This window comes from Frankia sp. R82 (genome assembly GCF_023716925.1).
Lineage (GTDB): Bacteria > Actinomycetota > Actinomycetes > Frankiales > Frankiaceae > Frankia.
Genome location: NZ_JAMQQG010000211.1, coordinates 1 through 57671, shown reverse-complemented (window position 1 = coordinate 57671; position 57671 = coordinate 1). Strand labels below are relative to the sequence as shown.

General features: G+C 70.8%; 49 protein-coding genes (1 of these 49 running past the window's edge). 15 read left to right on the top strand and 34 right to left on the bottom strand.

Features of this window, described 5'->3' with window-relative positions; all coding sequences use genetic code 11:
- Nucleotides 1-254, top strand: the final stretch of a protein-coding gene (locus ND747_RS17260) for an acetoacetate--CoA ligase (RefSeq protein WP_251734628.1). 1822 nt of this gene lie to the left of the window's left edge; only the last 254 of its 2076 coding nucleotides appear in the window; the start codon falls outside the window, past its left edge; it ends in the stop codon at nucleotides 252-254.
- Nucleotides 255-408: 154 nt separating this feature from the next.
- Here the strand turns inward: ND747_RS17260 and ND747_RS17255 are convergent, their stop codons facing one another.
- Nucleotides 409-1683: an RNA polymerase sigma factor gene (locus tag ND747_RS17255; RefSeq protein WP_251734627.1), complete on the bottom strand. Its 1275-nt coding sequence runs from the start codon at nucleotides 1681-1683 to the stop codon at nucleotides 409-411.
- Between the two features lie 772 nt (nucleotides 1684-2455).
- Between ND747_RS17255 and ND747_RS17250 the strand changes: the two genes are divergently transcribed.
- The gene (locus ND747_RS17250) at nucleotides 2456-3793 is read left to right on the top strand and encodes an amylo-alpha-1,6-glucosidase (protein WP_374216257.1); all 1338 of its coding nucleotides are present in this window, start codon (nucleotides 2456-2458) and stop codon (nucleotides 3791-3793) included.
- A 283-nt stretch (nucleotides 3794-4076) separates the two neighbouring features.
- Here the strand turns inward: ND747_RS17250 and ND747_RS17245 are convergent, their stop codons facing one another.
- Nucleotides 4077-4247 (bottom strand): hypothetical protein, encoded by a 171-nt coding sequence (locus tag ND747_RS17245; protein ID WP_251734625.1) that lies wholly within the window; start codon nucleotides 4245-4247, stop codon nucleotides 4077-4079.
- 272 nt (nucleotides 4248-4519) lie between these two features.
- Here ND747_RS17245 and ND747_RS17240 point away from each other — a divergent pair, with 272 nt between their 5' ends.
- Genes ND747_RS17240 through ND747_RS17230 form a run of 3 tightly spaced genes read left to right on the top strand, consistent with a single transcriptional unit; the run spans nucleotide 4520 to nucleotide 5593 of the window.
- On the top strand, nucleotides 4520-4882 hold the full coding sequence (locus ND747_RS17240) for a DUF2089 domain-containing protein (protein ID WP_374216256.1): 363 nt from the start codon (nucleotides 4520-4522) through the stop codon (nucleotides 4880-4882).
- Nucleotides 4882-5139 (top strand): hypothetical protein, encoded by a 258-nt coding sequence (locus ND747_RS17235; RefSeq protein ID WP_251734623.1) that lies wholly within the window; start codon nucleotides 4882-4884, stop codon nucleotides 5137-5139. The genes ND747_RS17240 and ND747_RS17235 overlap by 1 nt, the downstream gene beginning before the upstream one ends.
- 31 nt (nucleotides 5140-5170) lie before the next feature.
- Nucleotides 5171-5593: a hypothetical protein gene (locus ND747_RS17230; RefSeq protein WP_251734622.1), complete on the top strand. Its 423-nt coding sequence runs from the start codon at nucleotides 5171-5173 to the stop codon at nucleotides 5591-5593.
- A gap of 270 nt (nucleotides 5594-5863) precedes the next feature.
- Here the strand turns inward: ND747_RS17230 and ND747_RS17225 are convergent, their stop codons facing one another.
- The 3 genes from ND747_RS17225 to ND747_RS17215 all read right to left on the bottom strand — a co-directional run bounded on the left by ND747_RS17225 (nucleotide 5864) and on the right by ND747_RS17215 (nucleotide 10325).
- Complete coding sequence (locus tag ND747_RS17225; protein ID WP_251734621.1) at nucleotides 5864-8872, bottom strand: vitamin B12-dependent ribonucleotide reductase; 3009 nt, start codon at nucleotides 8870-8872, stop codon at nucleotides 5864-5866.
- A 312-nt stretch (nucleotides 8873-9184) separates the two neighbouring features.
- Nucleotides 9185-9784, bottom strand: a complete 600-nt coding sequence (gene nrdR, locus ND747_RS17220; protein WP_251734620.1) for a transcriptional regulator NrdR — start codon at nucleotides 9782-9784, stop codon at nucleotides 9185-9187.
- 292 nt (nucleotides 9785-10076) lie between these two features.
- Nucleotides 10077-10325, bottom strand: coding sequence for a LysM peptidoglycan-binding domain-containing protein (locus ND747_RS17215; RefSeq protein WP_251734619.1), 249 nt, complete (start codon nucleotides 10323-10325; stop codon nucleotides 10077-10079).
- A gap of 541 nt (nucleotides 10326-10866) precedes the next feature.
- On the opposite strand from ND747_RS17215, the gene lexA reads away from it, so the two are divergent.
- Nucleotides 10867-11643 carry a transcriptional repressor LexA gene (gene lexA / locus ND747_RS17210; protein ID WP_251734618.1) on the top strand — a complete coding sequence of 259 codons (777 nt, stop codon included), beginning with the start codon at nucleotides 10867-10869 and terminating at the stop codon, nucleotides 11641-11643.
- Nucleotides 11644-11834: 191 nt separating this feature from the next.
- Here lexA and hflX read toward each other — a convergent pair whose 3' ends face one another.
- Nucleotides 11835-13295, bottom strand: coding sequence for a GTPase HflX (hflX, locus tag ND747_RS17205; RefSeq protein ID WP_251734617.1), 1461 nt, complete (start codon nucleotides 13293-13295; stop codon nucleotides 11835-11837).
- A gap of 146 nt (nucleotides 13296-13441) precedes the next feature.
- Here hflX and ND747_RS17200 point away from each other — a divergent pair, with 146 nt between their 5' ends.
- A complete protein-coding gene (locus ND747_RS17200) occupies nucleotides 13442-14308 on the top strand; it encodes a helix-turn-helix transcriptional regulator (RefSeq protein WP_251734616.1) in 867 nt (288 codons plus the stop codon).
- Nucleotides 14309-14328: 20 nt separating this feature from the next.
- On the opposite strand, the gene ND747_RS17195 is transcribed toward ND747_RS17200, so the two are convergent.
- The 7 genes from ND747_RS17195 to miaB form a co-directional block, all read right to left on the bottom strand.
- Nucleotides 14329-14745, bottom strand: a complete 417-nt coding sequence (locus tag ND747_RS17195) for a VOC family protein (RefSeq protein ID WP_251734615.1) — start codon at nucleotides 14743-14745, stop codon at nucleotides 14329-14331.
- Entirely contained in the window at nucleotides 14742-15752 is a 1011-nt protein-coding gene (gene dapF, locus ND747_RS17190) for a diaminopimelate epimerase (protein WP_251734614.1), read from the bottom strand. Before dapF ends, ND747_RS17195 begins: the two co-directional genes overlap by 4 nt.
- Before the next feature lie 4 nt (nucleotides 15753-15756).
- On the bottom strand, nucleotides 15757-16653 hold the full coding sequence (locus tag ND747_RS17185) for an EAL domain-containing protein (protein WP_251734613.1): 897 nt from the start codon (nucleotides 16651-16653) through the stop codon (nucleotides 15757-15759).
- 102 nt (nucleotides 16654-16755) lie between these two features.
- A complete protein-coding gene (miaA, locus tag ND747_RS17180) occupies nucleotides 16756-17637 on the bottom strand; it encodes a tRNA (adenosine(37)-N6)-dimethylallyltransferase MiaA (protein ID WP_251734638.1) in 882 nt (293 codons plus the stop codon).
- 175 nt (nucleotides 17638-17812) lie between these two features.
- Nucleotides 17813-18667, bottom strand: coding sequence for an alpha/beta fold hydrolase (locus tag ND747_RS17175; RefSeq protein ID WP_251734612.1), 855 nt, complete (start codon nucleotides 18665-18667; stop codon nucleotides 17813-17815).
- Entirely contained in the window at nucleotides 18648-19514 is an 867-nt protein-coding gene (locus ND747_RS17170) for a class III extradiol dioxygenase subunit B-like domain-containing protein (RefSeq protein WP_251734611.1), read from the bottom strand. The genes ND747_RS17175 and ND747_RS17170 overlap by 20 nt, the downstream gene beginning before the upstream one ends.
- Nucleotides 19511-21121 carry a tRNA (N6-isopentenyl adenosine(37)-C2)-methylthiotransferase MiaB gene (gene miaB, locus ND747_RS17165; RefSeq protein ID WP_251734610.1) on the bottom strand — a complete coding sequence of 537 codons (1611 nt, stop codon included), beginning with the start codon at nucleotides 21119-21121 and terminating at the stop codon, nucleotides 19511-19513. Before miaB ends, ND747_RS17170 begins: the two co-directional genes overlap by 4 nt.
- A gap of 344 nt (nucleotides 21122-21465) precedes the next feature.
- Here miaB and ND747_RS17160 point away from each other — a divergent pair, with 344 nt between their 5' ends.
- From ND747_RS17160 to ND747_RS17145, 4 genes are all read left to right on the top strand, one after another.
- Complete coding sequence (locus ND747_RS17160; RefSeq protein WP_308204643.1) at nucleotides 21466-22200, top strand: amino acid ABC transporter ATP-binding protein; 735 nt, start codon at nucleotides 21466-21468, stop codon at nucleotides 22198-22200.
- 128 nt (nucleotides 22201-22328) lie between these two features.
- On the top strand, nucleotides 22329-23282 hold the full coding sequence (locus ND747_RS17155) for a glutamate ABC transporter substrate-binding protein (RefSeq protein ID WP_251734609.1): 954 nt from the start codon (nucleotides 22329-22331) through the stop codon (nucleotides 23280-23282).
- Nucleotides 23283-23480: 198 nt separating this feature from the next.
- Nucleotides 23481-24128: an amino acid ABC transporter permease gene (locus ND747_RS17150; protein ID WP_374216255.1), complete on the top strand. Its 648-nt coding sequence runs from the start codon at nucleotides 23481-23483 to the stop codon at nucleotides 24126-24128.
- Nucleotides 24125-25009: an amino acid ABC transporter permease gene (locus tag ND747_RS17145; RefSeq protein WP_251734608.1), complete on the top strand. Its 885-nt coding sequence runs from the start codon at nucleotides 24125-24127 to the stop codon at nucleotides 25007-25009. Before ND747_RS17150 ends, ND747_RS17145 begins: the two co-directional genes overlap by 4 nt.
- A gap of 40 nt (nucleotides 25010-25049) precedes the next feature.
- Here ND747_RS17145 and rny read toward each other — a convergent pair whose 3' ends face one another.
- The 4 genes from rny to ND747_RS17125 form a co-directional block, all read right to left on the bottom strand.
- The gene (rny, locus tag ND747_RS17140) at nucleotides 25050-27011 is read right to left on the bottom strand and encodes a ribonuclease Y (protein ID WP_251734607.1); all 1962 of its coding nucleotides are present in this window, start codon (nucleotides 27009-27011) and stop codon (nucleotides 25050-25052) included.
- Nucleotides 27012-27444: 433 nt separating this feature from the next.
- Nucleotides 27445-27993: a recombination regulator RecX gene (gene recX / locus ND747_RS17135; protein ID WP_251734606.1), complete on the bottom strand. Its 549-nt coding sequence runs from the start codon at nucleotides 27991-27993 to the stop codon at nucleotides 27445-27447.
- A 69-nt stretch (nucleotides 27994-28062) separates the two neighbouring features.
- Nucleotides 28063-29103 carry a recombinase RecA gene (gene recA / locus ND747_RS17130; RefSeq protein ID WP_251734605.1) on the bottom strand — a complete coding sequence of 347 codons (1041 nt, stop codon included), beginning with the start codon at nucleotides 29101-29103 and terminating at the stop codon, nucleotides 28063-28065.
- A 168-nt stretch (nucleotides 29104-29271) separates the two neighbouring features.
- Nucleotides 29272-29466 carry a DUF3046 domain-containing protein gene (locus ND747_RS17125; RefSeq protein ID WP_251734635.1) on the bottom strand — a complete coding sequence of 65 codons (195 nt, stop codon included), beginning with the start codon at nucleotides 29464-29466 and terminating at the stop codon, nucleotides 29272-29274.
- A gap of 141 nt (nucleotides 29467-29607) precedes the next feature.
- Here ND747_RS17125 and ND747_RS17120 point away from each other — a divergent pair, with 141 nt between their 5' ends.
- From ND747_RS17120 to ND747_RS17110, 3 genes are read left to right on the top strand one after another with little or no spacing between them, the layout of a single operon-like run.
- Nucleotides 29608-34308: an ATP-dependent helicase gene (locus tag ND747_RS17120; RefSeq protein ID WP_374216254.1), complete on the top strand. Its 4701-nt coding sequence runs from the start codon at nucleotides 29608-29610 to the stop codon at nucleotides 34306-34308.
- On the top strand, nucleotides 34305-35705 hold the full coding sequence (locus ND747_RS17115; RefSeq protein ID WP_251734604.1) for an MFS transporter: 1401 nt from the start codon (nucleotides 34305-34307) through the stop codon (nucleotides 35703-35705). The genes ND747_RS17120 and ND747_RS17115 overlap by 4 nt, the downstream gene beginning before the upstream one ends.
- Nucleotides 35692-36669, top strand: coding sequence for a DNA-formamidopyrimidine glycosylase family protein (locus tag ND747_RS17110; RefSeq protein ID WP_251734603.1), 978 nt, complete (start codon nucleotides 35692-35694; stop codon nucleotides 36667-36669). The genes ND747_RS17115 and ND747_RS17110 overlap by 14 nt, the downstream gene beginning before the upstream one ends.
- Here the strand turns inward: ND747_RS17110 and ND747_RS17105 are convergent.
- The 9 genes from ND747_RS17105 to rimO all read right to left on the bottom strand — a co-directional run bounded on the left by ND747_RS17105 (nucleotide 36626) and on the right by rimO (nucleotide 44054).
- Complete coding sequence (locus tag ND747_RS17105; RefSeq protein ID WP_251734602.1) at nucleotides 36626-37177, bottom strand: sigma-70 family RNA polymerase sigma factor; 552 nt, start codon at nucleotides 37175-37177, stop codon at nucleotides 36626-36628. The genes ND747_RS17110 and ND747_RS17105 overlap by 44 nt on opposite strands.
- 482 nt (nucleotides 37178-37659) lie before the next feature.
- Complete coding sequence (locus tag ND747_RS17100) at nucleotides 37660-38427, bottom strand: hypothetical protein (RefSeq protein ID WP_251734601.1); 768 nt, start codon at nucleotides 38425-38427, stop codon at nucleotides 37660-37662.
- Entirely contained in the window at nucleotides 38414-39232 is an 819-nt protein-coding gene (locus tag ND747_RS17095; protein ID WP_251734600.1) for a PspA/IM30 family protein, read from the bottom strand. The genes ND747_RS17100 and ND747_RS17095 overlap by 14 nt, the downstream gene beginning before the upstream one ends.
- 68 nt (nucleotides 39233-39300) lie before the next feature.
- Complete coding sequence (locus ND747_RS17090) at nucleotides 39301-39495, bottom strand: hypothetical protein (RefSeq protein ID WP_251734599.1); 195 nt, start codon at nucleotides 39493-39495, stop codon at nucleotides 39301-39303.
- Nucleotides 39496-39644: 149 nt separating this feature from the next.
- Complete coding sequence (locus tag ND747_RS17085) at nucleotides 39645-40112, bottom strand: Dps family protein (protein WP_251734598.1); 468 nt, start codon at nucleotides 40110-40112, stop codon at nucleotides 39645-39647.
- Nucleotides 40113-40192: 80 nt separating this feature from the next.
- Complete coding sequence (locus tag ND747_RS17080; RefSeq protein ID WP_251734597.1) at nucleotides 40193-40504, bottom strand: helix-turn-helix domain-containing protein; 312 nt, start codon at nucleotides 40502-40504, stop codon at nucleotides 40193-40195.
- Between the two features lie 148 nt (nucleotides 40505-40652).
- Entirely contained in the window at nucleotides 40653-41924 is a 1272-nt protein-coding gene (locus ND747_RS17075) for a competence/damage-inducible protein A (protein WP_251734596.1), read from the bottom strand.
- Nucleotides 41914-42567, bottom strand: coding sequence for a CDP-alcohol phosphatidyltransferase family protein (locus ND747_RS17070; RefSeq protein ID WP_251734595.1), 654 nt, complete (start codon nucleotides 42565-42567; stop codon nucleotides 41914-41916). The genes ND747_RS17075 and ND747_RS17070 overlap by 11 nt, the downstream gene beginning before the upstream one ends.
- Nucleotides 42564-44054 carry a 30S ribosomal protein S12 methylthiotransferase RimO gene (gene rimO, locus ND747_RS17065; protein ID WP_251734594.1) on the bottom strand — a complete coding sequence of 497 codons (1491 nt, stop codon included), beginning with the start codon at nucleotides 44052-44054 and terminating at the stop codon, nucleotides 42564-42566. The genes ND747_RS17070 and rimO overlap by 4 nt, the downstream gene beginning before the upstream one ends.
- 633 nt (nucleotides 44055-44687) lie before the next feature.
- Here rimO and ND747_RS17060 point away from each other — a divergent pair.
- Nucleotides 44688-46037 (top strand): HNH endonuclease signature motif containing protein, encoded by a 1350-nt coding sequence (locus ND747_RS17060; protein WP_251734593.1) that lies wholly within the window; start codon nucleotides 44688-44690, stop codon nucleotides 46035-46037.
- Nucleotides 46038-46057: 20 nt separating this feature from the next.
- Here ND747_RS17060 and ND747_RS17055 read toward each other — a convergent pair whose 3' ends face one another.
- From ND747_RS17055 to hisS, 8 genes are all read right to left on the bottom strand, one after another.
- Entirely contained in the window at nucleotides 46058-46918 is an 861-nt protein-coding gene (locus ND747_RS17055) for a helix-turn-helix domain-containing protein (protein ID WP_251734592.1), read from the bottom strand.
- 114 nt (nucleotides 46919-47032) lie between these two features.
- Nucleotides 47033-49678 carry a DNA translocase FtsK gene (locus ND747_RS17050; RefSeq protein ID WP_374216253.1) on the bottom strand — a complete coding sequence of 882 codons (2646 nt, stop codon included), beginning with the start codon at nucleotides 49676-49678 and terminating at the stop codon, nucleotides 47033-47035.
- A gap of 61 nt (nucleotides 49679-49739) precedes the next feature.
- Nucleotides 49740-51425, bottom strand: a complete 1686-nt coding sequence (locus ND747_RS17045) for a ribonuclease J (RefSeq protein ID WP_251734590.1) — start codon at nucleotides 51423-51425, stop codon at nucleotides 49740-49742.
- Entirely contained in the window at nucleotides 51422-52381 is a 960-nt protein-coding gene (dapA, locus tag ND747_RS17040; RefSeq protein WP_251734633.1) for a 4-hydroxy-tetrahydrodipicolinate synthase, read from the bottom strand. The genes ND747_RS17045 and dapA overlap by 4 nt, the downstream gene beginning before the upstream one ends.
- Before the next feature lie 360 nt (nucleotides 52382-52741).
- Nucleotides 52742-52936 (bottom strand): hypothetical protein, encoded by a 195-nt coding sequence (locus tag ND747_RS17035; protein ID WP_251734589.1) that lies wholly within the window; start codon nucleotides 52934-52936, stop codon nucleotides 52742-52744.
- 74 nt (nucleotides 52937-53010) lie between these two features.
- A complete protein-coding gene (locus ND747_RS17030; protein ID WP_251734632.1) occupies nucleotides 53011-54615 on the bottom strand; it encodes a hypothetical protein in 1605 nt (534 codons plus the stop codon).
- Between the two features lie 327 nt (nucleotides 54616-54942).
- The gene (thyX, locus tag ND747_RS17025) at nucleotides 54943-55677 is read right to left on the bottom strand and encodes an FAD-dependent thymidylate synthase (protein ID WP_251734631.1); all 735 of its coding nucleotides are present in this window, start codon (nucleotides 55675-55677) and stop codon (nucleotides 54943-54945) included.
- A gap of 550 nt (nucleotides 55678-56227) precedes the next feature.
- Nucleotides 56228-57553, bottom strand: coding sequence for a histidine--tRNA ligase (gene hisS, locus ND747_RS17020; protein WP_251734588.1), 1326 nt, complete (start codon nucleotides 57551-57553; stop codon nucleotides 56228-56230).
- Nucleotides 57554-57671: the final 118 nt, after the last annotated feature.

Here is a 57671-nt window from a genome sequence, read left to right as displayed (position 1 = left end):
GGCACGTGCCCGACGAGATCATCGAGATCGCCGCCGTGCCCCGCACGCACACCGACAAGAAGCTCGAGGTCCCGCTCAAGCGCCTGCTCGGCGGCGCGGAGCTGGCCGAGGTGGTGAGCCTGGACGCGGTGGCCAACCCGGAGGCGCTGCGGGCGTTCGCCGCGGCCGCCGCCCGCCGTCGCGACCACGGCGCGGCCCCGGCGACGTCAGCGGTGTCAGCGGCGCAGACAGCAAAGCCGGATCTTCGCTGCTGATCAGCGAAGATCCGGCTTCCATCGGTCACCCGGTGCCACGGTCACCCTCCACCGTGATACCCGGACGGGTGCCACCCGAGACCTCGAACACGTACCCGCCGAGCGGGTATCGCCGCGACCGCCGACGGGGGGTGGTGCCGGCGGCCGGCGGTGGTCAGTCGAGGAACTCGCGCAGCCGGCCGGCGACCGCGGGCTTGCGCAGCTCACGCAGCGTGTCCCGCTCGATCTGGCGAATGCGCTCGCGGGTGAGGCCCAGGCGGTTGCCCACCTCGGCGAGGGTGTGCTGCTTGCCGTCGGCGAGGCCGAACCGCAGCCGCATCACCTCCCGCTCCCGCGGGTTGAGCCCACCGAGAACGTTGTCGATCTCGTCCTGCATGGCGCCGTAGGAGGCGGCGTCGGCCGGCGAGGTCGCGTCCGAATCCTCGATGAAGTCACCGAGCACGGAATCGCCGTCGTCGCCGACGGACGTCTCCAGGCTGACCGTGTCCTGCGCGTAGCGGCGCAGTTCGACAACCTGCTCGATCGGCATGTCGAGCTCGAGCGCGAGCTCCTCGTCGGTCGGTTCCCGACCGAGCGTGGAGACGAGCTGGCGCTGCAGCCGCGTGATCTTGTTGATCTGCTCGACCACGTGCACCGGGATGCGGATCGTCCGGGCCTGGTCGGCCAGGGCACGGCCGATGGCCTGGCGAATCCACCAGGTCGCGTAGGTGGAGAACTTGTAACCCTTGGCGTAGTCGAACTTCTCCACCGCGCGAATGAGGCCGAGGTTGCCCTCCTGGACCAGGTCCAGCAGGGTCATCCCGCGACCGCTGTACTTCTTCGCGACGGAGACGACCAGGCGCAGGTTCGCCGAGACCAGCTGCTGCTTGGCAGCGTGACCGTCCCTGACCAGCAGAGCCAGCTCCCGGCGGAGATCGGCGGGCAGGTCGGGAACGGCCTCCAGCTTGTGCTCGGCGAACAGGCCGGCCTCGACCCGCTTGGAGAGCTCGACTTCCTGAGCTGCGTTGAGCAGCGGCACTTTGCCGATCTCACGCAGGTACATACGCACGAGGTCGGCGGTGCCGGCGTGCTCGGCGGTGGCGCGGCTGGCGGCGACGGAGTCGTCGGCCGCCTCGCCGTCCTCCTCCTCGAGGAGCTCGACACCGGCGGCGTTCAGCCGCGCGATGAGCGCGGGGAGCAGCTCAAGGCCGATGTCGGCGGCCTCGAGAGCGTCCCGCAGCTCGGAACGGCTGATCTCGCCGGCCTCGCGACCGCGGGCGATGACATCGGCGACCGCGCTCACATCAAGCTCGTCGACGTCATCGGACACGGCCGCCAGGGAACGGCTGGTGGCGGTACGGGCAGGGGTGGCGGACCGGCGAGTACGCCGCGGGCTACGCGGGCGGTTCTCGTCGGTACGCTCGGCAAGGTCCAGGGCAGGCAGCGTCATCAGTGGCAAATCCGATGGTCGGTGCGGGTGGGACGTCTGTTTCCGTGCACATGGGAGGCAACGAACGATGCTGCGGAACCATTCCCTGTGCAGGGCGCACCCGGACATCAGCGATCGCCGGGCCTAGCGGCAGTGTAGACCCTGACCTTCGAGACGCTGTACTCGCTGTCGCGAAGACTACCTGTCAGATCCCCTCGTGTGGCGTGTTCAGCGAACTATCTTGACCGTCTTGCGTGCCCGGATCCCCGCCGCACCCCCATATCTTCAACTCCGAGTAGCACAATACTCACTTTCGGCAATAATTTTGCGGCGGCTGCCACGCGCGCCACATTTCTGCTTCGCTACCGCCATCGAGCCGCTCCTCGGCGTGGCTCACACCAGGAGGTGCCGGCAGCCCCCCACTCGGCGGCCCCCACTCGGGTGCGCCCGGGTGGGCCCGGGCCCGAGCGCCGTCCCGCACCGCCCCACATTCGCCCGTCCCGACGACTCGCGGCGACAGCACCGTCCGGAACCTGTCCCGCCTATGTCCCCCGACGTCGTCGCGATGCCATCCCGAAGCCATCCCGAAGCCATCCCGAAGCCATCCCGGTGCCATCCCGAAGCCATCACACGTCCGCCGGATAGCCGCCGCGCAGCCATCCGGTACCGCCCTGATGCCGGCGTGTCGACTCCCCGATCCAACTCGGCCACGGTCCGCGTTCGTCCAGGTAATGCCGGCCACACCCGGAGCAGCCTCCCGATGGGCACAGGGTGTGACGGCTACTCTCACACGATGGTCGCTCCCAGCCTCCCGACCGAGCTGGCGGCGCTGCGCGAGACCGCGGTCTCGGTGCTGCGCGGCAACGACCTCGGTGACGTCACCCGGCCGTCTCCGACGTTGTATCCACACCAGTGGCTGTGGGACTCCTGTTTCATCGCGATCGGGCTGCGCCACCTCGACCCCGAGCGCGCCGCGACCGAGATCCTGTCGCTGCTGCGCGGCCAGTGGCCCAGCGGCATGATCCCGCACGTGATCTTCGCCGAGACCACGGACTTCTACCATGCCGGCCCGCAGCGCTGGCGTTGCGACCGGGTGGCCACGACCGCCGGCGGCATGCAGAGCACCGGCGTGACCCAGCCGCCGATGATCGCCGAGGCGGCCGTGCGGGTCGGCGAGACGATGTCCGGCTCACAGCGCGCGGCCTTCTACCGCGCGCTCTACCCGGGGCTGCTGCGTTTCCACCAGTGGCTCTATGACGAGCGCGACCCCGATGACGACGGACTGGTGGCCCTGGTCCACTCCTGGGAGTCGGGGATGGACAACACCCCGACCTGGATGGAGATCACCCGACCGGCCGCGCCGCTGGGGGTCCGGGTGCTGCGCCGGATCAACGGTGATGACGCGCTCGACGCGCTGCGCCGTGACTCCAAGGAGGTGCCGCCGGACGAGCGGCTCACCTCTGGCGACCTGTTCACGCTGTACCGGATCGTGCGCGAGCTGCGCCGGTCGCACTACAACTTCCGCGAGATCCGGCGCACGATCGTCCCGCTGGTACAGGACGTGGCCTTCAACGCGATTCTGGTCCGGGCGAACGAACACCTGGCGACGATCGCCGCGGAGATCGGCGAGGTCATCCCGCCCCGGCTGCGCCGCTCGATCCGCCGCTCCCGCGAGGCGATGAGCCAGCTCGCCGTCGACGGCCTGTACTACAGCCGTGACTTCCGCACCCACACGCTGCTACGGCAGGAGACCATCGCTGGCCTGTTGCCGTTGTACGCCGGGGTCGTACCCGACGACCGGGTGGACGCCATGGTCAAAATGATCAGCTCACCGCGGTACTGGTCGCGGTTCGGCGTGGCCAGCGTCCCCCTGGACGACCCGGCTTTCCTGCCCCGCTGCTACTGGCAGGGCCCGGTCTGGGTGAACATGAACTGGCTGATCGCCGACGGCCTGGAACGCTACGGCCGCCTCGATGCAGCCGACGACCTGCGCCGCAACACCGTCGACGTGATCGCCGCCTCCGGCGCCATGTACGAGTACTACTCCCCCCTGGACGGCTCCGGCGCCGGTAGCAACCGCTTCTCCTGGACCGCCGCCCTGCTCGTCGATCTGCTCGCCACCCAGCGCTGACCCGCCCATCCGCCGGGCCATCCCAGCCCCGACGGTTCCGCGCAACCACCGGCCACGATCTCAGCCCGGCAGGGCCCCGGTTCCGCTTTCGGGAAGCGGTGGGACGGCCAGCCGAGCGATGGTCACGGTGTGACCTGATGCGCTGGTCCGCGTCTCCAGCGGACCATCCGGGTCCAAACCGGGCTGAGAACGCCGATCGAACAGGACGACGTACCCGGCCGACAGACCGAGGTGGTTCAGGTAACCGTCCAGCTGGATCATCTCTTTCCCGACCTGATCGGCATCACCCGGACGCCTCGGCGATCCGCAGACCACCCTCGGACGACTCGGCAACCAGACCAAGATCACACACGTAGCGCCGGTCGTCGGAGTACGTCAGGCCGGCAGGCTCCTCGGTGGCGGCAAGGACGGGTTCGAGAACCCGCCGAACCTCCGGCTCCCGCAGCCTGCGCACGAGCGAGTCACGATGGCTGGGTCTGGCCTGGACGACCCGCTCACGCGCGACGCCGACATGCTCGACCGTGACCGGTTCGGTGGCCGGGATCCTCCAACCTGCTCTCCGGGCTCGCAGCCGACGGCCGGCAGATCGCCCGGTCGATATCCGGCTCGCAGCGGACCGAAGGACCCGAGTCCGAACTTGACCATCAAGATCTTAAAAAAATTAAGATCAGCTTCTTGAAAATTGAGTTATAAGTCGGTTGAATCTTAGACATGGCCAAGCGGGCAATGGACTGGCAGGAGCTCACCGACCTCACCAGAGGTCACCCGTTCGTCGTCGAACGGGTGCGCCTGACGGCCAGTGACGTTGCGATCGAGGGCGAGTTCGAGCTTCCCCAGCTGGCCCAGCTGGGCGTCGAGGACCAGGTCTTCGTCATGGCGTTCGTGCGGTGCCACGGCTCCATCAAGGAAATGGAGCGGATCTTCGGGGTGAGCTACCCGACGATCAAGTCGCGGCTGAACCGGATCATGCGGATGCTCGACTTCGTCGAGACCGATCCGGCGCCGTCGCGGGCCGACGTCATCGACCGGCTGCGCCGCGGCGAGATCACTGCCCAGCAGGCGGTGTCCGAACTTGAGGCCCATCCGTGATGCCGCAGCTGGTAACCGTGCGGATCGGGCGCCCGAACGGTCGCCCGATCCGGATCTGGGTCCCGGTGCTTCCGCTGGTCCTCGCGCTCTCGCCCCTCCTGGTCCTGGCGGTACCGGCAGCGGTCGTGGCCTGTCTGCGATACCGCGTCAGTGCGGTGCAGGCGCTCAGCACCGGCTGGCGCGTCGTCGGCGCGCTGCCCGGCGCCCGGTTCGACCTCGAACAGGGTCGCACGGCTGTGCATGTCGCCATCCGATAAGGCTCGTCGCCATCCGACAAAGGAGACTCCGATGAACGACCAGCGCAAGGACATCCTCGACCTGCTGGCCGAGGGCAAAATCACCGCGACCGAGGCGGAGCAGCTCATCGCCGCGCTCGAGCCGGCCCTGGCGCCGGCCGCGGTGGGCCTCGACGCCCGGCCGAAGGGCCGTCCGAAGTACCTGCGGGTACTGGTGGACACCGTGGAGAACGGCGAGCCGGGACGAGTCAACGTACGGGTGCCGCTGCAGCTGCTGCGGGCCGGCGTACGACTCGCCGCCCTGATCCCACCGCAGGCCCTGGGCCGGGCCAACACCGAGCTGGGCAAGTCGGGCATACCCGTTGATCTCACTCAGCTCAGGCCCGAGCAGCTCGAGGCACTTGTGGAGCACCTCGACGAGATGACCGTGGACATCGACCAGCCCGACGCCAAAGTGCGCGTCTTCTGCGAGTAGGCCATCCGGCCAGCAAGGACCACGGAACGCACCACCCACGGCAGACAGCTGCCGCCTGGCATCCAGCGCCAGGTACACCGTCGTCCGCGTCATCGACATGCTCTGTCCGGCAACCACCATCAAGCCTGTGAGCACACGGCTTCGGTGCACCTGCTCGCAGCCCGGTCCCATCGCGGTCATACCCACCACGCCGTCGTCGCGAACGCCGATGGCAGCAGCGACGCGGCTACCCGGGGTGGCCCCGGGTAGCCGCGGGCAGGTGAGCTGCGGTCAGCTGCAGCCGCTGGTGGAGCCGCACTGCTCGCAGACGTAGCAGCTACCGGCCGGACGCATCGTCACACCGCAGGTGAAACACAGCGGGGCGTCGACGACCGTCTGGGCGATCAGCGACTCCCCGGGTGGGGCCAGGCGCAGTTCCCGGGCGACGTACTCGGGGCCGTGCCCGTTCGCGTGCGCCACCCCGTTGCTGTGCGCGGTTGACGCGGCGGGGGCTGCCTGCCCGAGGGCGGACGAAGCCGCGCTCGAGATCTCCCCGATCCGAGCGGTCGGAGCATCCACAGCGCTCACCGCTACCAGCGCACCCGAGGTGGCCTCACTGTCGGTGGCCTCACTGTCGGTGGCCTCACTGTCGGTAGCCGCACTGTCGGTAGCCGTAGTGCTACCGCCGTACTGGCCGGCGACGGCGCGGGTGCGCTCGGCGGCGGAGGAGATGCCGAGCTCGGCGCGATGGTCGGCGTCGAGATAGTCCAGGGCAAGGCGACGGAACAAATAGTCCATGATCGACTGGGCGATCCGGACGTCCGGGTCGTCGGTCATGCCGGCGGGCTCGAAGCGCATGTTGATGAACTTGCTGACATACGCCTCGAGCGGCACGCCGTACTGCAGGCCGATGGAGATGGCGATGGCGAAGGCGTCCATCACACCGGCGAGTGTGGAGCCCTGCTTCGACATCTTGATGAAGACCTCGCCGAGGCCGTCGTCCGGGTAGGACCCGGCGGTCAGGTAGCCCTCGGCGCCTCCGACGGCGAACGACACCGTCTGCGACGGGCGGGTCTTCGGCAGCCGGCGGCGCACCGGCCGGTACTCGATCTCCGGCGGGGCGGCGACGGGCACCGGCTGCGCCGAGGCGGCTGCGGCGGCGGCCGACGCGTCCGCGTCCCGCCGGGCGCCCCTGACGTCGGTCAGCGGCTGGCCGACCTTGCAGTTGTCGCGGTAGATGGCCAGGGCCTTGAGGCCGAGCCGCCAGCCGGCGAGGTAGATCTCCTCGACCTCCTCGACGGTGGCCGTCGAGGGCATGTTCACCGTCTTGGAGATCGCGCCGGACAGGAACGGCTGCACCGCGGCCATCATCCGGACATGTCCCATCGGGGAGATCGCCCGCTCGCCGATGGCGCAGTCGAACACCTCGTAGTGCTCCTGGCGCAGACCCGGGGCGTCGACGACGTGCCCGTGCTCGGCGATGAACTCGACGATCGCCTCGATGGTCTCCTCGGCGTATCCCAGCGCGCGCAGCGCGGCCGGCACCGTCTGGTTCACGATCCGCATGCTGGCGCCGCCGACCAGCTTCTTCATCTTGACCAGGGCGAGATCCGGCTCGATACCGGTGGTGTCGCAGTCCATCGCAAGACCGATGGTGCCGGTCGGGGCGAGCAGGCTGACCTGGGCGTTACGCCAGCCGTGCTTGTCACCGACGGACTGGGCCTTCGCCCATTCCCTCGAGGCAGCGGCCAGGACGCGGGTGTCCTCACCGTGCGCCGCGCGGACGGCGTCGCTCGCCGCGGCGTGCTTGCGCACGACCCGGCGGTGCGCGTCGGCGTTGCGGGCGAAGCCGTCGTAGGCGCCGACGATGCCGGCAAGCTCGGCGGAACGGCGGTAGGCGGTGGCGCTCATCAGCGAGGTGATCCCCGCGGCCAGCGCCCGGCCGCCGTCGGAGTCGTACGCCCGGGCGCTGGCCATGAGCAGTGCGCCGAGGTTGGCGTAGCCGATGCCGAGCTGCCGATAGGCACGGGTGACCGTGGTGATCTCCGGTGTCGGGAAATCCGCGAAGCAGATCGAGATGTCCATCGCCGTGATGATCAGCTCGACGGCGGCGACGAACGCGTCGGCGTCGAAGGTCCGGTCCGGACGCAGGAACTTCAGCAGGTTCAGCGACGCCAGGTTGCAGCTGGAGTTGTCCAGGTGGACGTATTCGCTGCACGGGTTGGACGCGCTGATCCGGCCCGACTCCGGGCAGGTGTGCCAGTCGTTGATGGTGCCGTCGTACTGGATGCCCGGGTCGGCACAGGCCCAGGCCGCCTCGGCGATCGTGCGGAACAGCTTCTTCGCGTCGATCGTCTCGATCGTGCGACCGTCCAGACGGGCCCGCAGGGCGAAGTCCTGATCGTCGACGACGGCCTGCATGAACTCGTCGGTGACCCGCACCGAGTTGTTGGCGTTCTGGTACTGCACCGAGGCGATGTCACGCCCACCGAGGTCCATGTCGAACCCGGCGTCGCGCAGCGCCCGGATCTTGTTCTCTTCCCGGGCCTTCGTCTCGACGAACTCGACGATGTCCGGGTGGTCGACGTCCAGCACGACCATCTTGGCGGCCCGCCGGGTCGCCCCACCGGACTTGATCGTCCCCGCCGACGCGTCGGCGCCGCGCATGAAGCTCACCGGGCCGGAGGCGGTACCCCCGGAGGACAGCAGCTCCTTCGACGAGCGGATCCGTGACAGGTTCAGCCCCGCCCCCGATCCCCCCTTGAAGATCAGACCTTCTTCCCGATACCAGTTGAGAATAGATTCCATGGTGTCATCAACCGAAAGAATGAAACAAGCCGAGACCTGCTGCGGGGCTGTGGTGCCGACGTTGAACCAGACCGGCGAGTTGAAACTGAAGACCTGGTGGAGCAACATCCAGGTCAGTTCGTGCTCGAAGATCTCGGCGTCGGCGTCGCTGGCGAAGTAGCCGTGCTCGCGGCCGGCGGCGGTGTAGGCGAGCACCACCCGGTCGATGAGCTGACGCAGCGAGGACTCCCGGATCGCCGTGCCCAGCGCGCCACGGAAGTACTTGCTGGTCACGATGTTGGAGGCGTTGACCGACCAGAAGTCGGGGAACTCCACCCCGCGTTGCTCGAAGTTGACCGAGCCATCCCGCCAGTTGGTCATGACGACGTCCCGGGACTCCCAGGTGACCTCATCGTAGGGGTGGACTCCGGCGGTGGTCCGCGAGCGGCGAATCTTCAGCCCGGACGGCCTGGCTGTTACCTTACCCGCCCTGGTGCCGCGGCTTTCGGTCATGACGCTCCTCGTCCTGTCCTCGTACTCATCGGCGCGCGCCGGCTCGCCATGCCGCGGCGGCCGCGCTGGGTATGACATGCCCGCAGGCCACGGTTGCGCGCTGGATGCTCGGCCGGCGGCTCACGCAGGAGCACCAGACGGGCACGGCGAAACAGGGCATACGGGAGAAATCCACGTCGGCGGGGTCAGGTCGTCCCGGGCTTGCCGGGACGGACCGGCGTGGCGATGTGATGCTGCGATCAAGGCCAGTTGAAGAACAGGGTCAGTGGAAGAACAGGGCCCACTGGGAGCACGGCCAACCGGAGAACACGGTCAGCTGCGGTCTGCCCCGGCCTCGACGGGCGGGCCTGGCGCCCGGGTCAGGCCGTAGGGCCGGACCACGCCACCCGGACCTGCTCTGGGTGGGCTCTCGTCTGCCGGTGGCCCTGCCCGCTCGGCCGGGTGGGCGGGTTCCCGGCGCGCACCGGCGGTCTCCGCCCGCAGTGCCGAAATCGCGTTCTCGAAGTCGGTGAGCGACTCGAAGGCCAGATACACCGAGGCGAAACGCAGGTAGGCCACCTCGTCGAGCTCCCGGAGTGGGCCGAGGATCGCCCGGCCGATCGCCTCCGCGGGGACCTCTGCGGAGCCCGCGGAACGCACCGCGTCCTCCACCCGCTGCGCCAACAGGGCAAGATCATCATCACGTACCGGCCGACCCTGGCAGGCCTTGCGCACGCCGGTGATCACCTTCGCCCGGCTGAAGGGCTCGGCCACGCCGCTGCGTTTGACCACCCGCAGCGAGGCCTCCTCCATCGTCGTGAACCGACGACCACAGGACAGGCAGGAGCGACGCCGACGGATCGCCGAGCCCTCCTCGGCCTCCCGGCTGTCGACGACACGACTATCCGGATGTCGGCAGAACGGGCACCGCACGCGGGACGCCTCCTCAGCCGAACAAGCACCAGATGTTGTGTCCAACTCTAGCGCACCACACCATGACTGGGACGAGGACCCCCTACCGTGCCACTCCGGGACACCGATCCGCGGATGGCTGGCAACCGTCCGCAAGCGCCGCCCGGCCGGCCGGAACAGTGGGATACCGGCAGGTCACGCCAACAGCCACTCCCCCACCGGGCCGGAGACCGAGGGTGCCCGGATGGTCGGGGGTACCCGGCATCCCCACCGGCGCCGACGCCCGCGCCGATGGGGATGCCGGCCGCCGACATCAGTCCAGTAACAGGAACATGCCCGGCGCAAGATCGACCGAGGTGAGATGGTTGATCCGCATCAGCCGGTCGACCACGATCCGGGTGTCGGCGTCGGGATCGAGCGCGACGGCAATCTCCCAGAGCGTCTCCCCCGCCATCACCAGATGCCCGCGCGGCGGCTCGCCCGCCCACGCCAGCGAGGCGCGCGGCACCATCACCATCAGCGCGGCAGCGACGCACAGCGCGATGACCGCGACCACAACCACCCGCCCACGTCGGGTCAGCCGCAACGGCGGCCGGGCGCCGCCCCTCGCCCGCGCACCCGCCGGCACGCAACGCCCCCACCCACCACAGCACCCGCACCCCGGCCCGGCCGCACGGAGCGCCGACGGGCGGTCGACCAGCGAGGGCGCAACCGGCGGACGGGCACCGCCACGCCGCTCGGCCCGCACCGCCGCCAGATCGACGACCCGCGTTGCGTGGTCCACACTCACGACAACCTCCCGGGGCGAGCGGACAGGAGCCGGTTACGAACTCCCGTTCGATCGAACTACTGGTCGATTGTGGCACGGGCCCACGAGGAGGGGAAGAGACACGCTCGAACAGACGTTTGAGATTCCGCGACCATCCGGTTACCGTCAAGGCGATCAGGTGTGGACCGGACGATCCACCCGGTCGCGAGCACTGCGGGGCGTGTGGTGTCGGACACTTTCGGTGACCCGACAGTCGTGCGGCCATCCGGTTCGCGACCCAGGGGCGATGTCCGGATACCCACTACGTGGTACGCGACAAGGAGAGCGGTAAGCGATGACCACCCAAAGCAGGGGAACGCGCCGGGGCGGTGCACGCGGCAACGTGCGAGCCTTTCCGGACAACCCCGCGGACGCGCCCGGACTGACCCCCCGGCAGCGCAAGGTGCTCGAGGTCATCCGGGCGGCCGTGGAGCGGCGCGGATACCCGCCCAGTGTGCGGGAGATCGGCGAGGCCGTCGGGCTGACCAGTACCAGCAGCGTGGCCCACCAGCTCAAGATGCTGGAGGAGAAGGGCTACATCCGGCGTGACCCGAACCGCCCACGGGCGATGGAGGTGCTCGGCGCCGACCGTCCCCGCCGTGGCGGGAACGCGAGCGGGAACGGCGCCGGTGCGGCAACGGTGGTGCCGGTGTTCCCCGGCGTGGCGCCGGCCGCGCCGGCGAGCAGCGGCGACCCACAGGCGACATACGTGCCCGTGATCGGGCGGATCGCCGCTGGCGGGCCGATCCTGGCCGAGCAGGCCATCGAGGATGTCTTCCCGCTTCCACGGGAGATCGTCGGCGAGGGCACGCTGTTCCTGCTGCGGGTCGTCGGCGAGTCGATGGTGGGCGCGGCGATCTGCGACGGCGACTGGGTGGTCGTCCGCCAGCAGCCGGTCGCGGACAACGGCGAGATCGTCGCTGCCATGATCGACGGCGAGGCGACCGTCAAGCGCCTGCGGGTGCGTGACGGCAAGGTGTGGCTACACCCCGAGAACCCAAGCTTCAGCGACATCCCGGGGGAAGGGGCGTCCATCCTCGGCCGGATCGTGGCCGTGCTGCGCCGGGTCTGACGTCCGACCAGCGAGGGCCGGCCGCACCAGGCGGCCGGCCACTTCGGATGGAGTCAGAACCGGATGGAGTCAGAACCGGCTGACGTCAGAACCGGCCGGGGTCGGATCCGGATGAGGTCAGCCGAGCGCCGACCGGCACGCCCCGGTCAGGGGTCGGCCACCCAGCCGGCGCATTCGGGCTCGCGGGCCGCTCAGGCGCGGAACATGTCAAGATCCGCGGCGAGCGCCGGTGAGACGCGGGCCGTCAGTCGGGTGCCATCGCCGGTGTGTTCCTGGCCCAGGATCTCGCCGAGGGCGTGGACCCGGGAGACCAGGTCACCCCGCGTGTACGGGAGCAGGACCGTGAGCTCCACGTCCGGATGCGGCACCTGCTCGCACAGGGCGTCGACGAGGGCGTTGAGCCCGTCACCGGTGCGCGCGGAGACGAACACCGCGTCCGGGGCGAGCTGGCGCAGCTCCGCCAGCACCGTCGGCTCGGCCGCGTCGACCTTGTTGACGACGATCAGCTCGGGCACACCGCCCGCATCGATGTCGTTGAGGACCTCCCGCACCGCCGAGATCTGGCCGGCCGGGTCAGCGGCGGAGCCGTCGACCACATGCAGGATGAGATCGGCGTCGGCGACCTCTTCCAGGGTGGAGCGGAACGCCTCGACGATCTGGTGTGGCAGGTGGCGGACGAACCCGACCGTGTCGGTCAGGGTGAAGGCACGCCCGTCGGGCAGGGTCGCGCGGCGCACGGTGGGATCGAGCGTGGCGAACAGCGCGTCCTCCACCAGGACTCCGGCGCCGGTGAGCCGGTTGAGCAGCGACGACTTGCCGGCGTTGGTGTAGCCGGCGATCGCCACCGACGGCACCTCACCGCGGCGCCGCGACGATCGCTTGGTCTCGCGCACCGTGGACATCGCGGCAAGGTCACGGCGCAGCCGGGCCATCCGGGCCCGCAGCCGGCGACGATCTGTCTCGATCTTGGTTTCGCCGGGGCCGCGGGTACCGATCGGTGCACGACCACCACCGCTGGCGGCGGCCCGCGACATCGATTCACCCCAGCCGCGCAGCCTCGGCAGCATGTACTGCAGCTGCGCGAGCTCGACCTGCGCCTTGCCCTCGCGGGACGTGGCGTGCTGGGCGAAGATGTCGAGGATCAACGCGGTCCGGTCGATCACCTTGACCTTGACGATCTCCTCGAGCTGACGGAGCTGGCCCGGGGTGAGCTCACCGTCGCAGATCACCGTGTCGGCGCCGGTCGCGGCGACGACCTCGGCCAGCTCCCGCGCCTTGCCGGAACCGACGTAGGTCGCGGCGTCCGGCCGGTCGCGGCGCTGCACGAGGGCGTCGAGAACCGCCGAACCCGCGGTCGTGGCCAGGGCTGCGAGCTCCGCCATGGACGCCTCGGCCGCTCGCAGCGAACCCGACGTCCACACCCCGATGAGCACGACCTGCTCCAGGCGGAGCTGCCGGTACTCGACCTCGGTGACGTCCTCGAGCTCGGTGGTGAGACCCGGCACTCGGCGCAGGGACGCGCGGTCCGCCAGGTCGAGACCATCACCCGAATCGGCGAAGAATCCAGAAAGTGCCGCTGTGTCGTCGTCGGCGAGTTCGATGAGAGATCTGTTCATGGTGGACGCATCCAGGGCGTCGGTGGGAAGTGTCATACCATCCGTTCTCAACGCGCACCCGCTGCCGCGGCATTCCGCGTCGCTTCGTCAGGCCAGGTCACGCGCGTGTGCGGCAACCTCCGGTGTCTGTCAGGGTCCCACGCCGGCCCGGCGATCGCGAACGGTTTTGGCCGGCTCTCGAGATGTGTCCAGGGCTGGCGCCGTCCCGTTCCACGTCCACCGGGCGGGTCGGGACGGGGCGTAGCCTCGCCTTCGTGTACCGCGAGCACCGCTACGCAGGGCTGCCGGCCACGGTCTGGACCGCCCAGGCGGACCGGCCCGATCGGGTGAACCACCCCGGCCCTCCTGACCAACCGGGCCAGGCCAACCGGATCGCGGCCGCGGACAGCGCACACCGGGTGCTGCCCGACGCCAGCATCGACATCATCTGGAGTTCGGACGGCCGGCTGATCGTCGCCGGCCCGGACACCACCGCCACCATCGCACGCTGGGCACCCGGGGTGCAGCACGTCGGAGTGCGCTTCGACCCTGGTCACGGACCTGCCTACCTGGGAACGGATGCCGAGTTGCTGCGCGATGGCCGGGTCGACCTGGCCGAGCTGTGGGGCGACGGCCCGGCGCGGCGATTCGCCGACCGGCTCGCGGCAGCGCCGCCGGAGGCGGCGGCGCGGGCGGGGGTCATGACGGCGGCACTGGCCGGACGGGAACCCGATCCGAGACTGTCCGACCCCCTGGCACCGGCGATCGTGGCCGGTACCCGGGAGCATCGTCCGGTGGGGGACCTTGCCCGGTCGATCGGGCTGAGCGAGCGCCAGCTGCTGCGCCGCAGCCGGCGGGTCTTCGGTTACGGCCCGAAGACACTGGCCCGCGTCCTGCGCCTGCAGGACGCGCTACGCACCGCCCGGCTGGGTCATGGGCTGGCCCAGGTGGCGGCCATGGCCGGGTATGCCGACCAGGCCCATCTCGCCCGCGAGGTGCGGGCACTCGCTGGCGTCACCGCCACCGAGCTGCTCACACCGACCACGGACGAGCCACGGAAGACTCACTGACGGTCCACGGTGGGTTGGGGTCAGGAGTTCGCCGGGATGGCTGCCGACAGCGGGGCGTAGAGGTCGACGGTGTTGCCGTCGGGATCGACGACGCTGGCGTAACGCTGGCCCCAGAAGGCATCCCACGGCGCCAGATGGCTGCCGTACCCGGCCGCGACCAGATCGTCGTGGACGACGTCGACCTCGGCCGGGCTGTCGCAGGCGAACGCGAGGCCGATCCGGCCGCGACCGCTGGTCGCCGGGGCCCAGCCCGGGTCGAAGGAGCGAACGGTGTCCTCGGTGTCGAACAACAACCGCAGCCCGCCGGGCAGGACGACCTCGACGTGCGGTTCGGTGTCGGCGGCGGCCGGGATGTCGAGCCCGAGCCGGCGGTAGAAGGCCAGGCTTCGGGCCAGGTCCGAGACGATCAGGCCGGTGCCGTTGAAAGAGACGGTCATGGTTGCAGGCTAGGCTCGCCCAGATCCGCGGGTCTTGTCGAAATCGGACCTCCACCGGCGAACGCCCCGGGGCGCACGACCCCGTCGAAAACCAGCTCGGCCGGACCCCGCAGCAGCACCGAGTCGGCCTGCCACCGGACCGTCAGCGCCCCGCCGGGGACGTCCACCGCCACCTCGACCTCACTGCCAGCCGCGCCGCCGGCCCTGGTGCCGGCCACGTCGTCGGTCCCGGTGACGGCCGCGGTGGGTCGTCGACCGTGGCGGTCGGCCCAGGCCACCGCCACGGCGCAGGCGCCCGTGCCGCACGAGGCGGTCTCCCCGACGCCGCGTTCGTACACCCGCATGGCCACGCCCCCGCCGGGACGGTCCACGACGATCTCGACGTTGACCCCCTCGGGAAAATCGTCGGCGCGGAACCGCGGTGCCTGGGTCAGATCGAGGCCGCGCAGGGCGACGACGTCCAGGTCGTCGGCGAAGCAGACCGCATGCGGGTTACCCATGGACACGGCGACGGCGCCGAACGCCCGGCCGGCGACCGAAACCAGCGGTGCCACGGTGCCCGCGGCGGCGAAGTGCGGGGGACCCATCTCGACGGTGACGTCACCGTCCGGTGGCACCTCGACCCGTCGCAGGCCCGCCCGGGTCGCCAGGACGAAGACGCCGGGGCGGGCATAACCGGCTTCGACGAGGTAGCGGGCGAACACCCTGGCCCCGTTGCCGCACATCTGGGCAAGCGAGCCGTCGGCGTTGCGGTAGTCCATGAACCAGCGGGCCGAACCGACGAACGCGGACGCGTCCGCAGTCGCGGCGGCGAGGACCACTCGCAGGACGCCGTCCGCGCCGATCCCGGTGCGCCGGTCGCACAGGGCGCGAACCAGCTCCGGAGTCAGGTCGAGGTCGCCGTCCGGGTCGGGCAGGATGACGAAGTCGTTGCCCGTGCCATGGCCCTTGACGAAACGCAGCTGCCGGTCATCGTGCACCGGCACATCGTACGGGCGCCCGCGCATCCGCTCAGCTCGGCGGCCCGGCGGCCGGCACCCAGGCCCGCAGGCGGTCGTCGGTGCGCTGCGGCGGACGGTGCCAGCGGTCGGGACGGCCCCGGCCGAGCGCGATCATCCGGGCGTCCTCGACCGGGACGGGTGGGCAGAACACCGGGCCGATGGCGCGGTCGCAGCCCAGGTCGTGCACCCGGGCGGCCAGCCGGGCGGTGTCGATGCCGTCGGCGACGACGGTCAGCGCCCGGCTGTGCGCGAGCCGGACGATCGCCGCCACGACCGCCTCCCCCTCCAGGTCACGCATGGTGGCCTGGAGATACACACCGTCAAGCTTGACGAGGTCCAGCGGCAGCAGGTCGAGCACGGCCAGCGAACCGAACCAGGTCCCGAACGACTCGACCGCGATCGCGACGCCCAGCGCGTGCAGCCGGGCCAGCAGCCCCGGCACGACCGGTGCGGCCAGGCCCAGCGCCCGTTCGCTGAACTCCAGACCGATCGCGCCCGCGGGTAGCAGTCGCCCGGACATCAGCCGGTCCACCTCGGTGACGAACGCGGGGCTGGCCAGTTGCCGTCCGTCGATGTTCACCCACAGCCGGGGCGGCCGGATCGGCGTGCCCACCGCCATCCGATGCCAGGTCCGTGCCTCGGTCACGGCCATTCGCAGCACCCACTGGTCGACCTGGTGGACAAGCCCGGCCGCCGCGGCGATCGGCATGAACTCCGCGGGGCCCAGTACTCCACGTTCGGGATGCTGCCAGCGTGGGTGCGCCTCCATGCCGGGAACCGAACCGTTGCGCAGATCCACCTCGGGCTGGAAATGCAGCCGCAGCGAGCCGTCGTCGAAGGCGGCGTAAAGAGCAGGGACGAGGGTCAGGTCGGGTGGCGAACCACCGGCGGTGGCGGGCACGGTCACAGCGATCTCTCCAGACGCCGCGCGGGACAGGCCGCCACGGGCCGGATTCCGGCGACGCCGCGACCCTGCGACGACCATGCTTCCGGCGATCGGACAAACCCGTCACCCGTCAGATCGAACCACCAGCCGTAGCGCCTGCGCGACGTCCGGTTGGTCGAGCCACGATATCCGGCCATCCCGCCGAAACCAGGATCTTTGCCGCCTGGCGAAACGGCGGGTCGCGGAAATTGTGGCGAGCTTGGCCTGCTCTGCGGACTCCATTGCGCCGTCCATCCAGGCGAGCAGCTGAGCGTATCCAAGCGCACGGGACGCCGTACGACCTTCCCTGAGCCCGCACTGCGCCAACCGACGCACTTCATCCGGAAAACCCGCGTTCCACATTCTGTCCACCCGTTGGGTGATGCGCTCGTCGAGATCGCCCCGATCGACCCCGATCTGCACCACGTCGTAGACCGCGCGGTGCTCCGGAAGCGTCGCCGCGTAATCCCCGGTCAGTTCGACGACCTCGAGGGCCCGCACGATCCGGCGGCCGTTACCGGGCAGGATCGCGCCGGCCGCCTGCGGCGCCCGCCGGGCGAGCTCCGCGTGCAGCTCACCCGGCCCGCGGCGGGCCAGTTCGGCTTCCCACCGGGCCCGTACCGCCGGGTCCGTGCCGGGAAAACTCAGATCGTCCAGGGCGGCGCGCACGTACAGACCCGAGCCGCCGACGAGAACCGGGACCCGGCCCGCCGCCAGCAGCGCGTCGATCACCCGCCGGGCGTCGGTCTGGAAACTCGCGACGTCGGCGGGGTGGGTCACCTCCCACACATCGAGCAGGTGATGTGGCACCCCGCGGCGTTCGTCCGGGGCGACCTTGGCGGTGCCGATGTCCATCCCACGGTAGAGCTGCATCGAGTCGGCGTTGACGACCTCACCGCCGAGCGCGAGTGCGAGCTCGATACCCAGATCGCTCTTACCCGCCGCTGTCGGCCCCACCACCGCCACCACCGGCCCACTCGGCCCACTCGGCCCGTGCTCGGCACTGCCCGACCCGTTCGTCACGATCAGAATCGTGCCACGGCCCCCGGCGGGGGCAGGCCACGGCCACGGGCTCGGCCACGGTCCCCGCAGGTCGCAACCGGTGCGCCCGGGGCTGATCCGGCCTCGTCGAGACGGCCTCCTAGGCGGCTCCCGACACCTGGGAGCGGCGGTCGGACCGCCAGAACCGGACGAGCACGTCCACCAGGGCCTGCGGGCTGTCCGCGGCCGGGTCATGGCGGGCGGCGGGGATCACCTCGTAGCGGGCGGCGAGGCGGCGGGCCATGTCGGCCTGGACGGTCGCCGGCCAGCCGTCATCGCCGTCACCATGCGCGACCAGGACGGGCAGCCGCGCCAGGTGCGCCACCGCGGCCAGCTCGTCGACCTGGTCGGGCGCGGACAGCAGCTGCTCGCTGACCGCGGCCAGGCTCGCGCGGTGGTGGGCGAAGAAGCGGCGGCGCAGGAACTCGTCAGCCTGGTCGGGGCGCGGGCGCGCAACGGCCTGCAGCGCCGCCCACACGGCCGGCTGGCCGCCGTGCTGCAGCACGCGCGTGATCGTGCGCAGCGCCGCCCGGCGGCGTCCGACAATGCCGGCGGGCCCCGAGGACAGCAGGGTCAGGGAGCGCACCGCACCGGGCTCAGCCAGCACCGTGGCCCGCGCGACCAGACCACCGAAGCTGTGCCCGACCAGGTGCGTCGGTGCGCCACCGAGCTCCGCCAGCACCCGGTGGACGTCCGCGGCGAGGACGGTCAGCGAGTAGCCGTCGACGTCGTCTGGTCCGGGCGACTCGTACTGGCCGCGCTGGTCGAGCGCGGTCGCGTTGAATCCGGCGGCGGCCAGCGCTGGCAGGATCGGCAGCCAGTCCTCCTTGCTCGCGGCGAATCCGGCGAGCAGCAGCACCGCCGGACCCGTCCGTACCCCGACCCGCAACGCGGCCAGCCCCGCTACCTCGGTGCGTCGAACCCCCGACGGCAGGTCACTCGCGCATTCCCTCACGCTCGGCGTTCCCCCGGATCCATACGGCTACCAGATAGCCGACACCGTAGGGTGCCTCGTCGTAGACGAGCTCGCCGGTCCAGGCTGCGCGGGGCGTGTCGTCCCGAGTCGCGGTGATCGCGGCAGTCGCACCGGCCGTGGCGACCAGCGCGCCGGCCAGCACCTGCCAGGACGCTCGTCCGGCGGCCAGCAGGTCGCGGGCGAGCACGGGGTCGAGGTCCAGCAGCCCGGCCGGGTCGACGTCGGCCAGGGCGGTCGCGACGGTGGCGTCGAACGGCTCCGCCCGCTCGTCCAGACCACCGGGGGCCTTCAGGGTCCGCCGGGCCGAGCCGTCCCCCATCACCAGCAACCCGAGCCGCTCGTCGGACGCACTGCCCGCCGCCAGGCGCGCTCCGAGCTCGGCGGCCTGGTCCGGCGAGTACCCCGCCGGCACGCCCAGCGCCGTGCGAACCCCCGGCCAGCCGGTGGCGGCGAGCAGCCACGCCCCGGTCGTGAGCGACAGCGGCAGCGACGGCTCGCCACCGTCGCCGGACCATCCTGCCGGGTCGGCGACGGACTCACCGCCGGCTGGCAGGACAGCAGTGGGCGACGAGCCGGGGTGGGCGGCGAGGCCGACGGTGAGCGGGACGCCGTAACCGGCGTAGGTGCCCGTGGCCGTGGGGCCAAAGTCGATCGCAGCGGCCACATCGCCGACGTCACCGACGACGACGATCCGATCCGGACCGGCCGCGGCCAGCCGGCGCACCGCGTCGAGCGCGACCGGGCGCACCGCTACCGGTTCGGCCCCGCCGACCTCCGGGACGAGCAACGGTGGATGCGGGCAGACCACCGCCGCGACGAACGTCACCGCGGGCCGGGCACAGCAGCGGGAGTGTCGCCGCAGCAGCCGGCGACCGACGACTCCACCAGCGGGAGCAGCGGCCGGGAGTCCAGGTCCACGGTGTCCACGGGCGCCGGTGCGGGCGGGGGCGCCGCGGGACGCCGGGCCGGCATGCCGAGGACGACGGCCGGACGGTCCGCCGCTTGCGCCGTTCCCGTTGCCGATGCCGACCGTGCCTCCGACGGCGCCCGGTTGGTCTGCTCCCACACGTCCCCGGCCCGGGTCCGGCGCCACGCGAGCACCGGTCCGTCCGCGGTCAGATGATGCGGCGCGCCCCTGGTCACGACGGTGTCCACCACGTCGCCCGGCCGGATCTCGCCCGGCCGGATGGCCCCGGCCCGACCGTCCCCCGGCCCGGTGGCGAGCTCGGCGGCACGGAAATGGACCAGCCGACCGTCGCGGGCCCGCCCGGAGAGCCGTCCGGTGGCGTCGTCCTTGCGGCCCTCGCCCTCGGCGACCACCAGCTCCACCCGGCGGCCGACCAGTTCCCGGTTCTGGGCCCAGGCGATCTCGTCCTGCAGGGCAACCAGCCTGGCGTAGCGCTCGGCGACCGTGGGCCGGTCGACCTGATCGTCCATGGTCGCCGCCGGGGTGCCGGGACGCGGCGAGTACTGGAAGGTGAACGCACCGGAGAACCGCGCCGCACGGACGACGTCCAGGGTCTCGCGGAAGTCGGCCTCGGTCTCGCCGGGGAAGCCCACGATGATGTCGGTGGTGATCGCGGCGTCGGGCATCGCGGCCCGCACCCGGTCGATGATGCCGAGGTAGCGGTCGCGCCGGTAGGAGCGGCGCATCCGGCGCAGGACCGCGTCCGAGCCGGACTGCAGCGGCATGTGCAGCTGGTGGCAGACGTTCGGGGTGGTGGCCATCGCCTCGATGACGTCGTCGGTGAAGTCCCGCGGATGCGGCGAGGTGAAGCGCACCCGCTCGAGCCCGTCGACCGTGCCGCAGGCCCGCAGCAGTTTGGCGAACGCGCCCGGATCGCCGAGGGACCGGCCGTAGGAGTTGACGTTCTGACCGAGCAGGGTGATCTCCAGGACGCCCTCGGCGACCAGTGCCTCGACCTCGGCGAGCACGTCACCGGGCCGGCGGTCGCGCTCGGCGCCGCGCAGGCTCGGCACGATGCAGAAGGTGCAGGTGTTGTCGCAGCCGACGCTGATGCTGACCCATGCGCTGTGGTGGCTCGACCGTCGGGTCGGCAGGGTGCTGGGGAAGACCTCCAGCGCCTCGGCGATCTCCAGCTGGGCCGCGGCGTTGTGCCGGGCGCGTTCGAGCAGGACGGGCAGCCGGTGCAGGTTGTGCGTACCGAAGACCACATCGACCCAGGGGGCCCGGCGCAGGATCGTCGAGCGGTCCTTCTGCGCCAGGCAGCCGCCGACCGCGATCTGCATGCCGGGATGGTTCTTCTTTACCGGAACGAGCTGGCCGAGGTTGCCGTAGAGCCGATTGTCGGCGTTCTCCCGGACCGCACACGTGTTGAACACGACGACGTCCGCCTCGACATCGGCGCCCGCACGGACGTAGCCGGCGGATTCGAGCAGGCCGGCGAGCCGTTCGGAGTCATGAACGTTCATCTGGCATCCGAACGTGCGTACCTCGTAACTGCGGCCGGTCACGCCTACCAGCCTACGGGGCCCTCGACGGACACATCAGGACGACGAGCCCTGACGACGGCGCGTCATCGCGACGCCCGCGGGAACGATCGGCATACCGCGGGCATCGCGCGCTCTTGCACTTGTATGCGACAGGTCGGCTACGGCACGCACTTCCGCTCGACGGTCGGGACCCCGCCGAACGGCGCCGTCGCACCGGTTGTCGGGCTCACGACTCCTGCGCGCGTCTGGCGACGCGAGGCGGCCCGGATCGGGATGATCGACCCATCACCCACCGTTTGGCGTCCCTGTGACGGGAGGAACTCGTGCCCCTGGTGGCCCTGGAAGGAGTCGGCAAGTCGTTTGGCGACAACCGCGTCCTGTCCGATATCGACCTGTCGGTGGAGTCCGGCGAGGTGGTCGTCGTCATCGGACCGTCCGGTTCCGGCAAGTCGACGATGTGCCGGTGCATCAACCGGCTCGAGACGATCGACGAGGGCCGCATCCTGTTCGAGGGCAGGCCGCTGCCCGCGGAGGGTCGCGAGCTCGCCCGGATGCGCGCGCGGGTCGGCATGGTCTTCCAGTCGTTCAACCTGTTCGCGCACCGGACGATCCTCGACAACCTGACCCTCGGCCCGGTGAAGGTGCTCGGCCAGAAACGGTCGCAGGCCGAGGCGCGGGCCCGGGAGCTGCTCGAACGGGTCGGCATCGCGGACAAGGCCGACCAGCTGCCCCGGCAGCTCTCCGGCGGCCAGCAGCAGCGGGCCGCGATCGCCCGGGCCCTCGCGATGGACCCGGTCCTGATGCTGTTCGACGAGCCGACCTCGGCACTCGACCCGGAAATGATCTCCGAAGTGCTCGACGTCATGCGATCGCTGGCCGCCAGCGGCATGACCATGATCGTCGTCACGCACGAGATGGGCTTCGCCCGCTCCGCCGCCGACCGGGTCGCCTTCATGGCCGACGGTCGCATCGTGGAGACCGCCCCACCGGCCACCTTCTTCGACGCACCGAGTTCGGCCCGGGCCCGGGACTTCCTCGGCCGCGTCCTGCGCCACTGACACCCTGCCACGGCACCGACTCCCTGCCACGGCGCCCAGGTCCAGTCGTCCCCGCCGTGGCGCCGATGTCGTCCAGCTGCACGACGGTTCGCGCACCACGCCCCTCTCCCCTTCGGAAGGAATGGTTCATGCGCACAGTGTTCGGTCGAGGCACCCTGCCTGGTCGAGGCACCCTGTTCGGTCGAGGTCAACGGATCCGCCGGCGCGGTGGCGCGCTGGTGCTCGGCGCGGCACTACTGACCACGCTGGGGTTGTCCGCCTGCGGCAGCGACGGCGGCAGCGACGGTGACGCCGCGGTCGCGCCGAGTGCCGCCGCGAGCTTCGCGCCCGGGACGACCATGGCCCGCCTGCACGACGCCGGGAAGATCACGGTCGGTACCAAGTTCGACCAGCCGCTGTTCGGCCTGAAGAACCTCAGCGGCAAGCCCGAGGGCTTTGACGTCGAGATCGCCAAAATCATCACCGGTGCGCTGGGGATCCCGACGGACAAAATCAACTTCGTGGAGACCGTGTCCGCGAACCGCGAGCCCTTCATCGAACAGGGCCGGGTCGACCTGGTGGTCGCCACCTACACCATCAACGACAAACGCAAGAAGGTCATCGACTTCGCCGGGCCGTACTACACCGCCGGACAGTCGATCATGGTGAAGAAAGGCAACACCGATATCACCGGCAAGGACACGCTGGGCGGCAAGAAGGTCTGCTCGGTCAGCGGTTCGACCCCGGCCGAAAACATCCGCAAGGTGGCGCCGACCGCCCAGCTCGTGCTGTTCGACGTCTACAGCAAGTGCGCGGACGCGTTGAAGAACGGCCAGGTCGACGCCGTCACCACCGACAACGTCATCCTGCTCGGCCTCATCGACAAGGACCCGGACGCCTTCAAGCTCGTCGGCGAGCCGTTCACCAAGGAGCCGTACGGCATCGGGATCCGCAAGGGCGACACCGCCTTCCGCACGTTCATCAACGACACCCTCGAGGCGTCCTACCGCGACGGCCGTTGGGAGAAGGCGTTCGCCAGCACCGTCGGCAAGGTCGAGAAGTCCACCCCGACGCCTCCCCCGGTGGACCGCTACACCTCCTGATCCACCTCATCTCCTGATCCATCTCCTGATCCACCGAGCCGCGTGACGGCTCGACGCGGCGGGGGGACGACTGCCCGCGGCCGTCCCCCCGCCGCGTCCCCCGTCTCCGTTCCCGCCCCGTCCCGCGGGCCGGAGGCATCGCGCCTGCCAGCCGCCTGCAGGCGGGCAGAGCGACCGGAGCGACCCGAGGAGCTCGCGATCGACGCAGTCTTCGACAACCTCGACATCTTCGCCGAAGGCCTGCGCCGCACGGTGGAGCTGAGCCTGTTCGCCGCCGTGGCGGCGCTGATCGGCGGCACTCTGCTCGCGACCATGCGGGTCGGGCCGGTCCCGCCGCTGCGCTGGGCCGGCACCGCCTATGTGGAGATCGTGCGTAACACCCCGCTGACCGTGGTGTTCTTCTTCGTGGTGTTCGTCCTGCCGCGGCTGGACATCGTGTTCTCCTACTTCACGTTCGCCGTCCTGGCGCTGTCGATCTATCATGCGGCGCTGGTCTGCGAGGCGGTGCGCTCCGGCATCAACGGAGTCGACGTCGGCCAGGCCGAGGCCGCGCGGGCTCTGGGGCTGACCTTCGGCCAGAACTTCCGCCTCGTCCTACTGCCGCAGGCGCTACGGGCGGTCCTGCAGCCACTGGGCAGTGTGCTCAGCGCCCTGATCCGTAACACCTCGATCGCCGCGGCCTTCGGCGTCCAGGAACTGACCGGGGTGGTGCAGCGGCTGACCACGGCGAACCCGGACGCCGTGATCGCCGTCCTGCTCGGCGGTGTCGTCGGCTACCTGATCCTCACCCTCACCCTCGCAGTCGGACTGGCGATCACCGAGCGACGGCTGGAGCGGACGCGATGAGCGGCACACCCCTGGTCCTCGCCGATCCACCCGGGCCGCGCGGACGCCAGCGCATCCTGCTCGGCAGCATCGTCGCGGCGGCCGTGTTCGCCGGGCTGGTCGCCCTCGCCCTGACCCGGCTGGCTGACAAGGGCCAGCTGGATGGCGAGCTGTGGCGGGTGTTCCTCGACCAGCCGGCCCTGCGCACCCTGCTGTGGAAGGGGCTGCTCGCCACCCTGCGCGCGGCCGCCACCGGGATGGTGCTCGCGGTCGCCCTCGGCCTGCTGCTGGCCCTCGGGCAGATGTCCAAGCGTCGGGCGGTGCGGCTGCCGGCCACCGCCGTCGTGGAGCTGTTGCGCAGCCTGCCGGTGCTGATGCTGATCCTGTTCGCCTACCTGGGACTGCCGGCGCTGGGCTGGCAGGTGTCGACGTTCTGGGCGCTGGTTCTCGGCCTGACGGCCTACAACGGCGCGGTCCTCAGCGAGATCTTCCGCGCCGGTGTCGGCGCGATCGACCGTGGTCAGACGGAGGCCGCCGCCGCCCTCGGTCTACGTCCACTACAGATCTTCCGGCTCGTCCAACTGCCGCAGGCGGTGCGGCGGATGAGCCCGACCCTGGTCAGCCAGCTGGTCACCCTGCTCAAGGACACCTCGCTCGGATTCGTGATCGCCTACAGCGAGCTGCTGCGATCGGGCCGCGGCGCGGTGGAGTTCCTCGGCAGCGACTACGCCCTGCCCATTTACACGGTGATGGCACTGATGTACATCGTGACCAACGGACTATTGTCCCTGCTGGCCCGGTGGCTGGACCGACGACAGAGCCGACGGCTCGGCACCGGCCATGCCGCCCTCGTGCTCGACACCGCTGCCGGCCCGGACGGCAGGCCACCGGCCCAGCCGTGACATCGGTGATCGCTGGGGCCGGGGCCGGAGCTGCGCCTGGTCAGCGGGCGGTGCCGACGGCCCGGGTCTCCCGCACGACGGTGACCCGGATCTGGCCGGGATAGGTGAGCTCGTCCTCGATCTGCCGGGCGACGTCGCGGGCGAGCAGGTGGGCGGCGGCGTCGTCGACCTCCTCAGGCACGACCATCACCCGGACCTCCCGGCCGGCCTGCATGGCGAACACCCGGTCCACTCCGGGCCGGTCGCCCGCGATCCGCTCGATGCGTTCGAGGCGCTGTACGTAGGACTCGAGGCTCGCCCGACGGGCACCCGGCCGACCACCGGAGATCTGGTCGGCGGCCTGGGTGAGCACGGCACACAGCGACCGAGGCGCAACCTCGTTGTGATGCGCCTCGATGGCATGCACGACCTCCTCCGACTCGCCGTGGCGGCGGGCCACGTCGGCACCGACGAGCGCATGTGAGCCCTCCGCCTCGTGGGTCAGCGCCTTGCCGAGGTCGTGCAGCAGCGCGGCCCGTTTCGCCAGCGGCAGCTCCATCTGCAGTTCGGCGGCCATGATCCCGGCCAGATGCGCGCTTTCGATCAGATGTGCGAGCACGTTCTGGCCGTAGCTGGTCCGGTAACGCAGTCGTCCGAGCAGGACGATGAGCTCCGGGTGCAGCTCGGAGACACCGGTCTCGACCAGGGCGTCCTCCCCGGCCCGCACACAGCGCGCCTCGACCTCCACCTGGGCCCGGGCGTACTCCTCCTCGATGCGGTGCGGATGAATGCGCCCGTCGGCGACCAGGGCCGCGAGCGTGATCCGGCCGATCTCGCGACGCACCGGATCGAAGCAGCTCAGCAGCACCGCCTCCGGAGTGTCGTCGATCAGGACGTTCACCCCGGTGACGGACTCGAACGTGCGGATGTTACGGCCCTCCCGGCCGATGATCCGCCCCTTCATGTCGTCGCCGGGCAGCGCGAGCACGGTCACGACGGACTCGGTGGTCTGCTCGGAGGCCACCCGCTGGATCGCGGTGGTGACAATGCGCCGCGCCCGCTGCTCGCCTTCCTCCTCTGCCCGCGCCTCGATCTCCCGAACCCGCAGCGCCGCTTCGCGACGGGTGTCCTGCTCGATGCTCGTGACGAGTTCGGCCCGGGCCTGCACGGCGGTCAGCCCGGCGATCCGTTCCAACGCCCGCTGCCGGTCGGCGTCCCGCCCGTCCGCCTCGGCGACCCGGTGGGTGAGCTCCGCCTCCTGCTCGTGCAGCTCCCGACTCCGGTCGGCCAGTCGGCTCGCCTGCTCGTCAAGCTCGGCGACCCGCTGTGCCAACCGCTGCTCCCGTGCGTCCAGCGCGTCGGCCCGAAGTCGCTGCTCGGCCCGGATCGCCGCTGCTTCGACCCGGGCCGCCTCCGCCTCGGCGCGGACCGTGTCACGGGAAGCCGCCTCGAGCCGCTCCGCCTCGGCCGCGGCCTGCGCCCGGACCCGGTCCCGCAGCGCCGCGACCTCCTCGGCGCCCCGACGACGGATCTCGGCCGCCTCCCGCTCCGCCCGGGCCAGCCGCTCCTGCGCCTCCCGCTCCGCCCGGGCCAGCACCTGACCGCCCGCGGCATCCTGACCGCCACCCGACGCCGGGTCGGCCGGACCAGCCGGATCGACCCGCTCAAGGTCGTCACCTGCGGCGATCTGGGCCGCCTCGGCGACCGGCAGCCCCTCATCCGCGACCGGCAGCCCCTCATCGGCGGCAGGTTGACGCTCTGCCGCGGACGGGGGAAGCACCCGCACGGTGGGCTCCTCATCCTCCTCGCCTGGCAGACCCGGTACGGCAGGCACGCCACCGCCCACATCCACGGACGCGAACCCGGACCTGATCTCGGGTCCGATCGCCGGCAAGGACCATCGTGAGCGGCCTGAGCGGGATAGCAGTCCCGTGGTGGGGCGGGCAAGCCGGGCGACCATCACGACCAGCCCCGCGAGCACGAGCACAACGACGGACAGGATGATGACCAGGACGCCTTCCACCGCTGCTCCCTCCGGCTGTTACCGGGCCCGCGGGAGCGGGCTCGACTGGAGCGGCGAAGGATCCACGACCTGGCACGAACACGGCCATGCTGGGCGGCAGGCGAACTCCCCATCAGCAGGCGGGATCGCGTCGGACACGCACGCACGCCATCAATGCTGATGAGCTACGTGGCGCACCGGCCTGGGCACCCGCCGACGACAGATGCCCACGTGTGAAGTTGGATCGGCTATCTGCATCACGCTATCTACGCTGCGCCATCAACATCGTGTCATCAACCATCGTGCCGTCGACATCGCGCCATCTACATCGCGTCGCCACGGGATCCTGTCACCCTTTCATCGAAGGGTAGATCACGACGGATTAGCCCGTCAAGAAATCACGGATTTAGCCGGACGCGGGCCGTCCACCGCAATCGGGCCGCAGCTCACGGGACTACCAGTCCGGCTCCACCTCCCCCGAGTCCAGCTCGTCCGGGTCGAGGCCAGCCTGGTCGAGGTCGACAGCCGCAAGCTCCTCCTGGACGACCCGAGCGGCCAGCTGCGCCGAGTAACCGCGACGAGCCAGCAGGGCCAGCAGGCGGCGGACCCGCACCGGCGCGGGCAGCCCGCCCATCGCCGCGGACCGACGGCGCACCAGATCGCGGGCGTTGTGCTCCTCGTCGGCGTCGGCGACGACCTCGGTGGCGGCCTGGACGACCTCGGGCTGCACCCCGCGGCGACGCAGCTCGGCTGCCAGAGCCTGGCGTCCCAGACCACGATGACTGCGCGCGGAAGAGACGAAGGCTGCGGCGAAAGCGCGATCGTCCACCAGGCCAACCGCAGTCAGCCGGTCGAGCACCGTCTCAGCGACATCCGCCGCGACACCTCGGCGACGCAGGGTCGCGGCGAGCTCGGCCCGACTGCGCGCACGGGTGGTGAGCTGGCGCAGGCAGATCTCCCGCGCTGCCACCACCGGGTCGACCGCCCGACCTCCGCCGTCCACCGGATCTTGCCCGGCGTTGCCAGCAGGGGTCGGGCCATGCTCGGTTTCGTGTCGACCTGGACGCATCTGCTAGAGATCGACTGGAACCGGTGCCGCGGCATCGGCTTCGAGCGTCGGCAGGATACCCAGCTTCTCCTTGATCTTCTTTTCCACCTCGTTGGCCAGGTCGGGATTGTCCCGCATGAAGGAGCGAGCATTCTCCTTACCCTGACCGAGCTGGTCGCCGTCATAGGTGTACCAGGCACCGGACTTGCGAATGATGCCGTGCTCGACACCCATATCGATCAGCGAACCCTCACGGCTGATACCGCCGCCGTACACAATGTCGAACTCCGCCGTGCGGAAGGGCGGCGCGACCTTGTTCTTCACCACCTTGACCCGCGTACGGTTACCCACCGCCTCGGCACCGTCCTTGAGGGTTTCGATCCGGCGGACGTCCAGCCGGACAGAGGCGTAGAATTTCAGCGCCTTTCCACCGGTCGTCGTTTCCGGAGAGCCGAACATGACGCCGATCTTCTCGCGTAGCTGGTTGATGAAGATCGCGGTGGTACCGGAGTTCGCCAGCGCCCCCGTCATCTTGCGCAGCGCCTGCGACATCAGCCGGGCCTGCAGGCCGACATGACTGTCACCCATCTCGCCTTCGATCTCGGCGCGTGGGACGAGCGCAGCCACCGAGTCGATGACGATGATGTCCAGCGCCCCGGAGCGGACCAACATGTCCGCGATCTCCAGGGCCTGCTCGCCGGTGTCGGGCTGGGAGACGAGCAGGGCATCCGTGTCCACCCCCAGCTTCCCGGCGTAGTCCGGGTCGAGCGCGTGCTCGGCGTCGATGAACGCCGCGATACCCCCGGCCGCCTGCGCGTTGGCCACCGCATGCAGGGCGACCGTCGTCTTCCCCGAGGACTCGGGGCCGTACACCTCGATGATGCGCCCACGGGGGAGGCCGCCGATGCCCAGCGCCACGTCCAGCGCGATGGAGCCGGTGGGGATGGCCTGGATCGGTGGCCGGGTGTCGTCCCCCAGCCGCATGACGGAACCCTTGCCGAACGCCTTGTCGATCTGCGCGAGGGCGTTCTCCAACGCCTTCTCGCGGTCAAGTCCTGCCGCCATCGGAGCAACTCCATGCTGAGGTCGTCGATTCTTGGCCACGAGGCTGACGCTAGGCCCTGGGTCCGACAGTTTCGAGGGCCGTGACTGATCTGTGGACAAGTTGCCGCATGGGGACAACCATAGCCGAACAGGAGTTCGACGACAGCGGGGACACGCCGTCGGGGGCCCTCAGCGCTCCCGGGCCGGCACGTCGACCTCGTCGCACACGGCCCGCCACACCGTCCGGGCGTCGTCCCCACGGGCCAGCGCCGTCTCGACGGTGGCACCGCCCAGGCCGGCCAGCACCTGGTCGCGAGCGAACGACTCCGCGTAGCTGGAGCCGAACTGCTTGTTCATCCTCGCCCAGAACTCGGTCAACCGCACCCGTCCAGTGTGCACCGCGGTGTACCGGCCGCCGGTGCGGGGCGGCCAGTACACCGGGGGTTGATCTGTGGGCACAATGGGCGGTCCCGCGGGCAGAAAGTGTCGGTGCCGCGTCGCAGACTGGGCGGCATGCTGGACGACATGGCCGCTGATCCGCTCGCGCCGTTCTCCGTGCCGACGCGGGAGTGGTTCCAGACCGCCTTCGCCGCGCCGACCCCGGCACAGCGTGGTGCCTGGGAGTCCATCCGCGGCGGCGGGAACACCCTCGTCGTCGCGCCGACGGGGTCCGGCAAGACGCTCGCCGCCTTCCTGTGGTCGCTGGACGCGCTCGCCCGGGTGCCGCCGCCGGAGCGGTCCCGCCGCTGCCGGGTGCTCTACATCAGCCCGCTGAAGGCGCTGGCTGTCGACGTGCAGCGCAACCTGCGCACCCCGCTGGCCGGAATGCGGGCAGCGGCGCAGCGCCTGGGCCTACCCCAGCCCGAGGTCGAGGTCGCCATCCGCTCGGGTGACACTCCGGCCACCGAACGGCGCGGATTCCTCACCCGACCACCCGATGTGCTCATCACGACGCCGGAGTCGTTGTTTCTCCTACTCACCAGCGCCGCACGGGAGTCGCTGCGCGGCATCCGCACAGTGATCGTCGACGAGGTGCACGCCGTGGCCGGCACGAAGCGGGGCGCGCATCTCGCGGTCAGCCTCGAGCGGCTCGACGCGCTGCTCGAGGAGCCGGCGCAGCGGATCGGGCTGTCGGCGACGGTCCGGCCGGTCGACGAGGTCGCCCGTTACCTCGGGGGCACCGCACCGGTGGGGGTCGTGCGACCGCCGACGATGAAGACCCTCGAGATCAACGTGATCGTGCCGGTCGAGGACATGGCGAACCTGGGTGAGCCGATCGCCGAGGCCGACGCCAGCGGGTCCGCGGCGGCGGCGCCCGCGCGGGCGTCCATCTGGCCGGCGGTCGAGGAGCGGGTGCTCGACTTGGTGCTCGCGCACACGTCGACGATCGTGTTCGTGAACTCCCGGCGTCTGGCGGAACGGCTGTGCGCCCGGCTCAACGAGCGCTACGGCGACCGGCTGGAGACAGCGGCGGCTGCCCTGGCGCGGGATGGCGACGGCACTGACGCAGATGCTGCCGATGGGGCGGCCGGGGCTGATGTCGACGCCAGCGCGCCGGGCGGTCTGCCAGCCGAGGTGATGGGGGCGGCCGGGCTCGCCCGGATCGATCCGGCCTGGCCGGAGGTGGCCCGGGCGCATCACGGCAGCGTCAGCCGGGAGCAGCGGCGGCTGATCGAGGAGGATCTCAAGGCCGGGCGACTGCCCGCGGTGGTGGCGACGTCAAGCCTCGAGCTCGGCATCGACATGGGCGCGGTCGACCTCGTTGTTCAGATCGGATCGCCACCGAGCGTCGCCGCCGGCATGCAGCGGGTCGGCCGCGCCGGGCATCAGGTCGATGCGTCAAGCATCGGGGTGGTCCTGCCCCGCCACCGCGGTGATCTGCTCGAATGCGCCGTCGTCGCCGAGCGGATGCGGGCCGGGGAGATCGAGCGGCTGCGCTGTCCACGCAATCCGCTGGATGTGCTCGCCCAGCAGATCGTGGCGATGACGGCCATGGAGGACTGGCCGGTTGACGATCTCGGCGCGCTGGTGCGCCGGACGTTCACGTTCGCGTCCCTGCCGGCGTCGGCATTGGAGGGGGTGCTCGACATGCTGGCCGGGCGCTACCCGTCCGACGACTTCGCCGAGCTGCGGCCCCGGATCGTCTGGGACCGGGCCGAAGGCGTGCTGCGCGGCCGTCCGGGGGCGCAGCGCCTCGCGGTGACCAGCGGCGGCACCATCCCCGACCGTGGCATGTTCGGCGTTTTTCTGGTCGGGGAGAAGAACAGCCGGGTGGGCGAGCTGGACGAGGAGATGGTCTACGAGTCGCGGGTCGGCGATGTCGTGCTGCTCGGCTCGTCCAGCTGGCGCATCGAGGAGATCACCGCGGACCGGGTGCTCGTCACGCCGGCCCCGGGCCGCCCGGGTCGGCTGCCGTTCTGGCACGGCGACACCCCGGGGCGCCCGGCCGAGCTCGGCCGGGAGCTCGGCGCCTTTCTGCGTGAGCTCGGCCGCCTGCCGGCCGACGCGGCCGACGCCCGGCTGCGGGCTGCCGGGCTCGATGCCTGGGCCGCGGCAAACCTGCTGCGCTACCTCGGTGACCAGCGGGCCGCCGCCGGTCATCTCAGTGACGATCGCACGATCGTGGTCGAACGTTTCCGCGACGAGCTCGGCGACTGGCGGCTTGCGGTGCACTCGCCGTTCGGTGCGCCGGTGAACGCCCCGTGGGCGCTGGCGCTCGGCGCCCGCCTACGGGAGCAGTACGGCACCGAGGTACAGATCATGCACACCGACGACGGCATCGTCGCCCGCATCCCGGACGCCGCGCAGGAGCCGAGCGCCGAACTCGCCGTGTTCGACCCCGAGGAGATCGACGCGCTCGTGCGGGCCGAGATCGGCGGCAGCGCCCTGTTCGCCAGCCGCTTCCGCGAGTGCGCCGGCCGGGCCCTGCTGCTGCCACGGCGCACTCCCGGCCGGCGAACCCCGCTGTGGCAGCAACGTCAGCGCAGCGCGCAGCTGCTGTCGGTGGCGGCGGCGTTCGGTGACTTCCCGATCGTGCTGGAGACGATGCGGGAGTGCCTGCAGGACGTGTTCGACACCCCGTCCCTGGTCGCCCTGATGCGCGAGATCGCGGCCCGGACGCTGCGGGTCATCGAGGTGGCGACGCCGGCACCGTCACCGTTCGCCAGCGCTCTGCTGTTCGGCTACGTCGCCGCGTTCCTGTACGACGGGGACGCCCCGCTGGCCGAACGGCGCGCCCAGGTCCTCTCGCTGGACAGCTCGCTGCTCGCCGAACTGCTGGGCGAGGCCGACCTGCGCGAGCTCATCGACCCGGCCGCCCTCGCCCAGGTGGAGGCGGACCTCGGCCGGCTGAGTTCCTCGCGCCATGCCCGCGATGCCGAGGGGGTTGCCGACCTGCTGCGCCTGGTCGGCGACCTGACCCTCGCGGAGGCCGTCGCCCGCGGAGCGACACCGCAGTGGCTCGCAGAGCTCGAACACGCCCGGCGGATCCTGCGCGTGCGCATCGCCGGCGAGGAACGCTTCGTGCCGGTCGAGGATGCCGGGCGGCTTCGCGACGCGCTCGGCGTCGCCCTGCCTCTGGGCGTACCCGATGCCTTCACCGCGCCCGTCGACGATCCCCTCGGGGATCTGCTCTCCCGCTACGCCCGCACGCACGGTCCGTTCGACGCCACCGAACCCGCCCGGCGCCTGGGCCTCGGTGTCGCCGTCGTCCGCACGGTGCTGGACGCGCTGACCGCGCGCGGCCGACTGGTCCACGGTGAGCTGCATCCCGCCCGCGCGGGAGCACAGTGGTGCGATGCGGAGGTGCTGCGGATGCTGCGTCGGCGCAGCCTCGCGGCGCTGCGGCGCGAGATCGAACCGACCCCGGTCCGCGCGCTCGGGGCGTTCCTGCCGGCCTGGCACGGGATCACCGGTGCCGGGCGCCGCTCCGCCCGCGGTGTCGACGGCGTGTTGCAGGCCATCGAGCAGCTGCAGGGTGCACTCGTGCCGGCCAGTGCCTGGGAACGGCTGGTGCTGCCGGCACGGGTACGTGACTACTCCCCCGCCCTGCTCGACGAGCTGTGCTCGGCCGGCGAGGTGCACTGGGCCGGCGCCGGCGGTCTGCCCGGCGGGGACGGCTGGCTCACCCTGGTCACCGCCGATGCCGCGCCGCTGCTGCTGCCCGCCGCTGATCCGGGCGCCGCCGCCGGTCCGCTGCACATCGCGCTCCTTGACGCGCTCGGCGACGGGTCGGCACTGTTCTTCCGGGCCCTGTCCGACCGGGTCGGCTCACTCGACGACACGGCCCTCACCACCGCCCTGTGGGATCTGGTCTGGACCGGTCAGATCACCAACGACACCCTGGCTCCGCTGCGCGTCGTGCTCGCCGCGGGTCGCGGGCCGGCCGGGGCCGGCGGAGGCGGTGGCGGCCTGGTCCCGGGAGGAGGCGGACGGGCCTCCCGGACCCGCCAGGCACGGTACGGTCGGCCGGCACTGCCGCGGCGCACCGGGCCGCCCACTGCCGCCGGCCGGTGGTCGGTGCTGCCGGCCCGCGACGATGATCCCACCCGGCGGGCACATGCGCAGGCAGAGGCGCTGCTCGAGCGGCACGGCATCGTCACCCGCGGGGCGGTCACCGTCGAGCATCCACCGGGTGGCTTCGCCGCGGTCTACCGGGTGCTCAGCGCGTTCGAGGACGCCGGTCGGGCCCGGCGCGGGTACTTCGTCGAGTCCCTGGGCGCCGCGCAGTTCGCCGTGCCCGGCGCGGTCGATCGCCTGCGCGCGATCGCCGCCACCCAGCGTGACGATGATGACGCCCCGCAATGGGCGCCTGGGCCCGGGCGCGATCCGCAGGGTGGCACGTCCGGCGGGATCGTGCTGGCTGCGACCGACCCGGCGAACCCGTTCGGGGCGGCGTTGCCCTGGCCGGACCGGCCGTCCACCGGAGCCGATCTGCCGGCCGGGCACCGCCCGGGCCGCAAGGCAGGCGCGCTGGTGGTGCTGGTCGACGGGCAGCTCGTCCTGTACGTCGAGCGCGGTGGGCGTTCCCTGCTGACCTGGACCACCGACGACCGACTCGTCGACCACGCCGCCGCCGCGCTGGCCCGGGCAGTCGTCGACGGGGCGCTGGGCGCGCTCAGCGTCGAAAAGGCAGACGGGACTGCCGTCACGACCAGCACAATCGGTGCCGCGCTCACCCGGGCCGGCTTTCATCCGACACCGCGTGGGCTGCGTCTGCGGCGGTGAGCGAACCGACGATCGCCTCAGCCTGGGACCGACGGGTACGGGCCCTCACCATCGGCCTGGTCGCGATCATCACGCTGGTCGCGTTCGAGGCCCTCGCGGTGGTCACGGTCCTGCCCGAGGTCGTCACCGACCTGCACGGTTTCGGGTTGTACGGCTGGGTCACCAGTGCGTTCTTCCTCGGCACGACGATCGGCATCGTGCTGGCGGGCAGCGGTGTCGACCGGACCGGACCGGCCCGCCCGTTCCTCGTCGGTCTGGTGTGCTTCGCCGTCGGGCTGGCCGTCGCGGCGGTGGCGCCAACGATGCCGGTCCTCGTCGCCGCCCGCGCCCTGCAGGGCGTCGGAGGCGGCACGATTCCCGCCGTGGCCTACGCCGCCATCGGCCGGGCCTATCCGAACGCGTTACATCCCCGAGTCTTCGCCGTGCTGTCCACGGCCTGGGTGGTGCCGGGGCTCGGCGGTCCAGCTCTGTCCAGCCTGATCGCCGCGCATCTCGGCTGGCGGTGGGTGTTCGGCGGCCTGCTGCCGCTGACCATCGCCTTCGGTCTCATCCCGCTGCGGGCCCTGCGTGCCCTGCCCGCTGCCGCCGACCCGGCCGGCGACACCGACCCCGATGCCGGCCCGGCACGGGGTGGCGCGCTGATGCTTGCCGCGGTACGGGTCACCGTGGGTGCCGGGCTCGTGCTCGCCGGGTTGACCAGCCGCTCGCTGCTCGGCCTGCCGCTGCTCGGGGCGGGTCTGGTCTGTGGGTTCGGTCCGCTGCGGCGGCTGCTTCCAGCTGGGACCCTGCGGATGCGTCCCGGCATTCCTGCCGCTGTGGCCAGCAGGGGGCTGCTGACCTGGGCTTTCTTTGGAACCGACTCGTTCGTCCCGCTGTCGTTCACTGCGGTGCGGCACGAGTCGACCATGGTCGCGGGCATCGCCGTGTCCAGCGCGACCCTGTGCTGGGCCGCCGGGTCCTGGACCCAGGCTCGCCTCGCCGGACAGGTGCGAACCCGCAGCATCGTCGCTGGCGGGCTCGTCCTCGTCGCGGTCGGGACCGGTGGTTTCGCCACGGTGCTGCTGCCTGCCTGGCTGCCGCTGGCCGTGCCGGTCGCCTGCTGGGGCCTGGCCGGCTACGGTATCGGCCTGGCGTACTCGACGATCGTGACGCTGGTCCTTGCGCTGACCCCGCAGGATCGGCAGGGCGAGGCAAGCATGGCGGTCTCTTTGACCGACAACCTGGGCACCGCCTTCGGTGCCGGGCTCGGTGGTGTGGCGGTGGCCGCCGGCCAGGCCACAGCGGCGACGCCGGCCTCCGGACTCGCCGCGACCTTCGCCCTGACCACGGTCATCGGGCTGGCGGGTGCGCTCCTGGTCGCCCGCAGACTCCCGGAGGACAGGCGTGCCGGAGGGTGACACCGTGTGGCGGGCCGCCCGGCGGATGGATGCGGCGCTCGCCGGTGAGGTGGTGCTGCACAGTGATTTCCGGGTGCCGGCGCTGGCCACCGTGGACCTGGCCGGCCGGCGGATCAGCAGCGTCGCCGCCCGCGGCAAGCACCTGCTGACCAGGTTCGACGGGGAGCTGACCCTGCACACCCATTTCCGCATGGAGGGCAGTTGGCACCTGTATGACCCGGATGCACGGTGGACCGGTGGACCGGACTGGCAGATCCGTGCCGTGCTCGTCACCCGGCAGCGGGTCGCGGTCGGCTACCGGCTGGCCGTCGTCGAACTGCTGACCAGCGACCGGGAACAGGAGGTGGTCGGTCACCTGGGACCGGACGTCCTCGGCGTCGACTGGGATCTCGAGGCTGCTGTTGCCCGGCTGCGCGCACGTGGGCGGCGACCGATCGGGGCGGCCCTGCTGGACCAGCGCAACCTGGCGGGACTAGGTAACATCTGGCGGACTGAGGCCTGCTTCCTGGCCGGCGTCTCGCCCTGGACGCCGGTGGACGATGTGCCCGACCTCGCCGGGCTCGTCCACCGAGCCCAGCTGATGATCTCTGCTGGCGCCCGGGGCGGCCATCAGGTGACGACCGGGTCCACGCGACCAGGCCAGCAGCACTGGGTCTATGGTCGGGCTGGGCGACCCTGCCGGCGGTGCGGGAGCCGCATCCTCGTCGCCGACAGCGCGGACGACGGTGCACACGAAGATCTGGATGACGGTGGCGGCGGGCCCGAACACGGCCACGGCGAAGGTCGCCGAACCACGTGGTGCCCGCGCTGCCAGCCATCTGGTGCTCGCTACCCGGAACGAAACCCGATCAGCCCGACGGGGGCGGGACGTGAGCTCCGGGTGGACGTGGGTACCGGAAAAACAGGACGATCCGGTCGAATCAGTTCCGCGAGAAGGAGATCAGGCGGGCCCGGCCGCGAGTGAACGCGCCCTCGGCCGCCTTCAGACTGATCTCAAGATCCGCCGCAGCCTCCCGGGTGCTCATGCCCGCCGCTCGCGCCATGATCACCTGACGCTCACGACCACGCAGCGTTCCCGCCCGCGCCAGCAACCACCGCGCCTCAGCCCGGTCGCAGACCGAGTCGTCTGGAGCGGGCTCCCACGGCTGCAGATACCCGCGGACCACGGCGCGCTCGGCTCGTTGCCGAGCCCGGTGATGGTCGACGCACAACCGCAGGACGGTGGTGGTCAGGAACTGACCGACCCGACTTGCATCAAGATCGCGAAATCCCGCGGCTCGGATGAAGGCTTCGTGCACGCAGTCCTCCGCGTCCGCCTTACTCGGCAGCCGACGCCGGGCAATGTGGATCAGCCGCTCCCGGTGCGGGAGGATCAGCGACCAACGCTGCTCGCTGTAGGGCCGGTCCAGCTCGGCGACGCTCGTGCCGACCACGGAACCGACCGAGGGAATCTCCTCGGTTGGGCATGTCACGGTAAGTCCACCTCTGACCTGCTAGGACCGCGCCACCCCCCAGCGCCCCGCGAGCCGGTCCGGTACGCGCCAGTACCGGGGACCGCAGTGCGCCTTGGTCTTCTGTGCCCGCCGTGTGCCAGACAGCGAGCTTTGGACAAGCCGGACATTACACATCCACCCCTGGGCAGGCCAGTGTCGCCCGACCCCGACGTCCAGCCGACCAGCACAACGCTTACGCACGGTGTGCACGACAGGGGCGAATCTGTTGGTTTTTCTGCGGCCTAACACCACCAAACGGCGCCAAAACGACTCCGAGGCCGGCCAGGTGGTTGTCCATCCACCCAAACGACCTATGACCGATTGCCATACATTACGCTGGGTAATCGATGAACCGGGCGTAAACGTGGCGATCACTCCCCCTAAGGTGCCACCCAGTTGGATAGCTGACACTGTGGGGGACGCCTTGTCGGACGTACTGGCCCGAGCAGCTCCCGTACCGCTCAGCCAGTCAGCGAGCGCAGCGCCTGCGCGTACTCGCGCAGCAGCTCCGTATCGGCCCGCAGCCGCTCCAGATCGGCCGCGCCCGCAGCGGCGCCACCGACCACCTCGACGGCCGCCACCAGGAGATCATCCAGCCCGGCCGCCGACGTCCGCATCACAGCGACCAGGTCGTCCCGCGCCTGGACCAGTCCGGCCCGCCGACCGGGATCGACCACCGCGCGCATCGCCGCCTCACAGGCCACCACCCGAACCGCGCCGAGCCGCAACCCGTCCACCACCTCGACCGCACCGCCTGCGGCGCCGTAGGCCAGGACGCTTGGTGGACCCGTTGAGCTCAGCGAGCGGGCCAGCGCGACCAGCGCGCCGAGGGCCGCCTCACCACGGCGCAGCGGTGCCGCCGCGGCGGATCCGCGCAGCTCCCACGGGCTCGGCGCCACCGCGCCGGGCAACCGCACCATGGCGTCGTCGCGGTGCAGGGCCGCAAGTTCCCGGCCGCCCAGACCCGCACGGGCAACCGCGACCGCGCCGAGCAGCAACCACTCCCAGCCGCCGAGCACCGCGCCCACCGGCGAGAGCGCCGCGACCGCGCTCCACCCTGCCGTGGTCACCGCCACCCACCGGCCCACCCAGCGCCGCCCCCGGACATCGCGCCGCTGCACCCGGCGCAGCGATCGACGCTCGACGCCGGCCCCGACCCAGTCCGGCAACGCCGGCGCGGTCGCCGCGACGGCGGCGTCCCACCTGCGGGCGCGGCTATGACCGTCCATCGCCGCCGGGCTCCTCTCGCGCCGCGGGATCTCCCTTGGCCAGTGACGGGGGCGCCGGTGAGCTCTGCGGCGCGGCTGCCGGGCCGCCGGGCAGGCCACCACGCAGCTCGGCGAGACGGGATTGGGCGCGGGCGTCCAACATCGCCCGGCGCACCTCGATCATCCGGGCCTCGGCGCCCTGTGAGGCGAGCTCATGGCGGCCGAGAGCGACCGCGTAGCGGTGCTCGACCTTGTCCCGGATCTCGGCGAGGGTCGGCGTGTCCCCGACGGGCGCGAGGGTGGACATCCCCTCCATGGCCCTGGTCATCTGCTCCTGCATGGCCGCATGCTCGATCTGGGTCAGCAGCCGGGCCCGCTCGGTGAGATGCTGCTGCATCCGCGCGGTGTTGTCCTCCACCGCCGTGCGGGCCTGGGCCGCGGACGCAACCGCCTGCCGATGCAGGTTCTTCAGATCCTCCAGCGACGACTCTGCCGACAGGAGCTGGCTGGCAAAGGCCTGCGCCGTCTCCTCATAACTGGCCGCACTGACCGGGTCGCCCACGGCGCGCGCCCGGTCAGCGAGCAACAGCGCGGAGCGCGCCGACTCGGTGAGGTTCGCGACCTCGTCCGCCTGACGAGCTATCCGCATCTCCAGCTGCCGCTGGTTGCCCAGCACCAGAGCCGCCTGCTGGACCAGCGCCTCATGCTGGCGGCGGGCGTCCTCGATAGCCTGGTCGATCTGCACCCGAGGATCCGCCCGCTCATCGAACCTGCGGTTCGCTGACGCGGACAGGTAGCGGGCAATCCTGCGGACGACATTCGCCATACCACGATCGTCGCACGAGCCGGCCCGGTCGGCGGCTCCACTGACGGCCTGATCGAGTCGGCCTCGCGTCAGACCGGCGGGCTCAATGCCGTGCGACCCCGGCCCAGGCACACCGCACACGGTCGGCACGCCGGAACAAACCCGCCGCGGGCGGTGGCGAACACCACCAGCTGCTCACCGAGACCGTTGCAGCCCTTGCACACCTGGATGGGCCGATGGCCGGGCGCGACGTCCTCCTCCTCGGGTCGTGAGGCGGTGCTCACGTCACCTACTTTCTCTGACCGGCCCGCTCGGACCGGCGCGGTGCATCTCACCGGGACAGTGGCAGATCCGCGGGCCTGCCGCCACTGCGCGTACCCCCATCCGGGCCATCACCCGGTGCTCAGTCCACGGACGCTCAGTCCACGGACACTCAGACCACGGCCTGGAACATCCAGTGCTGCTGTTCGAGGTCGCGCACGATACCGATGATCAAATCCTGGGTGACCGGGTCGGGTTGCGCGGTGACGTCCATCCGGGTGCGCATCCTGGTCACCGTTGCGGCGAGCACCTCGGTCACGAGCCGTAGCACCTTTTCGTCCGCGACGTAGCCGACCTCGACTCCGGGCAGATGGGTGCCACGGGCCACCGTCACCGACTGGCCATCCGGATTGACGCCGATCGCGACGGCCCGCTCGGCCACCTCGTCGGCGTACCGACGGGCGAGGTCGACCACCTCGTCGAGTTGCTGATGCACGCTACGAAACGTCCGGCCGGTGACGTTCCAGTGCAACTGCTTGGCGAACAGGCTCAGATCGATCAGATCGACAAGGGCGCCCTGCAGGGCCTCACCGGCAACAACGCCAGCCTCGTCGGACAGTGGGCTTCGGATCGCGCTCATGGCTCGTTTGCCCTCCCTCACGCTCGGACAGTCGCCTGCGCCTACAGACGTGCCCGGGATCGGAGGGCGTAAGCCGACTCTCAGGCCGCCCGTTCCACCACGGTCGGACGAGCCGGCACGACCACCGTGGCACCACCCACTGCCGCGCCGACCGTGAGCTCCGCGAGCTCCAGGTCTTCGCTGACCTCACGCAGCAGATCGGCAAGCCGAACCCCGAGCGCCTCGCAGATCGCCGCGAGCAGCTCGGAGCTTGCCTCTTTCTGGCCGCGTTCGACCTCGGAAAGGTAGCCGAGCGACACTCTGGCTGCCGACGACACCTCCCGAAGCGTGCGGTGCTGATCCTGACGGCGGCGGCGCAACGCCTCGCCGATCATGCGTCGGAGCAGGACCATCGAGCCTCCTCCTTCGTCCGCGGGATGCGTTCACCGTATACCCACCACCACGGCCCTCGGGCCGTCGTTGATGGGACTGTAACTGTGTAAGCACCTCGGGTCCGGCGATTACTCCCGTGTCTCATCGAGAGCTCGTCACGCAACGTGTTCAGCTTGCCACATTCGGGCCGGCAGTCAACGTTCGACGCAACAGGTCCAGGGCGGACACAACCGCGAACGTCCGCACCCGCGCCCGATCACCCGGCAGCCGCACCAGCCGAGTGATCACTCCCGCCGGGCCGGCCAGTCCAAGATGCACCGTCCCCGGCGGATGCCCCTCAGCGCTGCCCGGGCCGGCCACGCCGGTCGTTGACAGACCATAGTCCGCGCCCAGCCGGTCACGGACCCCGCTCGCCATCGCGGCCGCCGTCGCCGCCGACACCGCACCCTGTATGGCCAGCACCCCGGCGTCCACCCCCAGCGCCGACGTCTTCACCTCCGTCGCATAGGACACCACCCCCCCACGGAACACCGCACTCGAGCCGGGCACGTCGGTCAGCCGGCCGGCGAGCAGGCCACCGGTGACCGACTCGGCGACGGCGAGCGTCGCGTTTCGCGCGGCGAGCAGGGCCAGCACGACGCCCTCGAGGGTGTCGCTATCGCTGCCGTACACCCCGGCCCCCAACGCCGCCCGGGCCGCCGTCTCCACCGGTGCGATCAGCTCGTCGGCAGCAGCCCGGTCTCGCGCGCGAGCGGTGATCCGGACCCGGGTCTGCCCCTCGCTGGCCAGGAACGCGATCCGGGGATTACCGATCGGAGCCAGCCGTTCGACCTCCTCGGCCAGCGCCTGCGCGACCGACGACTCCCACATGCCCGCGGTACGCAGCACCCGGTGCACCACCACCGCCGGCTGGCCAGCCCGGCGCAGCAGGTCAGGCAGGACGTTCGCAGTGAACATCGCGGTCATTTCGAACGGAACACCTGGCATTGCGTAGACGACGCCCGCGCCGATCTCCATCCGCACCCCCGGGGCGGTCCCCGCGAGGTTGGGCAGCGGCTGCGCGCCGGCCGGCAGCTCCGCCTGACGGAAGTTCATGTTCGGCACGTCGCCGCTGCGGCCCTGCTGCTCGTAGCGAAGGGCCAGCTCGTCGGCGAGAGCCTCGACCCGGCGTACCTCGACGCCACCTGCCGCGACCGCGATGCCCTCGCGGGTCAGATCGTCCTGTGTGGGACCGAGGCCCCCGGTGATCAACACGGTGTCCGCGCGATCCAACGCCGAGCGGATCGCGGCAGCGATCACCTCGACCTCATCGCCGACGACGACGGACCGCTCCAGGGTCACCCCGACGTCGGCGAGCTGACCTCCGAGCCAGGCGGCGTTACCGTTGACGATGTCGCCGTAGAGCAACTCGTCACCGACAGCCAAAAGCTCAGCACGCATCGGCATATCCCTCGCGGTCCGTTGCCGTGGTCCCGTTCTTGGCTGCGCTCTGTGTTTCATCCGTGGCCGCCCGCTGCCGGGCCGCCCGGCGACGCAGGGCCAGCGCCCGATAGACGTAGTCGACCCCGGTGATCACTGCCACGACCACCCCGGCCGCCAGGATCACCGCCCTGCTGGTCGCGGCCACCCCGGTCAGCGGCAGCACGTACAGCCCGATGGCAACGTTGAGCAGCAGGGTCTTTGCCTTTCCACCCCGGCTCGCAGCGATCACCCCGAAGCGGATGACCCACAACCGCAGCAGGGTCACGCCGATCTCCCGCACCAGGATCGCCACCGTAACCGCCCAGGGCAGCTCACCCAGTGCGGAAAGTGAAATCAGCGCGGCCCCGGTGAGCGCCTTGTCGGCGATCGGGTCAACGAGAATGCCGAAGTCGGTGACCAGGTGCCAATGGCGGGCGATCAGACCATCGATCTGGTCTGTGATCGCGGCGACGGCATAGGCCGCGAACGCCGCGTACCGCCAGCCGTCATGGTCGGGCCCAGCGAACAGGAACGCGACGAAGACCGGCACCAGCACCAGACGCGACACGGTGAGCACATTGGCCACGTTGAGCACTGGCGCGCCGGCGGAAGCGGCCGTCACGTCTTGGTGACCGCGTCGCGCGGCGCCCGGTCGACAACCGCCTCGAACTCGGCGATCAGATCCACCCCTTCGGTCGCCACGACCCGCACCTCCACCAGATCACCGACCCGCACCGGATCCTGCCGCGGCGGTCCGGGCAGGCGCACAACACACGCCCCATCGACCTCGGGCTGCTGATGACCGGCGCAGCCGTGGGCCAGCCCGTCCGTGACCTCCTCGACAAGAACCTGCACCCGATCCCCGACACGGGAAGTCGCACGATCCGCGGTCAGCTGCTCAACGAGATCGGTGATTCGCACCCGGCGATGCTCGATCTCCTCCACATCGAGCTTGCCAGGCAGGCCGACCGCCTCGGTACCCTCCTCATCCGAGTAGCCGAACACACCGACCGCGTCCAGCTCGGCCTCGACCAGGAACTCGGCGAGAATGTCCACGTCCGCCGCGGTCTCCCCGGGAAAGCCCACGATGACGTTTGATCGTGCACCCAGGTCCGGGCACAGCGCACGAGCGCGACGAAGCAGGTCCAGAAAGTGCTCGGCGCCACCGAAGCGCCGCATCCGGCGCAGCACATCTGGACTTGCATGCTGGAACGAAAGATCCAGATACGGCGCCAAGCCTGGAGTGGTCAGCAGCACCTCCACCAGTGACGGACGCAGCTCAGCCGGCTGCAGGTAGACCGTCCGCACCCGGATGATGCCCGGCACGGCAGCGAGCTGAGGCAGCAGCGTCTCCAGCGCGCGCAGATCACCGAGATCCTTGCCGTAGGACGTCGAGTTCTCGCTGACCAGCACCAACTCACGCACCCCCTCGCCGGCCAGCCACTCTGCCTCAGCAAGCACGTCCTGCGGAGGCCGGGACACATGCGATCCGCGGAAGGAGGGAATAGCGCAAAACGCGCACCGCCGATCGCACCCACTGGAGATCTTCAACGCCGCGACCGGCCCTGCGGTCAGCCGGCGACGCTCCACGGACGCCAACGCCAGGTTGCCTCCGCGCTCGCCCCGATCGCCATGGCCCGGCACGTGGACGGCGGCTGCAGGCCGGTCCACCGGGGTGATCGGCAACAGGCGGCGGCGGTCTCGCGGCCGGTGTGTCGGCACCTCGGCACCAGCGAGGACCGCATCCAGATGCTGGCCTATGCGCGGGTACGCATCGAACCCAAGCACCGCATCGGCCTCGGGCAGGCTGGAGGCGAGCTCACTGCCATACCGCTCGGCCATGCACCCGACGGCAACGACAGCTCGCGGCCCGCTCACGCCCTCCTGGTCACGCAGGTCATCGGCGGCAAGAAGGGCGTCAATCGAATCCTTCTTCGCCGCGTCGACGAAGCCGCACGTGTTCACTAGCACGGCATCGGCGTCGGCGGCCTCGTCGACCAGCTGCCAGCCCTGAGTGGCCAGGCGGGCCGCCAGCTCCTCCGAGTCCACCTCGTTACGGGCGCAACCGAGCGTGATCAGAGCTACCCGGCGAGAGGCACGTGTGGACACGAGGTCAGGCTACCGGTGCATCGACGACCGGCGCCGCATCAGCCCGACATGGCGGGCAGCCATAGCCACACATCACCGAGCGGATTGACTTCGGCCGCACAGCGCGGCCGACCGCCTTCTCCTGCCATTTCCCTCCCTCCCGGAGGTTCCACCTGGACCGGGTGCGACGGTTCCGCGGAACCGTCGTCCATACCCTTCCGTTCCCAGAGTCCGTACCAGCCCCAGACCAGGGACCGCGTCGGCATCGCCGTTTGCCGATCGTCCCGGATGCCGGAGCCAGCCGGCGCCCCCGCAAGCGGCCAACCCGAGAGTCGACCGCATGTTCGATCTCATGACGCCACGCGAGATCGCAGATGTCAAGGGTCCGATACCCATAGACAGCAAGCCTGCAGGACCAGGACGCAGTACCCGACCGTAACCCACAAGCCTCAGAAAATCGAAACTCTGTTCTCCTTCATTCGCTCAGATGGTCGAAATTTCAGCTCCCCTGTGAGAGACTGGCGTCCGTCAGCGCTTCGCACGCTCCTCACCCCTGAACCGGTGATGACCATGACTCGGACCTCCAGCTCCCTCCCACCGCCTCCCCCTCCCACTCTCGCCAGCTTCGATGCGGACCTTGCTCCGCTGGAGTTGGTGGAGGAGGCGATCTGCCGTTGGTCGACGCGACTCGCGGTTGCCACCTGCACATGGCTCAGGACCATCGCTGCGTTCGACCGTCGTCAGGGCTGGTCTGGCATCGGTGTCTCCTCCTGCGCGCACTGGCTGGCTCTGCACTGCGGGCTGGAGTTGCGGACGGCTCGCGAGCAGCTCGCCACCGCTCATGCAGTGGAGAAGTTGCCCGCTGTCCATGCCTCTTTCGCCTCCGGAGAACTGTCCTACTCGAAGGTTCGCGCCATCACTCGAGTCGCGAGCCCCGCCGACGAGGCCTACTGGCTCTCGCACGCCCGGCAGATGACCGCTGGGCGGTTGGAAAGGTTCGTGAGCCGCCATCGGCAGAGGAACGCCGATCCCGCGAAGCTCCGTGCCGCTCGCGCGGTCACGCTGCAGGCGTCCAGCGACGGCTCGGTCCGGCTCGTCGCAACCCTGCCTCCGGACGACGCGGCCATTCTGATTGCTGGCCTCAATGCGGCACGGTCGAGCTCTGAGGCCGGTCGAGACACTCCGGTCCCGACCGGCCTGCCTGCGGACGGGGAAATCGCCCATGCCCCGCGCGGGCAGGCCCGCGATGCAGATGCTCTCATTGCACTCGCCGAGGCATTCCTGCATCACCAGGCCCCGAAGCTCCAGAACTCCCCACATACGCTCAACATCCACGTCACCGTCCCCGACGGCGACGGCGAGGATGACGGCGAGGGAGCGACCGAGGTTGTACGTGGAGCGTTCGAGGCCGACGATCACGATGTTCCGCAGAACCCCGGCAGTGCCGTCGCCGATCAGCCTAGGGGCAAGAAGAACGAGGAGGCCCGGCAAGGCCGAATCCCTGCCGGGCTCGCCTTCGTTGCCGGATGGGCCATCGGGCTACCTGCCGGTATGGTCAGCCGTCTTGGCTGTGACGGCATGATCCGCGCGCTGTTGACCGACCGTGAGAACAATCCGCTGCGCCTCGGCCGGCGCAACCGTCTACCCACCAGCCGGCTGCGCGACGCGGTCTATCTCCGCGATCAGGGAATTTGCCAGTTCCCTTCGTGCGATCACACGCGATGGTTGCAGATCCATCATCTGCACGAGTGGCATGCCAACGAGGGCGAGACCAACATCGAGAGTCTGCTGCTCGTCTGCGGCACGCATCACCGCGCCATCCATGACCAGAGCCTCGTTGTCCGCCGAGACCACGACGGGACAATCACCGTTCACGCACCCGATGGGCGGATTCTCCGCAACGCGCCGTTTGTGAACCATGAGCCCGACCAGAGCTCCGTCCGCATTCCCAATCTCGACGGACTGAGCGCCGGCGAAGGAGGGCTCTATGGCCTGACCGCATAGACGCCGGCAGCTGGATGTGTCTAGTCGGCGCGAGCGGACGGTGTGGTAACAAGTGCCGCGGGCTCGCCGTTACCGTCACCGACCTCGCAGCCGCCGGTCTGCGCTGCACTCACCGTGATCGTGACTACTTGGCCGGTGCCGCCGGACGGGCCAAGGGCCCGGCCGTTGCAGGACAGGGCGACCGCGCCAGCGTTACCCATGCGGATGTGCAGCGCACCAGGGGCTGTGATCGTGCGGGAGTCACCGGACTGCAGAAGCTGCGAGAGCAGGATGTGACTCTGATCATCGCGCACCTCCAGCCAACTCTGCGCATCCGGCGTGGCCAGCACGAGGTTCACCCCGGTGGGGGCGGATGTGCTGGGGATGGGTGCCGGGGCACTAGCCGATGGCGGTGGCGCTGCGGGCTCGCCGGCCGGGGCACTCGGGTGGCCCTGGCGTGCGGAATCGGGTGAGTCGGACGAACCGCCACCTGGTAGCAGGAGGAAGACGATGGCAACCAGGCACACCGCCACCAGAGAAACGATCATAGCTGCGCCCCAGCGGAAAGTGCGATTGCCGCCTCGGGACGAGCCGCGTAGCGGGTCGAATTCTCCGGCAGGAACGACGAGGACCGGGCCAGCCAGCGACTCGTGTGTCGCGTCGTAGGCGGCCAAGACCGGACCGGGCTCAAGGCCCAGGGTCGTCGCGATACTGCGAAGGTGACCGCGGGCGTACACAGTGCCGCCGCAATGTGAATAATCGTCTCGCTCGATCTGCTCGATCAGAGTAACTCGGACCCGCGTGCGCTCGCTGACCTCATCGACTGTCAGGCCACGTTCGCGGCGGGCCGCGGCGAGCTGCGAGCCGGCGCTTGCCGGCTGCGGATCGTCCACGGACTGCATGACGCGACCTCCGCACCGTCCGTTTGCTGCCTACTACAGTGGAGGCACCCGCGTGCGAGTGTACGGTTCCCGACCCGGCCCTGAAAGCAGACCCACCCGGCAGGGCGCCCCCGGTCAGCCAGCCCGCAGCGTGGTCAGCAGACCTTCCAGCTCGTCGGGCATGACCAGCACGTCGCGGGCTTTGGAGCCCTCGCTGGGACCAACGATCCCTCGACTTTCCATCAGATCCATCAGGCGGCCGGCCTTGGCGAAGCCGACGCGTAGCTTGCGTTGCAGCATCGACGTCGAGCCGAACTGGGTGCTGACGACGAGCTCCACGGCCTGCAGGAACAGAGCCATGTCGTCGCCGATCTCCTCGTCGATGTCCTTCTTCGCCTCGCCGCCGGGCTCGAAGACGTCCTCCCGGAACGCTGGGGGGGCCTGTTCCTTCGTGTGGTCGACGATTGCGGCGATCTCGTCCTCGGAGACGAACGCACCCTGGATCCGGGCCGGCTTACCGGCCCCCATCGGCAAGAACAGAGCGTCACCGAGGCCGACGAGCTTCTCGGCACCGGCCTGGTCGAGGATGGTGCGACTGTCGGCGAGTGACGCGGTCGCAAACGCCAGGCGCGACGGGACATTCGCCTTGATCAGGCCGGTGACCACGTCCACCGAGGGGCGCTGCGTGGCGAGCACCAGGTGAATGCCGACCGCGCGGGCCATTGCCGTGATCCGGCAGATCGCGTCCTCGACGTCCCGTGGGGCGACCATCATCAAGTCGGCAAGCTCGTCGACGATGGTCAGAATGTACGGGTACGGCGTGTACACCCGCTCGGAGCCCGGCGGGGTGATGATCTCCCCCGCACGCACCTTGCGGTTGAAGTCGTCCACATGGCGCACCCCGCAGGCGGCGAGGTCCTCGTAGCGGTTCTCCATCTCCTTCACGACCCACTGCAGCGCGTCTGCCGCCTTCTTCGGGTTCGTGATGATCGGAGTGATCAGATGCGGAATGCCCTGGTAGTTGGTGAGCTCGACGCGCTTGGGGTCGACCAGCACCATGCGGACCTGATCGGGGGTCGCCCGGGCCAGCACCGAGGTGATCAGCGTGTTGATACAGGTCGACTTGCCAGCACCGGTCGCGCCCGCGATGAGGATGTGCGGCATTTTCGCCAGGTTCGCCAGGACGTAACCGCCCTCGATGTCCTTGCCGAGACCCACCAGCAACGGATGGGAGTTGCCGAGCGCCTCGCCGCTGCGCAGGACGTCACCGAGGGACACCAGCTCGCGGTCGGTGTTCGGGATTTCGATGCCGACCGCGCTCTTGCCCGGGATCGGGCTGATGATCCGCACATCCGGGCTCTTCACCGCATAGGCGATGTTCTTTCCCAGCTGGGTGATCCGCTCGACCTTCACCGCCGCGCCGAGTTCCACCTCATAGCGGGTCACCGTCGGACCACGGGTGAAGCCGGTGACCCGCGCATCCACCTTGAACTGGGCGAACACGTCGGTCAACGAGGCGATCACCGTGTCGGTGGCGGCAGAGCGGACCTTCGGCGGGGTCCCGGAGCGCAGCAACGTCGGCGACGGCAGCACATAGTCGCCCTCACCCGGCGGCACCAGGAACTCGATCTGGTCGGCCGCGGCGGGCAGACCGGTGGACGTGTCGGGGGCACCTGCGGTCGCCTTCGCCACCCGCTCCCGGCGACGCCGAGCAGCCGGGGCAGCCGGGTCGGTGGACTCGGCGGGGTCCGGGGTGGCATAGCCGGTGTCCGCCTCGGGTCCGGCAACCTCGCCGAACAGGTCCAGTCCGACATCAGCGGTCGTCGCGGCGACCGGGTCGGGGGCAGCCGCCTGCCGACGCCGGGAGCCACGACGGGTGCCGGGCCGGTCGGCGTCGACGTCGTACACCTCGACAGCCGCGGCGGGCACAGCTGCGACGGCGGGCGTGTCATTGAGGAACTCGTCGTCGTAGTCCGCGCCGGTCTCCGGCGCGGTGCGCGGCTCGCGGACGCCGACGGTGAGGCGTTCGACAAGGGTGGTCAGGCGCTCCGGGACCTGGCGGATCGGGGTCGCGGTGATGACCAGGATGCCGAACACCGAGAGCAGCACCAGCAGGGGAACAGCCAGCACGGGGGTCACCGCACTGGCCAGGGGAAGCCCGCCGACCAGGCCGACCAGGCCGCCTGCGCCTCGCACCCGGGCAAGGCTGTCCCCGACATCCGGCAGGCCGCGGGCGATGTGCAGCACGCCGAGCGCGCCCACCGCGAACGCCGACCAGCCGATGACCACACGTCCGCGACTGGCGGGGTCGGTGGGCGAGCGCACCAGCCGCCAGGCGGCGCCGAAGCCGAACAGCGGCAGCGTCCAGGCACCAGCGCCGACGAACAGCTCAAGCGTGCCGGCCACGAAGTCGCCGACCGGGCCGCCGGCGGCGAACCACACCGCCGCGGCGGCGAGGATCGCCCCGCCCACAGCGGCCAGACCCAGCCCGTCGCGCCGGTGGGCCGGGTCGATGCGCAGGTCTCGCGCACCACGGCCGGTGCGACGCAGCATCGTGCCGAGCAGCGTCGCCACCGACATCCACGACCGATAGCAGGTGCGTATGACGGCCCGCCCGATCAGCAGCGACAGCGGCGGCCGCGCTGGCCTTGCCGCCGGCCGGGCCGGCCGGGCCGCTACCGGGCGGGCCTTGCCGCCCTGACGTCCGCCGCCCCCAGGTCGGGGCGTGGCCGTCCCCGTCTGTGCACGCGTCCGCGCGCCACTAGTCCGTGTGGCCACCATCGAAACGGTACACAGGGAAGCCGCCTAGTCGCGGCAACCCCGACGAACCGGGCGTGCCGCGTCAGACCTCCAGCACCACTGGAACGATCATGGGTCGGCGGCGGTAGTTCTCGTTCACCCAGCGACCGACGGTCCGCCGGACGAGCTGCTGGAGCGCGGCGGAGTCGTTCATCCCGGTACGCATCGCGTCGGCGAGGGCGTCGGCCACGAGCTTCGCGACGGCGTCGAAGGTGCTGCGCGAGTCGGTGAAGCCGCGGGCGGACAGATCTGGCCCGACGACGACCTTGCCGGCCGCGGCGTCCACCACGACCGTGATCGTGATGAAGCCCTCCTCGCCGAGGATGCGCCGGTCCTTCAGGCTCGGCTCCCCGACGTCGCCAACGGCGGCGCCGTCCACGTAGACGTAGCCGCACGGGACCACCCCGGTGATCCGGGCCCGGCCGTCGAGCAGGTCGATGACCATGCCGTCCTCGGCGAGCACGACGTGGTCGGCGGCCACGCCGGTGGCCTCGGCGAGCTTGGCGTGCGCGCGCAGGTGGCGCCACTCGCCATGCACGGGCATGACGTTGGACGGCCTGGTCGCGTTCAGCACGTACAGCAGCTCGCCGGCCGGCGCGTGGCCCGAGGTGTGGACCTTCGCGACGCCCTTGTGGACGACCTTCGCGCCGTGCCGGGTGAGACCGTTGATGACCCGGAAGACCGCGTTCTCGTTGCCTGGGATCAGGCTGGAGGCAAGCACGACCGTGTCGCCGGTCTCGATCCGGATCTGGTGGTCACGGTTGGCCATCCGGGACAGCGCGGACAGCGGCTCACCCTGCGAGCCGGTGGAGACCAGGCAGATGTTGCGGTCCGGCAGCGAGTCGAGGTCGCGCAGGTCGACGACCAGGCCCGGCGGCACCCGCAGCAGGCCCAGATCCCGGGCGACGCCCATGTTGCGCACCATCGAGCGCCCGACGAAGCACACCGAGCGACCATGCGCCTCGGCGGCCTCGAGCACCTGCTGCACCCGGTGCACGTGGCTTGAGAAGCAGGCGACGATGATCCGCCGGCTCGCTTCCCGGAACACTCCGTCGAGTACCGGCGCGATCTCCCGCTCCGAGGTGACGAAGCCGGGGACCTCGGCGTTCGTCGAGTCCGACAGCAGCAGGTCGACGCCCTCCCGGCCGAGCCGGGCGAAACCGCCGAGGTCGGTCAGGCGACCGTCGAGCGGCAGCTGGTCCATCTTGAAGTCGCCGGTGTGCAGCACGAGGCCCGCGTCGGTGCGGATGGCGACGGCGACGGCGTCCGGAATCGAGTGGTTGACCGCGAAGAACTCGCACTCGAACGGACCGTAGGTGTGCCGTTCCTCCTCGCGGATCTCCTGCGTGACCGCCTTGATCCGGTGTTCGGCCAGTTTGGCGGTGAGCAGCGCCAGGGTGAGCCGGGTGCCGATGATCGGAATATCACGGCGTTCCCGCAGCAGGTAGGGGACGGCGCCGATGTGATCCTCGTGCGCGTGGGTGAGGATCAGCGCGTCGATGTCACCCAGGCGGTCCCGGATCGCGCTGAAGTCCGGCAGGATCAGGTCGACACCGGGCTGGAAGTCCTCGGGGAACAACACGCCACAGTCGACGATCAACAGCCGGCCGGCATGCTCGAAGACGGTCATGTTGCGACCGATCTCGCCCACCCCGCCGAGCGGGATGATGCGCAGACCATCGGCGCGCAGGGGCGGCGGGGGGCCGTACTCGGGGTGCGGGTGGCTCATGCGGACTCTCCCGCTGCGACGACGGCAAAACGATGGCCGTGGGATGATTCGGGCTTTAGGGCTACATCCAGACCAGGCACGGTGGCGAGGTCGGCATGCAGCCGGGCGATCTCGGCGGCCGTCGCGTCGACCAGGGGCGGACGGACGGGGCCGGCGGGCAGACCCGCGGCCGCCAGCGCCGCCTTCGCAAGGATCACTCCCTGGGTGCGGAAGATGCCTTCGAACGCGGGCAGCAGCGCATCGTGCAGCGCTCGGGCCCGGGCGGCATCGCCGGCGGCGAAGGACTCGATCATGGCGCGGATCGCGCGGGTCGCCACATGCGACGCGACGCTGACCACCCCGCAGCCGCCGATCGCCAACAGCGGCAGGGTGAGCTCCTCGATACCGGAGTAGTAGGCCAGGTCGCTGCGGGCCAGGATCCGCGACGAGGCGGCCAGATCACCCTTGGCGTCCTTGACCGCGACGATGCGTGGATGTTCGGCCAGCCGCAGCAGCGTCTCGGACTCGACCGGCACCCCCGTGCGGACCGGAATGTCATAGATCATGACGGGCAGGTCGGTCGCGTCGGCGACGAGGGAGAAGTGCCGCACGAGGCCGGCCTGGGGGGGACGGCTGTAGTAGGGCGCCACCACGAGCAGGCCGTCGGCGCCGGCCGCCGCGGCGGCGCGGGCAAGCTCGACGGAGTGCGCGGTGTCGTTGGTACCGACCCCGGCAAGCACCCGGGCCCGGCCGCCGACGGTCTCGACGACGACCCGCACCAGCCGGGCCTTCTCGGCATCGCTCGTGGTCGGCGACTCGCCCGTGGTGCCGTTGACGACGAGCGCCTCGTTGCCCACGTCCACCAGGTGGGCCGCCAGCGCGGCGGCACCCGACTCGTCCAGGGCACCGTCCGCCCCGAACGGCGTGATCATTGCCGTGATCATGCGCCCGAACGGCGCCGGCGGCAACACTGACATACCGGTCACGCTAGAGCGCACCTCCGACAATCGTCTCTTCCGGCCGGCTCACACCGCACGGCCCACCAACCCGCATTCACCGTCTCCACCGATCCGTGCATCACCGATCCGCGACGCCGATCCGCGCATCGCACGACCGGCCCATCGTCCGCCGAGCCGGCCACGCCGGCCAGACCGGCGGGTCACCCAGGGGGCAGATCCGCCCGCATCGGACGCCCACGGAGCACCAGCCGGAGGCAGGCCACGGCGCTCCGGCTGCCCGCAGGCACCGACACCGACCAGCCCCCGAACCGCGTTCCGGGACGATCGGTGCTCCGAACGACTCAGTGTGCGCGAACGACTCAAGTGTGCGCGAACAGCTCAGTGCACGCGCACGGACCCCCCGGGCGCCCGACCGGACGTGCGGGCAGCCGCGTCGGCTCCCTGCCCGCCAGCGCCCAGCATGTTGCGGTCCAGCCTCAGCCACAGTTCCCGGCGCCCGAGACGTACCAGCGACCGCAGCCCGTCGGCCCGTGGTGCGCCAAGCGCAACACCCGGGCCGTAGTTCTTCGGCATCCGCCACCGTCCCGTCAGCCGCTTGGGGGCTTCAGAGTACCGCCATGAAGCCGGTCGAGGATGGCGGCAACCGGTTATCCGGACCGGATGTGCGGCCCGGACGGTGCCAGCGACCGCCCCGGCGGTGCCGGCGCCGCCCCGGATGGCACGGCCGGGGCGGTCGGGGCGGTCGGCTGCGACCCCGACTCCGTCGGCTCGTGCCACCCGGCGGCCCGTGCGCCGGCCAGCACGGCCAGTGCCACCAGCAGCACGAGCAGCGCCGTCTTCGCCGGGCCGAGCACCCACGCGGCCAGGCTGGAGCGTTCCCGGGTGAGCAGCAGCGTCGCCGCGAACGACGACGGGAGGGTGATCACGGCCACCGCGTCCGGGGCCAGGTCGATCGGCAGTGCGGACAGGATCACGGTCAGCAGCATCAGCAGGCCGACCGCAATGGTCACCCGGCTGACGTCGGCCGACACGCTGAGTCGCACCACCAGTCGAGATCTTGGCGGTCGGCGCGCGTCGGTGGTGTAGAAGGCGAAGACCTCCCGGTTGCGCTGCAGGTCCTCGATGTAGGTGCGTCCGACCGGATCGCCGAACTGGTCGACCATGACGGGGGTGTCCAGCTCGATGGACGTGTCGTCGGTGCCGATGCTGACGTGGTAGCTGGCGGTGCCGGCGGAGTCGACGTCGATCAGCGCGGCCGGACGCAGCGCGGCCCGCCAGCGCGCCGGACGCCCGAAAACCCCGGACCGGCTGGCCCCGGAGCCAGCTCCGTCGGGGCCGGAACCGGCAACGCCGGGCCGACCGGGCACGGACCGGCCACGGACCAGGACGGTCCGCAGCTCCTCGCTTGACTTGAGCAGAAACGGTCGGTACGGGTCGACGGTGACGGCCGCCAGCGCCTCCCAACGCCGGCCGTACTCCGCGACGGTGGTCAGTACCGGCTCGGCAGGTGGGCCGGCCAGCACCAGTGCGTCGATCCAGGCGACGAACGCGCCGAGATACCTCTCGATCGCGTCCGGGTCGAGGCCGTCGGGGACATCCGGGTCGCGCCAGAGCTCACCAGCGGCGAGCAGCAGGGTTTCGGCGCTGCTCAGCGGATCGAAGGGCTCGGCCAGGGCGGTGGCAAGAACCCGCTCGGTGTCGGCGACGAGCTCACCCCAGCGGGCCAGCCGCGGACGCGACACACCGAGGTCGGCCTCACGATCGAGGTAGGTCGCGAGGGCGTCGGGGCGCACCGGCCGGCCGGCGGGCGAGAGCAGACCCGGATAGTTACCGGAGAGCCGACCGGGACGGAATCGGGAGATCGCGTCGACCACCCGGCGGGCCGGCATCTCCAGCGGCACCCCGGCCGCGTCGGCCAGGCGCGCGACCAGGTTGCCCTGCACCGCGACAGAGGTGCCGTAGGGCATCAGATGGGCGTCCGTGCCACCCGGGCCGACCAGGTCGAAGGCGACCAGGGCGCGCTTGGACAGCGTCGAGACCGGCACCAGGACGCTGACCTCGGCAGGTAGCCGGCCGGAGGTGTCCACCCGGCCGGCCCCGGTGGCCGGGACGACGTCGGTGAGCACCGCGTCCAGCGGACCCCAGTTGACCGAGCGGGCCAGCCGGCAGCGGTTGGCGCTGAGCAGGGTGAACTGGTCGACGACCCGCCGACGCAGGCCCTGGTAACGCGGCGGCGGGGCGAGCAGGGTCATCGTGATCTCGTCGACGTCGGTGAGGTCGAGCACCGAGGCGTGGGCGCCGTCATCCCGCCGGCGCCACCGCCACGGCCGACCGGCACCGGGACGCCCCGCCCCGGCACCACCCGGACCACCCGGGCCACCAGCGCCACTCGAACCGCCCGGCAGTCCCACCACGTGTCAGGACATTACCTGACTATGACGGAATAACCGCTTACCGTCGGTCAACACCCCCGCAGCTGCTCCGACGATGCCCCGGTCTGTCGAGCCCAGGTCCGAACCCGGGCCGCACGGTTCGAGCAGGGCTCACGGTTCGAGCAGGGCTCACGGTTCGAGCAGGGCTCAGCCCTCGCCGACGAGCGGGCTGGACGCGACCGCGGTGCCGTCGTCGAGCGTCGAGATGCGGAAGTCGGCGAACACGTTCGGCGCCACCGTCTGCAGCTCCCGCAGGATGGTGACGGCCAGACAGCGAATCTCCACGTCGGCGTGCTCGCTGGCCCGCATCGCGATGAAGTGCCGCCAGGCCCGGTAGTTGCCGGTGACCACGATCCGGGTCTCGGTCGCGTTCGGCAACACCGACCGGGCGGCCTGCCGGGCCTGCTTACGCCGTGAGGTCGGCGCGGAGACATCGGCGAAGTGCTTCTCCAGCCCCTCCAGCAGCTCGCCGTAGGCGGCCAGCGACGCCGCGGTGGCCCGCTCGAACAGCGCGTGCAGCTCGGGGTCGGCGGCGACCACCTCGGGCTCCACCAGAGCCGCATCCCGCTCCGGGACATAGCGCTGCGAGAGCTGGCTGTAGGAGAAGTGCCGGTGGCGGACCAGCTCGTGGGTGAGGCTGCGCGACACTCCGGTGACGTAAAGCGTGACGGTGCCGTGCTCCAGCACCGACAGGTGCCCGACGTCGAGGATGTGGCGCAGATAGCCGGCGTTGGTCGCGGTCGCCGGGTTCGGCTTGCTCCAGCTCTGGTAGCAGGCCCGGCCGGCGAACTCGGCCAGCGCCTCGCCGCCGCCCGCGTCGGTGTTCCAGGGGACATCCGGCGGCGGGAGGAACTCCGTCTTCGCGATCACCTGGACCCGCATCCGGGCCGTCGTGGGCCCGGTTGCCTGCTCGGGCTGCGGCCCGGGCACCGGTTCGGCTGCCGGCTGCGACACTGCCACCTCCATCCGTCCCGCGACCCGCGATCGGGCGCGGACCCCCCAACGGTAGACGCCGACGGCACACCCACGCGCACCCCCACCGCGCCCACCAGATCCGCCAGGCCCACCAGGCCCACCACGAACCGCCGCATCCGGTCGGGCGTCCGGCAATCCGTCGATCACAACCAGCAGGCAGCAATGCGCCGAGCCGGCCAGTAATCGCCCAACGGGGCCGGTGTCGGCATCCACTTACCCGTCCGGTCACGCGACCGACGCACGGCGGTTGGGGCCCCCGCACCGCGTGGTACACCGGAGATGGACACCTTGCCGCACCCCAAACGGTGGGGGTCCACATCGCCCGCACCCGCGGCGAAGCCCGGTCCGGCCGAGGGTCTCCGCCCCCGTCACCTCTCGGCCGCCGGGCCTGCGGCGGCGGGCGGCCCTCCCGCGATGGCGCGGCGGCACACCCGCCGCGCGCATCCGGGCCGGCGACTCAGCTGCGCGGCGGCGGGCTCCACCCGGCCGGATCGGCGATGGCCTGCTCGCCGGTGGCCAGGTTCTTCACCTCGTGGTCGCGGTCCTCGTCGAACGGTGGGAACCAGACGTGGCCAATGCCCTTGCGGACCGCATACCGCACCTGTTTGGCCAGCTTGTCGGGCTGGTGGTAGGTCTCGACCCGCAGGCCGCGCCCGCGCAGCTCGGCTGCGGTGGCCAGCGCCGCCGGCCGGCGCCCCGCCGACGGGATGACGACGAGCACGTCGGCGGGGCTCGCCGGACCGACCGACAGGAGCCCCTCGGCCAGCAGTTTCGCGAAGATGCGGGTCAGGCCGATCGAGATCCCGACGCCGGGCAGGTTGCGGCGGATGAACGAGCCGGCCAGGTTGTCGTACCGCCCTCCGGAGCAGATGCTGCCGAAGTCGGGCCAGTCGACGAACTTCGCCTCGTAGACGGTGCCGGTGTAGTAGTCAAGGCCACGGGCGATCGACAGGTCGGCGACGACGCTGCCCGCGGGCAGGTCGGCCAGGTCGGCCAGGACGGCGGCGAGCTCGTCGAGGCCCTCGTCGAGCAGGTCCGACTTCACCCGTAGCTCGCGGACCTGCTCGACGACCTCGGCGCCGGACGCCCGGATCGCGGCCAGTTCCAGACAGGCCCGCACCTGGTCAGGGGCCAGACCCGCCCGCGTCGCGAGCAGCTCGCCGACCCCGCCCGGGCCGATCTTGTCCATCCGGTCGGCGATGCGGATCACGGCGAGCGGGTCGGCGACACCGAGCCCCTCGTAGAAGCCCTGCAGCACCTTGCGATTGTTGATGTTGAGTGTCCACGGCGGCACGCCGAGCGTCGTGAGCACCTCGTGCACGATCCGTGGCAGCTCCGCATCGAAGTGCAGGGGGACCCGATCAACGTTGATCACATCAATGTCACACTGGGTGAACTCGCGGAACCGACCCTCCTGGGGCCGTTCGCCGCGCCACACCCGCTGCATCTGGTACCGCTTGAACGGAAAGACCAGCTCGTTGAAATGCGCGGCGACGTAGCGGGCGAACGGCACGGTGAGATCGAAGTGCAGGCCGAGACGGGCGCTGTCGTCGTCGGCATCGGCCTGCAGCCGACGCAGGGCATAGACCTCCTGCGAGGTCTCCCCCTTGGCCATCAGCACGTCGAGAGCTTCGACGGACGGGGTCTCCACCGAGCAGAACCCGTAGCGCTCGAAGATCAGACGAATCGTGTCGAGCCACCGCTGCTCGACGACCCGGACCTCGGGCAACCACTCGGGAAAACCGCTGATGGGCAGAGGGCGGACGATCGGCGCGTCACTCATCGCCGCAACGTTGTCCTGGGCCATCCTCGTACCCTACCGGTGGATATCCACCTGGCTGATCCGCGGCGCGCGGGCCGGCACCCGCGCGGCGGTGCCCGCCTGCGCCGCGGTGCCGAGC

Coding starts and splice junctions, on each gene's coding strand:
- ND747_RS17155 (WP_251734609.1), top strand. CDS start 22,329: ATGCGCACAGTGTTCGGTCGAGGCACCCTGCCTGGTCGAGGCACCCTG.
- ND747_RS17120 (WP_374216254.1), top strand. CDS start 29,608: ATGGCCGCTGATCCGCTCGCGCCGTTCTCCGTGCCGACGCGGGAGTGG.
- ND747_RS17030 (WP_251734632.1), bottom strand. CDS start 54,615: ATGACCCTGCTCGCCCCGCCGCCGCGTTACCAGGGCCTGCGTCGGCGG.
- ND747_RS17230 (WP_251734622.1), top strand. CDS start 5,171: ATGAACGACCAGCGCAAGGACATCCTCGACCTGCTGGCCGAGGGCAAA.
- ND747_RS17195 (WP_251734615.1), bottom strand. CDS start 14,745: ATGACCGTCTCTTTCAACGGCACCGGCCTGATCGTCTCGGACCTGGCC.
- lexA (WP_251734618.1), top strand. CDS start 10,867: ATGACCACCCAAAGCAGGGGAACGCGCCGGGGCGGTGCACGCGGCAAC.
- dapF (WP_251734614.1), bottom strand. CDS start 15,752: ATGCGCGGGCGCCCGTACGATGTGCCGGTGCACGATGACCGGCAGCTG.
- ND747_RS17145 (WP_251734608.1), top strand. CDS start 24,125: ATGAGCGGCACACCCCTGGTCCTCGCCGATCCACCCGGGCCGCGCGGA.
- ND747_RS17085 (WP_251734598.1), bottom strand. CDS start 40,112: ATGAGCGCGATCCGAAGCCCACTGTCCGACGAGGCTGGCGTTGTTGCC.
- ND747_RS17050 (WP_374216253.1), bottom strand. CDS start 49,678: ATGGTGGCCACACGGACTAGTGGCGCGCGGACGCGTGCACAGACGGGG.
- dapA (WP_251734633.1), bottom strand. CDS start 52,381: ATGTCAGTGTTGCCGCCGGCGCCGTTCGGGCGCATGATCACGGCAATG.
- hflX (WP_251734617.1), bottom strand. CDS start 13,295: ATGACACTTCCCACCGACGCCCTGGATGCGTCCACCATGAACAGATCT.
- hisS (WP_251734588.1), bottom strand. CDS start 57,553: ATGAGTGACGCGCCGATCGTCCGCCCTCTGCCCATCAGCGGTTTTCCC.
- ND747_RS17055 (WP_251734592.1), bottom strand. CDS start 46,918: ATGCAGTCCGTGGACGATCCGCAGCCGGCAAGCGCCGGCTCGCAGCTC.
- ND747_RS17045 (WP_251734590.1), bottom strand. CDS start 51,425: ATGAGCCACCCGCACCCCGAGTACGGCCCCCCGCCGCCCCTGCGCGCC.
- ND747_RS17095 (WP_251734600.1), bottom strand. CDS start 39,232: ATGGCGAATGTCGTCCGCAGGATTGCCCGCTACCTGTCCGCGTCAGCG.
- recA (WP_251734605.1), bottom strand. CDS start 29,103: ATGGCGGCAGGACTTGACCGCGAGAAGGCGTTGGAGAACGCCCTCGCG.
- ND747_RS17100 (WP_251734601.1), bottom strand. CDS start 38,427: ATGGACGGTCATAGCCGCGCCCGCAGGTGGGACGCCGCCGTCGCGGCG.
- ND747_RS17250 (WP_374216257.1), top strand. CDS start 2,456: ATGGTCGCTCCCAGCCTCCCGACCGAGCTGGCGGCGCTGCGCGAGACC.
- ND747_RS17075 (WP_251734596.1), bottom strand. CDS start 41,924: ATGCGTGCTGAGCTTTTGGCTGTCGGTGACGAGTTGCTCTACGGCGAC.
- thyX (WP_251734631.1), bottom strand. CDS start 55,677: ATGCGGGTCCAGGTGATCGCGAAGACGGAGTTCCTCCCGCCGCCGGAT.
- miaB (WP_251734610.1), bottom strand. CDS start 21,121: ATGAACGTTCATGACTCCGAACGGCTCGCCGGCCTGCTCGAATCCGCC.
- ND747_RS17200 (WP_251734616.1), top strand. CDS start 13,442: ATGTGTCCAGGGCTGGCGCCGTCCCGTTCCACGTCCACCGGGCGGGTC.
- ND747_RS17080 (WP_251734597.1), bottom strand. CDS start 40,504: ATGGTCCTGCTCCGACGCATGATCGGCGAGGCGTTGCGCCGCCGCCGT.
- ND747_RS17255 (WP_251734627.1), bottom strand. CDS start 1,683: ATGACGCTGCCTGCCCTGGACCTTGCCGAGCGTACCGACGAGAACCGC.
- ND747_RS17240 (WP_374216256.1), top strand. CDS start 4,520: ATGGACTGGCAGGAGCTCACCGACCTCACCAGAGGTCACCCGTTCGTC.
- ND747_RS17225 (WP_251734621.1), bottom strand. CDS start 8,872: ATGACCGAAAGCCGCGGCACCAGGGCGGGTAAGGTAACAGCCAGGCCG.
- ND747_RS17035 (WP_251734589.1), bottom strand. CDS start 52,936: ATGCCGAAGAACTACGGCCCGGGTGTTGCGCTTGGCGCACCACGGGCC.
- ND747_RS17235 (WP_251734623.1), top strand. CDS start 4,882: ATGCCGCAGCTGGTAACCGTGCGGATCGGGCGCCCGAACGGTCGCCCG.